The following is a 57,671-nucleotide window of genomic DNA, read 5'->3' on the forward strand; positions in this document are numbered from 1 at the left end:
AGCTTTTTCATGACTTTTCGCCTCCTTTCCTTGGAATTCCTGGTGCATCGAGCACGAACAAAGTCACCATCACTAGAAAAGAACGACCTTCAGACTTTCACACACGGTTTCTTCCTCCTTGCGCCAATCACATGCTTCCAAGCTCACCAACTCAAGAATTTCTTCAACGCTTCCACCCCCCGAACCCTGCTCGCAGTCTCGTGGAGATTATTCTCTGTCTCACCTAAACATGGCCTTGATCTTGCCCCAGGTCTCTGTCTCGGCTGCCGTGCCAGGAGTGGAGCGAAACCTTACTTCCCACATATGCACTGCCAAGTTATACGGATAATTATGGTCGAGGATCCAGAAACCGACCCACGAACACGGAGGCAATTGGTACAAGGCACCGTTGGTACTCCCTGACGGATGCCATCGAGCTAGAGAACAAGAAGCCCAGAGTAACCATCCAGCAATATCTCCGTTATCGATGTAGCCCAGATTGCCCGTCCACGGAATAACAATCCCATTTAGATCTTCCCAGAAGGAGGGCCGCCAACTGTTTGAAAGGAAGAGATCTGTAGGCCCGAAGTCGTACGCCCCGCCGGCACCAATGCGCTCAAAAAGTGCCCGACCTGCACCACTATGGTCGTGACTGCAATCGCCATCAAACGTCTCAATCCCAGCTTGTGTATGACCTTCGACGAGGGCTAGGATCTCGTCCCAAGCATACGACAGTTCATAGTAAGTGCAATGGCTAACAAAGATTTGGCGGAAGAAATAAGGCCGCTCTTGCAGCTCGGTCTCAAAGCCAACAGGATCACGGTCATACCAAGTGTATCCATAGCCCAGGTTGTTCAGGGCCGTGATCGCTGCAGGAGGCCAGTTGTACGCATCATCAGTGTAAACAATTATCCCCCACCACGGCTCACCAACCTCGTGCTTACCAGGAGCCGGCCACTCCGGCGGGAATGGAGACAAACTGTTGGTATCTGCAAAAACTGAAAATGCCCACAGAATCATAATGGGCATCACTACCATCATTTTCTTCATCACGGTCACCCCCAAAACGAGGTTCCTCCGACCAACAAAGAAACCCTCCAACCGTCCACCCAACCGGCATACAACAACACTAGGAAATCATTTCTTTGGACCACCCCCTTTCAAAAAAAATACCCAGCTGGCATTTTAGATTCATCCAGACTGGGCACAAACTCCACAACCTCCTAAAGACCGCAAGGCAGCGGTTCTTCCCAAGACCGCGCACATCATACAGTGTAGTCATCCACGTGTACAGAGGTTTCTTAAGTCATTTTCTCCTCACCAAGATATAAAATATCTTGAGACATTATAGATAGGCAAAAACCTGGGAAACGAGGGATTTATCTCTTCGGAGACCTCTGAGCAGGCACAGACAGCTGGGATGGTTTCTCTCCGACCTCGACGAGTTGACTAAACGTCCTCCCAAGCCTCACAAAATCAATTCGTATTTTTCCCCCCGGTCTTGTCGAGGCCACGATTGAAGCAAATTCGTTCGGATTCTTCACCCGCTCTCCCGAGACTCCAATTATGACATCCCCTTGCCGGAGCCCCATCCTTTCGGCTGGGCTGCCAGGCAGAACATCGAGGATAAGGGCACCGGTTTCGTCTTCATCAATGTCCGGCAGGCCGACAGTGACCCCTTGCCTTGCAATATTGACTCCGAGAAAGCCCCGCGAGACCTTTCCAGAAGTCCTCAGTTGTTTTGCAACTTCGATCACTTTCTCTATCGGAACTGCAAATCCTGACTGCAAATCATCGCCCGAAACCAAGCCCCGGCCCACAGCGTTCGTAAGTCTTCCTGATGCAATACCCACAAGCTCGCCGTTCATGTTTATAACCGCTGCTCCGCTTGTGCCCGGCAGAAGTGAAGTGTCCAGCGGAAGAAGCTCCCCTCCGCCTGCTATCCTCACCCGCCGTGAGGGCCGAATCCTTCCCAGACAGGCGGACGAGCGGCCTCTGTAGCTACCGCCGACAACTACCACTGGCGATTCCTCAGCGAGTGAAGACGAATTGCCAAAGGAAGGTGAAGGAAGGCCTTCGAGCGAAACCTTGAGAAGCGACATGTTCGTGAGCTCATCGGTGCCGACTATAGTCGCGCTTACTTCCCGTCCGTCTGGAAGGAGGACGGAAACATCTCCCAGATCCCTTGCGAGCGTGGCGGTGGTCACAATATATCCATCAGAGTCAATGACAACCCCTGAGCCCACACTTTTCCATGCAGGGGGATAGCCCCTGCGTGCCGGAATTCCCACCCTGGCGAGCGGGCTCACTGTCCCTCCGGGTGAGCTCGAAAAAGGAGTTCCCTTAGTGGAGATCACCGTGACAACGTATTCCCTGCCGACTTTTATGATGTTCGATAGATCGCGGTCAGAGACTGCAGTCCTCAGTTTCGCAAATCCACACTCACAGGCAAAACATGACAGAGCCAAGATCAGAGCAATCGATAAGAGACCCGCTTTAGAACGTGACAGAGGCTTTTCCATCTCCCTCCTCATAGGAAACATAACTTTCGGGCCTGGCACCCTCGTCAGAAAGAACCCAATCGTCAAGAACAAGCTCGGCGTCTTGAGGCAATGATGAGCCGGCCTCAATGCGAGGGTGCGTATGGGAATAAACATGAGGATAGGCCGGGGCATCGGGCATTCTCGACGCTTCTCCGACGGTGGCAACAGGCGCGATCTTCGTCGGTCTCAAAGCTTCTGTTCCTCTCAGGACAAAGAAGACTGCCAGCGCAACGGACACGAAAGCACCAGCCAGCCGGAGCGGATAGGGGATGCCGAAAATCGTCCTCGGTTCCGCCACTTCTTCTTCGGCCAGCGCCCTGTGCCTGACTCTCTCGGCGAAGAATGGCGGAACAGTAATGCGCGGGAGAGAACGGAGAAGTGAAACCGATCTCTCAAACTCGTTCAGAGCAACTGCGCACTTCTCACAATTATCAATGTGGTCGCCAAGCTCCTTTCTCTCCTCGTTACTCAGCCAGTCTTCCAGATAGCCTGAAAAGAGTTCTTTTGCTTTCTTACAGTTCATATATCTCCTCTCTTCATGCGGGACTCCAGTCTGTTTCTCATGAGGAGGCGGGCTCTGTTTATTCTCGATCTCACAGTCCCGCCAGGTACATCAAGGACATCAGCTACCTCTTCATAGGAAAGACCTTCGATATCCCTCAACACCAAAGCCGCCCGGTATTTTGGAGGCAGTTTTGCGAGAACCCCTTGCACGATCTGTTCCAGCTCCCTCTGTTCCGCCAAATCGTGGGGAGATTGCGCTGGATCCCGAAATCCCGGAAACGAATCCCCCGAGTTTTCGTGAATCTCGTCAATGCTCAAATGCCTGGGTCTTCTTACCCTCCTCCTTATTTCATTCTTTGCAAGATTCAGCGCTATCGTATAAATCCAGGTGGAAAATCTGCTCCCCTTCCTGTATCTGGTTCTATGGCGATATATTCTCAAGAAAGTTTCCTGCGCAATCTCCTGCGCTGCGTCTCTGTCTCCTATGAACCTGGCAACCGTATTTATAATCCTGCCATCGTATCTTTCGACAAGAAGTTTGAAGGCACGGCCGGAGCCGAGGCCTACCTTCTCCATCAGCTCTTCGTCGGTCTCTTCCATCTGAGGAAGCTCTATGGGCCTCAACCCCTTCTCTGTCAATTCATCTTTCTCCTTCAACTCTCTTTACACCTCCCGCCCTGCAATGGTTCCCTCTCCGTAATATGTTATCCCGTTCTCCCGCCGGCTGCAAGGTGCTCTGTTAGGCGGCTCCCTTGTGCCCTGGGCCTATAGTGTCCGTGGCTTACAAAATGGTCGGGTCAACCCAGGGGGCAAACGTCCAAATCCGCACGCCAAACATCTTGACTTGGATTCGGGATTCTCATAAAGATTATCGGAACTTTGAACGGATGATGAATACAGACGTCAAAGCGCACAATTGTCTGGTGTCTCCTCCTAACGCCTTTTCATCGAGGAGGTAGCGATTGGAAAACAATAAGAAGAGTCCCCGGCCAAACACCGGCTTTGAGCCCTACATAAAGCCTGAGGAACGAATTCCTGAGGCAACGGTTAGGGCGGTGGTTTTGGGGGCGCTCCTGGCGGCAGTGTTCGGAGTAGCCAATGCTTATCTTGGGTTGAAGGTGGGAATGACCGTATCTGCCTCCATCCCTGCTGCAGTCATGTCGATGGCAATTCTGAGGGGAGTGTTGAGGACGGGGACTGTCCTTGAAAACAACATTGCGCAGACTATAGGCTCCTCCGGTGAGTCCCTGGCAGCGGGCATCGTCTTTACGGTTCCTGCTTTCTTTATTTGGAATGCGACAGTGGCCGGATTTCATCATGAGATCAGCTCATGGGAAATTTTCTTTCTATCTCTCATGGGAGGGTTTCTGGGAATACTCTTCGTGATACCCCTCCGGAGATATTTGATGGTGCGCGAGCACGGGAAGCTGAAATTCCCCGAAGGAACCGCTTGTGCTGAAATCCTAAAGGCCGGAGATGAAGGAGGGGCAAGAGCAAAGACCGTGTTCGCTGGAATTGGCCTGGGTGCGCTCTACAAAATATTGATGAGCGCAGTAAGGCTATGGCCGGAAATTCCTAATAATGACCTGCGTTTCTATAAAGGGGCCAACGTCGGTATAGATGCCACCCCGGCTTTGCTGGGAGTGGGATACATCATTGGTCCCCGCATTTCTGCTCTGATGCTCAGTGGAGCAGTCCTGGGATATTTGGGAATCTCACCCCTGATTGCCTGTATCGGAACCCATATCACTAGTTTCGTCCCGCCCGCGACTAAGTTAATCACCGAAATGACTCCAACGGAAATCAGAGACAACTATATCAAGTATCTCGGAGTCGGTGCAGTGCTCCTGGGGGGATTCATCAGTCTGTTCAAAGCGCTGCCGATAATCTTTCACTCCTTCGGAGTTGCCATCAAGGAGATATTCGGAAGAAAAGAAGAGGCCGTGGTGAGACCGAGGACGGATCAAGACCTTCCAATGTGGTTTGTCCTGGCGGGAGTTGCCGCGGCAATCATTGCCATCTGGCTTTACCCTGGAACGGGACTGCATCTCATCGGCACAGCATTGGTGGTCATTTTTGGTTTCTTTTTCGTGGTAGTAGCTGCAAGACTCGTCGGAATCGTTGGGAGTTCTTCATCCCCTGTTTCAGGCATGACTATCGCCACGCTTCTGGTCACCAGCCTGATTCTCCTGTCTTTTGGAGTCTCGGGCGTGGCCGGCATGGTCACGGTGATGTTCATCGGGACAATCGTCTGCATCGCAGTATGCATGTCCGGAGATATCTCGCAGGACTTGAAGACCGGATATTTATTGGGAGCGACTCCAAGGTCTCAGCAGCTCATGGAATTTGTCGGACTTATCGCACCGGCGATTTTCATGGGCTTCACGATTTTCCTCATGAGTAAATCTTTCGGGTTTGTGAAAGATGCCACGCATCCGACTCCACTTCTGGCACCGCAGGCGAACGTGATGGCTGCCATCGTGCGGGGGGTGATGACCGGGAATCTTCCCTGGATCTACATAGTCGTGGGGGCCATGCTCGCTTTGACTGTTGAGCTTCTGGGAATCTCTTCTTTGCCTTTTGCCATCGGACTCTATCTGCCCCTGGATCTATCGACTCCGATCATGGCCGGCGGCTTGATCTCCTGGATCGTTAAGAAGCTCTCCTCAGGCGAAGAGAATGCCAAGGAGAGGGAGGAGAAAGGAGTACTGTTTGGCTCCGGGCTGATTGCCGGCGATGCTCTGCTTGGAGTGTGCGTCGCCTTCGCGATCGCACTGTCATCGCGTTACAGGGCATACTATGAGGCCCACGAAACCGCGCCTCTTGCGGGGACCTATGCCTCCTGGCTGTCACTAGCGGCTTTTGCGGCCATTACGTTCTTGCTTTACAGGTCAACGCGGATAAAAGCAGCGAACAAATAGAAGAGTCGTCCCGTACGGGCTGAGCCCGGGTAATTGGGGACACCCATAACCGCGGGTGTCGCCAAATCTGGAATCTACGGGTCACTGAGTTTCTGGCAACAGTGCTGTCATCAGGTCATTCCGCATCCCCCGCTTTTACATATTCCCGTCTGAGGTGTCTATGTCAATGAATGTTGAACACTAACGCGATTGGGAGCTTCGAATGAAGCCCAGGGTAAAGTCTGGGCATTCCCCTTGACATAGAGTCAATAGGCTCTACTCTTATCTGTAAGAGAGGTGATCTTCCTATGACGAAATTAATGGACGTCGTGCTTCTTTCTCTTCTTGCGGCTCTCCTTCTGCTTGCGGGCTGCTATACAGTTCTCAAACACCCTGCCGCCTCAACAATTTCAGATGTTCAGCCTTACGGCGAACGCTGCTCCGACTGTCACCACGCCGGAATACCCGGCTACCATGACCCATTCTACTACGGAAGCTACAGGTACGGATGGTGGTCTTACTATGGGAGGCCGTGGTGGTACGACTATAACTACGAGCCGTACCGCCGGGGCTATCAACCCACCCCGCCCGTGACGGGGCAGAGACATCTCTGGCAGGATGATTCCGCGTCAAAGAAGAGCAGTGCAAGGCAGATGAAGTCTGAAGACCCGTCACCGGCAAAGGATACGCAGGACCAGAAGACTTCAAAGGAAAAAAAGGAAGAAAAGAAGCGCAATCTATGGAAGGACAAATAGGCTTGGATGAACCGGGTAGCTTGACTAGTCCCAGGCAATCATGGGGAGTTTAGGAATGCTGACGACTCTCGCAGGTCCGGTAACTCGATTGGCTCGGAGATACACCTTTCTTCTGACATCACTTGCGGTAATTCTGTGTCCGGCCACCTTGCTCGCGGCCTATCCCTCTCTTCCCGACATTCCGCTGGTCAACGACTACGGCGTCTTTGCAAGAGCTCAAGGGATGGGAGGAGCTCACGTGGCGGCATGCGAAGACATCTCAGCGCTTTTTTTCAATCCGGCCGGGCTTGCTCTCCTCAAGCGACCTGAGCTTGCCGTCGGCCTCAGCCATTTGACCTCCGAGATCTCCACTACTTGGTCAGGCAACACCCTGCTTTCTTCAGCTGGAGCTACGAGGCTCAATTCGCTGGGCATGGCTTACCCATTTCCTACTTTCAGAGGCAGCTTTGTCGTTGCGGGAGGTTATGGAAGGCCGAATAGCATGGACTATGATTATGCCAGAACTTCGGGTTCTGAGAATATCCTGGTGACTGAAAGAGGAGGGGCAGGACCGCTCGCCGGGGGGGTTGCCGTTGATGTCTCGCCGAACGTCTCGGTCGGAGGCTCTTTTCAGATCCTGTCGGGATCATCCAGAAGAACATTTCTCGACGAGTATCCGCTTGCGCCGGTCGAGAGTCTCTCAACTAGAGAGCGTATTGACGATTCGGATATAAGTGGATGGGGCCTTTCTCTTGGCGCCCTTTTCAAGGCCGGTAAGCCATTCAAGGCAGGAATCACGGTGCAGTTTCCCCAGCACTATTTCTTCGAAGGCACTCAGACCGTAACCGAAACTCGTCTGGGGCACGTCACGCAGGATTCGCTTAGCTCATACGAAGAGGTAAGGTTCGAGGATGAAATAACGCTTCCTTTTTCATTCAGCTCAGGGATAAGCTTTTCCGTTCCATACCTCACCCTGGCATTCGACGCAAGCTATACAGACTGGACAGAGCTTGACTACGCGGGACCCCTCAAGGTAGGAAACTTTTATGCTTATAAGCCCACAGTCGATCTCAGGTTCGGGCAGGAACTCACACTGCCGTGGCTTCCTGTCAGGCTGAGAGCCGGCTACGCTATTGAACCTATCTCCTACAAGCTTCTCCTGGGAGACGAAGCAACCATAGTCAAGGACAAGACCGTTTTCTCTGCAGGCGCCGGAATCATCCTTGAAGATTCGATCACCCTTGATGTGGCCTACACACAATCGTCTTTCGAGAGAGCAATAGCAGGATTCAGCGAGAAAGATACCGCAAAGAAGTTGTTCCTCTCCTTCGCCTACAGGTTCTAGCAGAGATTGAATGCTGTCTGGGGCCACCTCGCTACGTGGCGATGAACCCTGAGCTGGCTTTCGCGGGAGGGATGGGACACCCATCTTGGCGAGCAAGGTGGGGATACCCACCCCTTTAGAGGGTGGGAGGGGCAAGGATTCCCCGCCTGGCGAGCCGTAGATGGGTCATCCCGGAGCGGAGCCAGCCATGGTCATTCGCCATGCGTGATTCGACACTGCCGGACAGGACAGAAATAGGTGACTGTCACTATTTTAGTGGGGGGTGGCCTCGCGGATGAGGTGGAGGGCGATGATGTTTTTCTGAATCTGGTTCGTGCCTTCGTAGATCTGCGTTATCTTTGCATCCCTCATCATCTTCTCAACAGGATAGTCCTTCATATATCCATAGCCGCCGAGGATCTGCACTGCATCAGTCGTGACCTTCATGGCAACGTCGGAGGCGAAGAGCTTCGCCATGGCCGAGTCCTTACCTACATCACTTGCTCCCGAATCAATCATTCTGGCAGATGAATAGACAAGAGCCCGCGATGCCTCAACCTGTGTCGCCATGTCAGCCAGCATGTGCTGAATCCCCTGGAAGGACGATATGGGCTGACCGAACTGGACGCGTCTTCTGGCATAGTTGACGGCCTCATCAAGAGCCCCCTGGGCTATCCCGACCGCCTGGGCCGCAACGCCAGGCCTTGACTGGTCGAATGTTTTCATGGCCACTATGAATCCCATACCTTCCCTTGCGAGGAGGTTCTTCTTGGGAATCACGCAGTCCTGAAATGTGAGCTCCCTCGTCGCCGAGCTTCTGATTCCCATCTTGTTCTCCTTCTTGCCGAATCCGAAACCTGGAGTCCCCTTTTCGACAACGAAGGCACTTGCTCCCCGTGCACCTTTTGTTTTATCAGTCTTTGCAATAACAGTGTAGATCTCGGCCTCTCCTCCGTTCGTTATCCACTGTTTTGTTCCATTCAATATGTACTCGTCCCCTCTCTTCACGGCGGAAGTCTCTATTGCGGCGGCATCCGAGCCGGCATTGGGCTCTGTAAGCGCAAAAGCCGCCAGCTTCTCGCCTTTCGCTATCGGAGTAAGGTATTTCTTTTTCTTTTCCTCATCCCCGAAGAGAAGGATCGGGAATGCCCCGAGCGCCGAGGCAGCGTAGCATACTGCTACTCCCCCGCAGATTCTGCTCAGCTCCTCAGTCACAATGCAGAGCTCAAAGCAACCGCCATTCGTGCCACCGTATTCCTCCGGTATGTAGACCCCAAAGAGATCCGACTTTGCCAGCGTCTTCATTATGTTCCACGGAAACTCCCCGGTTTCATCCAGCTTCGCTCTCACCGGCAGGATTTCCTTCTCTGCTATCTCTCTGGCCAGGTTCTTGAGTGCCTTCTGGTAGTCAGTTAGAAAATAATCCACGGGTCTCTCCTTCTACGAGGTGAGTCTTCTGAGCTTTTCAAGGGCATCTCTCGCAGCTCTCTGCTCAGCTTCCTTCTTGCTCATGCCGCCGCCCTCGCCAAGCACCTCTCCATCAATAGATACGTCAACCACGAATTGCTTCTCGTGCTCAGGGCCTTGCTCAGACCTGACCCTGTAGCGCGGAGGAGTCTTGAATTCATCCTGAACGTACTCCTGCAGCATGCTTTTGAAGTTGGCATGTTCGAGGTCCTGCATGATCTTGCCTGAGTCCGTGAGAAGGTGCCGGGCAGCAAACCTTCGTGCAGCAGGAAGCCCCATCTCAAGATAGATCGCTGCAAAAAGAGCCTCAAAAGCATCGGCCAGGATCGATGAACGTTCCCTTCCCCCTGCGCTCTCCTCAGTCTCTCCAAGGAAAAGGTACTTCCCCAGTTTGAGCTTCCTGGCGCTTCTCACCAGGATCGGCTTCGAGACCAGGAGTGATTTCATCTTCGTCAGTGTACCTTCTCTCTCATGCGGATATTCCGAATACAGATGCTCGCTCACCAGAAAACCCAGGATGGAATCTCCGAGGAATTCCATCCTTTCGTTCGATGAGAACATCGTTCCGTCCTTATTGTACGCGTAAGACCGGTGGGTCAAAGCTTGCTTGAGGAGGGATTTGTTCTTGAACTTGAAACCCAGCAGCTTCTCGAACTCAAGAAGGACAGACGTGGATCGCGATTTGCTTTTCCTTGAGGCCTGTCCTGGCAACAGCTTCTCCTCTAATCTTTGAACTTTTTCACTGCAAGAGTTACGTTGTGCCCTCCAAAACCAAATGAGTTTGAAAGAGCAACTTCAACCGCATGCTTCCTTGCCACGTTGGGAACATAGTCAAGGTCACATTCAGGGTCCGGTTTCTCGTAGTTCACCGTGGGCGGAAGAACTGAATCCCTGATTGCCAGTACGCACGCAATGAGTTCAACTCCGCCAGCGGCGCCCAAAAGATGGCCCGTCATCGATTTTGTTGAACTCACGGCCACGCGGTATGCACTCTCGCCAAAGACCTTCTTGATAGCCGTGGTCTCGAACTTATCGTTCAGAGGGGTCGAGGTTCCATGCGCATTGATGTAATCGACATCTTCCGGTCTGAGGTGACCATCGCGCAGGCAGATTTCCATTGAACGGGCGGCGCCTTCACCGTCGGGAGAAGGTGCGGTCACGTGGTAAGCATCCGATGTGCTTCCGTAGCCGACAAGCTCAGCCAGAGGACGCGCACCTCGGTCCAGGGCGTGCTTGAGCTCCTCAAGAATTAGTATGCCGGCTCCCTCGCCCATGACAAAACCGTCCCTCTCGAGGTCGAACGGTCTGGATGCCTTTCCGGGTTCGCTGTTTCGAGTGGACAAGGCCTTCATGGCACAGAACCCGCCCACCGAAAGGGGAGTTATGGCAGCTTCGCAGCCGCCTGCAATGATGACATCCGCGTCCCCTCTCTCGATTATTCTCATGCCTTCGCCCACTGCATTAGCACCGGACGCGCAAGCAGACACCGGCGCGAAATTCGGTCCCTTGGCGCCAAACTTGATCGAAATCTGTCCTGGGGCCATATCGGCAATCATCAACGGTATGAAGAACGGGCTTACCCTGGATGGTCCCTTCGAGAGGAGCATGCTGTGCTGTTCCTCGAGAGTCCTAATGCCTCCGATGCCGGAGCCGACCAGAACGCCGAACCTCTCGCCATCAAGCTTTGAGAGCTCAAGCCCGGCTTCCTTCACGGCCTGGACGGCGGCCGCAAGACCGTACTGCACGAACAGGTCGGTCCTCCTTATCTCCTTTCTCTCCAGGTAGTTCTCGGGATTGAATCCCTTCACCTCTGCCGCAATCTGCGTCTCAAAGGCTGAGGGGTCAAACTTCGTGATCCGGGATACTCCCACCCGGCCGGCGACGGTACTATCCCAGAACTCGGAAACCTCAAGTCCAATAGGCGAGATAACACCCATCCCGGTGATAACCACCCTTTTCGTATCACTCTTCTCCATGCTTGCTCCACTACTCCTGGCCTCTACTTCGCCGCAGCATGGCTTCTCAGATACTCGATTGCGTCCTTTACGGTCTTTATCTTCTCGGCATCCTCATCTGGAATCTCAATGTCGAATTCCTCTTCAAGCGCCATTACGAGCTCAACCGTATCGAGGGAATCCGCACCGAGGTCGTCAACGAAGGACGCTTCCGGCGTAACCCGGTCAGCGGATACTGAAAGCTGCTCCATTATCAACTCTTTCACTTTCTCCTCACTGAATTCCATCTTGGGGGTCACCTCCTCTCAGTCGGCTGCAACTGATCGTATTGCGGTGGGCCTGATCAGGGACACGACAGGCCCCTATTCTCCATTGCCGGTAAGTTCTTCTTAGGGCAGGCATAGTATTACATGGCCCATCCGCCGTCAACATTCAATACCTGGCCTGTTATGTATGAGGCTTCATTCGATGCAAAAAAGAGGACGGCATTTGCCACGTCCTGCGGGGCTCCGGCCTGTCCTCCCGGAATCAGTCTAAACAGGTCCTCCCTGGCCTTTTCTGAAAGAGCTTGAGTCATCGGAGTATCAATAAAACCGGGCGCGATCGCGTTTACCGTGATTCCTCTTGAGGCCACCTCCTTGGCCACAGATTTCGTGAACCCGATTATTCCTGCCTTTGAAGCAGAATAGTTCGCCTGGCCCGCATTTCCCCTCATTCCGACTACGGACGTGATGTTCACTATTCTTCCGTATCTCTGCCTGGCCATCTGCTTCAACACCGCCCTTGTACAATTGAACGTTCCCTTCAGATTCACGTTTATCACCAGGTCCCAGTCCGACTCGCTCATCCTGAGGAGGAGCGAATCTCTCGTCACGCCGGCATTGTTGACGAGGATGTGGACCGGCGAGAAAGTGCGCTCTGCTTCCTCAGCCAGCCCTTCACTCTCTTCCGAACGGGATACGTCAACTTTACAGAAATGACCTCCAGTCCCTATCTTCTTGATCTCATCCGCTGTCCTCTGCCCCTCTTCCCCATTCATGTCGGCAACGACCACATTCGCACCTTCGCCGGCAAACGAAAGGCAGATTGCCTTACCGATTCCCTGGGCACCGCCCGTCACTATGACCGTTTTTCTCTCAATTCCGCTCATAGGAAAGACCTATGACAGTCATCACATTTTACTTGAGACAAACGTCTTAACTTTATCTAGTGTTTGAGATAATGAATCGGGAGTGTCCGTCGAATATACCTCGGCAGACCGGTCGATCGACCTCATGAGCCCCTTGAGCACTGTCCCGGGACCTGCCTCGACGAACACCTTAACTCCTTCGCCGGCCATACTCCTCATGGATTCTTCCCATCTGACGGGAGAAAGAAGCTGCTCTCCAAGGGAGCTCCTTATTTCCTCGGGCATGACAACCTCGGCCGCCGAGCAGTTCGCAATCACGGGGAAAGAAGCTTTCCTGATTTTGAACTGTAATAGTGCTTCTCTGAGCCCGGCCGCGGCGGACTCCATCAGTTCGGAATGGAAGGCACCGCTCACTTCCAGCTGCACGGCTTTCTTGGCTCCCCTCTCCTTGGCGAGAACCACTGCTCTCTCAACTGCGGGGATATCCCCGGAGAGAACCACCTGGCTCGGAGAGTTAAGATTCGCAAGAGAAAGAACTCCATCCCCTCTTGCCTCGCCGCAGAGAAGCTCGATCTCTCTAACCGGCATGCCGAGGATTGCGGCCATTCCTCCGGGCCGCTCAAGACCGGCCTCAAACATCAGCTCTCCTCTTCGTCTCACAAGGAGAAGGCCGTCCTCAAAACTCATCGCACCTGCGCAGACAAGCGCCGAGTATTCGCCCAAGCTGTGACCTGCGGCCAACGCAGGACGGATTTCCGCATCGAAGAGAAGCTGGCTCACGGCAATTGAGTGAATCAGAATTGCCGGCTGGGTGTTTACCGTCTTCCTCAGCTCCTCCTCAGGCCCTTCAAACGAGAGTTTCGCTATGTCAAAGTTCAGAATGTCGTTTGCCTTGTCGTAAAGCTCCCGGACACTGCGGAAAGTGTCATAGAGCGTCTTTCCCATTCCGACGTATTGCGACCCTTGGCCGGGAAAGAGAAAAGCCAGCTTTTCGCTTCCTGTTTCGCCTAGCATCTTATGACACACCCTCCCCAGGTGAACCCTCCTCCAAATGCAGCCAGCACGATGAGGTCTCCCTTTTTCACCCTGCCGCTCTTCCTGGCCTCATTTAGGGCCATGGGAATTGAGGCAGCAGAGGTGTTTCCGTATTTCTCAAGGGTGACAAGAACCTTGTCCATCGGAATGCCAAGCCTTTTTGCAGTCGCCTGAATGATCCTGAGGTTCGCCTGGTGCGGTATCAAGAGCGAGATTTCGTCTGCAGAAATGCCGGCCTTAGCTATGGCTTCCTCAGCTATATCACCCATGGCGCGCACCGCACTCTTGAAGACTTCATTCCCCTTCATCTTGAGGAAGTGAAGTCCATTCTCGACGCTTTCCTTGGATGCAGGAATTCTGGATCCCCCTGCAGGCAGCTCAAGAAGGGAACCAAGAGTCCCGTCACTTCCGAGGCAGATAGAGAGTATGCCGGCATCGTCTCCGCAGGGCCTGAGAACAGCAGCTCCCGCACCGTCGCCGAAAAGGACACATGTGTTCCTGTCATTCCAGTCTGTGATCTTTGAAAGTGTCTCGACGCCCACAACGAGGATCGTTTCAGCTTCTCCGGCTGCAATCATCACTCTTCCTATCGAGAGTCCATAGATGAACCCGGAGCAAGCAGCGCTTATGTCAAATGCACAGGCCTTGGAAGCGCCGAGAAGCTCCTGAAGGGTGCATGCCGCCGAGGGAAAAAGCCTGTCCGGTGTTATTGTCCCGACAATTATGCGGTCGATCTCCTCGGGCTTCATTCCCGCATCATCAAGTGCTTCGCGAGAAGCCGCGAAAGCCATGTCCGATGAGGCAGTCTTATCGTCCGCAATCCTTCTCTCCCTGATTCCTGTTCTCGTAACAATCCATTCATCAGTCGTATCCACCATTTTCTCCAGATCCTGATTCGTGAGGACCTTTGGAGGCGCATACGAGCCGGTTCCTGCTATTTTCGCATTCCTAAAAGCCTTCACCTGTCCCTCCGAAGACCTTAAGTTCCTTTCGGATATGATCGTTTACTCTGTTTTCAACTACTCTTGCGGCTACCTTGATAGCATTCATTATCGCTTTTGCAGAGGAACGTCCATGTCCTATTATGCAGACCCCGTTCACTCCGAGAAGAGGCGCTCCGCCGTATTCGGCATAGTCTAGCTGCTGCCGAAAACGCCTGAAAGCCGGCTTGAGGAGTGCAGAGCCCAGCCTGGCAATAACGCTCTTGGCTACCTGCTCGCTGATGGCAGAGCTCAAGAGGCCTTCGACGCTCTCAGCAACTTTCAACACGACGTTTCCAGTGAACCCGTCGCAGACCACTACATCTGCGCCGCCCCCGAAAATATCCGTTCCCTCGATGTTTCCAACAAAATTAAGACCGCTATGAGCCAGGAGCTTGTGGGTGTTCTGAGCCAGCTCGTTTCCTTTCGAACTCTCTTCACCTATGTTGAGAAGGCCGATTCTCGGTTCAGGTCTGTCCAAAATGAACTTCGCATATGTCCTGCCCATTACCGCAAACTGAAGGAGATGGGCGGGCTTGCAGTCTGAATTCGCACCAACGTCGAGAACGATGCACCCTCCCATTTTGTTTGGGAAAAAAGCCGCTATTGCCGGCCTCAAGGCATTCTCGAGTCTCCCAAGACAAAGCAAGGTCGTTGCCACAACCGCGCCAGTGTTTCCCGCGCTAACGAGCGCATCAAGCTCCCCTTCTTTCTGCATGTTTGCGCCAACTACAATTGAAGAAGCCTTCTTTGTCTTGAATGCGGCAATAGCAGACTCACCCATTTCAATCTGTTCCGGCGCATGAATGATCCTGAAGCGGTTCGGCTTCTCCCCGAACGATGCGATCTCCTTCTCTATGAGATTCTTGTCGCCAAGAAGGACGGACTCGAACCTTCCGTTCCCCTGTGCCAGAGCCTGGATGACGCCCTGGACTACCACACGAGGACCACTATCGCCCCCCATGGCATCGACTCCAATCCTGGGTATGCTTATCTCACTCTGATCAGGATCCATAGCTCGAAAGCCCTCTTGCTAAATCCGATTGGATTCCGGCGCATTTCCCGGGCTGCATCCGCGTTAGACTATCGCCCGGAGTCAGGTCTCTTTTCCGAAAACCACAACTTCATCATTATAGTAGCCGCAGTTCGGGCAGACCCTGTGAGGAAGCTTTGGCTGTCCGCAGTGTGAACAGGCTGAAAGCGTCGGAGGGGTAAGTTTCCAGTGAGTTCTTCTCTTATCTCTTCTCGTCTTGGAATGTCTTCTCTTAGGAAGCGCCATCCAGTTCTCCTCCTTCTCTACGCAGAAACTTTTCTAACGGTCTCCATCTTTCATCAGTCTCAGGCTTTGCACATCTGCAAGGTTCGTTGTTCAAATCAGCGCCACACTTCGGGCATATTCCCCTGCAATCCGGTCTGCAGAGCCTCTTGATCGGCAGCGAAAGCAATATGCTCTCCCGTATCTGATCGCCGATATCTATAGTCTTCCCATCATGAAAAGCAGTATACCTGTCGGGCTGCGCTTCATCAAGCTCAAGGCCGGAAACCGATGGTTTCTTGACCAGGCCGAAGATATGGAGAGCCACACTGAGGGGCCTTCTCAGCTCCGCGAGGCACCGTGAGCACTCATCAAGCAGCTCGCCTGATATAGTACCATCAATTACCACTTCCTCACCAGTCTTGACAAGGGAAACTTTAAGTCTCAGAGGTCCGGCGAAATTGGCAATCGAATGCTCTATGCCAAGGCCTGCTTGACTGTCCTCAATCTCCAGCGTGTTCAACCCTTCGTGCAGGTCTGCAATATGGATAGTCACCGGGCGGCCCTCATTGTTCCAGGGCTGAGCTTGATGACGCCGTCGGGGACCAGTACTTCCCTTCAAACTCACCCTCCAGGTACTTGTCTATGGCCCGCGCGGCTTTTCTTGCAGCCCCCATGGCCAGGATAACGGTGGCGCCGCCGGTTACAATGTCTCCACCGGCAAAAACGCCCTTCTTTGTTGTCTCACCTGTGGCGGGGTCAGCAACAATGCAGCCCTTCTTGTTCACCTCAAGTTTCTCAGTGGTCGATGGAACAAGCGGGTTCGGCCCCTGGCCTACAGCCACTACCACTGTCTGAACGTCAAACTCGGTCTCAGATCCCTTCACGGGGACAGGTCTTCTTCTTCCGCTGTCGTCCGGCTCGCCAAGTTCCATCCTGATGAGGCGGAGCGCGCGCACCCACCCGTCCGGGGTTCCAAGCACGTCAACGGGTGCGGCAAGGAAATGAAATTGTACACCCTCTTCCTGGGCATTCTCAACCTCTTCTTTTCTCGCGGGGGCCTCTTCTCTGGACCTTCTGTAAATGATATGGGATTCGGCTCCCAGCCGGAGAGCACACCTGGCGGCATCCATGGCAGTATTGCCCGCGCCGATAACCGCAACCTTCTTCCCGACCACTACCGGCGTATCGTAGTCCGGGAAGAGGTACGCCTTCATCAAGTTCACCCGCGTAAGGAACTCGTTGGCAGAGTAGACGCCGTTCAGATTCTCTCCCGGGACACCCATGAAATAAGGGAGCCCGGCACCTGTCCCGACGAAGACAGCATCAAAACCGTCCATCAGGAACTCATCCAGGAGTCTCAGTCTTCCCACCACAAAGCTCTTCTCAATCTTGACGCCGAGCTTTCTCAAATAGTCCACCTCGGCCTCAAGAACTGCCTTTGGCAGCCTGAACTCGGGAATTCCATACCTCAGTACCCCGCCTATACTATGGAGTGCTTCGAAGATGGTCACATCATGCCCCATCTTGGCAAGGTCACTGGCAATTGTAAGGCCTGCAGGACCCGAGCCCACCACAGCAACTCTCTTTCCGCTCGGAGCAGGCAACTTCGGAACTTCCACATTTCCGATTCTTCTCTCGTAATCAGCCGCAAACCTTTCCAGCCTCCCGATGGCTATCGGATCGCCTTTTCTTCCGACTAAGCAGACTTTCTCACATTGGTCCTCCTGCGGGCATACCCTTCCACAAATCGCGGGAAGGCTGTTCTTCTCTTTGAGCTTCCTGGCTGATCCGAGAAAGTCTCTCTGCTGTATGAGCCGTATGAAACCGGGAATGTCGATCTCAACGGGACAGCCATCAATGCAAAGCGGCTTCTTACAGTCTATACACCTCACCGCTTCGACCACCGCCTCTTCATCAGTGTAACCGAGAGCGACTTCCTTGAAATTCTTCGACCTGAGCAAGGGGTCCTGCCTCGACATCTTCTGTCTCTCAAGAATAAGTTTCTTCTTGGGCTTGTCGGAGTTCATCTAGCTGTGAACCGCCTGTTTCTTCGTAAACTCTTCAAGAGAACGTTTCTCATCTGCAAGGTACATTTTGAGCCGTCCGATCATGAGGTCGAAATCAACCTCATGGGCGTCGAAATCCGGGCCGTCCACACAGGCAAACTTGGTTTTACCGCCAACGCTCACCCTGCAGGCCCCGCACATGCCGGTCCCATCCACCATGATTGAGTTGAGGCTGACCAGCGTCTTTATGCCGTACGGCCTTGTGACCTCAGCCACAGCCTTCATCATGACTACAGGTCCGACTGCCATCACGAGGGAAATTGGCTTCCCCCGGTCGATTATCTTTCTGAGTTCATCTATCACGAGTCCCTTAACGCCGTACGAACCGTCATCAGTCGTTATCAAGAGCTCATCACTTGCAGCTCTCATCTCATCTTCCAGGATGAGCAGGGACTTCGTCCTTGCTCCAATGATCGAGATGCAGTAGTTGCCCGCCTCCTTGAAAGCCCTGGCAACAGGATATTCCTCCGCTATCCCTATCCCTCCGCCGATGCAGACCACAGTTCCGTATTTCTTTATCTCGGAAGGCTTCCCGAGCGGCCCGACAACGTCGGCAAGCGAATCTCCCTTCGAGAGCGTCCCAAGGTGCACCGTGGTCTTCCCCACTTTCTGAAAGATCAGGGTCAGAAGCCCGTCACGAGCGTCAACGATCGTGAGAGGGATTCTCTCTCCCTTCTCGTCAATTCTGATGAGAACGAACTGTCCCGGAAGCGCCTTCGATGCAATCAGCCCTGCCGTCACCTTGATGAGGCAGATTGTCTCATGCAGGTCTTTTTTCTCAACTATCTCAAACAAGTTTCAACCCTCCCGGAGAAGAACTCAATCTCTTCGCTTGCCGTACCGCTCGAATCAGATGCATGGACCGAGTTTCTCTGCTTGTCGACTCCAAACCTCTCCCTGATTGTTCCCGGAGATGCCTGGCTGGGATCCGTCGAACCCACGAGCTTTCTCAATTTCTCCACCGCCCCGTTTCCCTCCAGCACGCAGACAACACACGGCCCGCTTGACATATACTTCACAAGACTATCGATGAACGGTTTTCCCTCATGCACCTTGTAGAACCTTCTCGCATCCGGCTCACTGAGCCTCAGCATTGACATGCTCAGAATGGAGAAACCGCCGCTTTCCACAGAGGAGAGAATCTGACCGATAAGGTTCCTCTCGACTGCGTCAGGTTTGATTATGAGGAGTGTCCTCTCAACCCCCACAGACTTCCCTTCCAAGCTCAGATCCAAGCTCCAGCGCGCGCCTGTTGAGATCGAGGCTCTTCTTTGGAACGCGCCCCTCAACGGCCTTGAGAAGAGCATCTCTTGATACAATTCCGGTGACTTCTCTCAACACCCCAAGGGAAACGACATTCGTTGCAACTTCGGTCCCAAGCCTTTCTCTCGTAAGTCTCTTGAGAGGTATCTTCACTATTCTTTGGGTTGCCTCGGGAAATTCCTTTATTGTCGTTGTGTCAGCGATAACAGTCCCGTTCTTCTTCACACGCGGCAAATAGCTCTTTAGCGACTCTGGCGTTAGGCAGAGAAGGAAGTCCAGGAATGTGACTTTCGGCGTGTCGATTTCCTCAGACGAGATTATCACGTCCGATGCGCTCTTCCCGCCCCTTGCCTCAGGCCCGTAATTCTCAGTCTGGGCAACCATTTTGCCGTCGAAGACGAACGCCGCCTCGGCCAGGATGACCCCTGCCAATATAAGTCCCTGGCCGCCCTCACCGCTCAATCTGACAGCCACCTCTGAACCTGCGGGCAGAGAACCAGAATTCCTGCCCGGGTGAGAATCTATTCCTGTCTGCTTAGGATTCACTTTTTGCCCCTCCGGTCTTTCCCCCGAGTCTCTCAATGAGTTTGTCGTACTCATCCACGTATTCCGGCGCATCCTTTTGGAAAAGAACGCCGGTGGAAAACTTGCTGTTCTTCTCTTCCGGTGGAAGCTTCTGCCAGCTCTGAATGGGAACTGCATGCTCTTTCTGCCACCGGAGCATATCAATCTGAGACTTGAAATCGTTGTATCTTCCGTACACGGTGTAGCAGTTGGATACGGCCTCTATGAGAGAGAATCCTCGCTTCTTGATTCCTCCTGCAATCAATGTCTCCAGTCTTCTCGCATTGTAGACAGCTTCTCTCGCCACGTAAGTTGCGCCGGATGCCCTTGCAAGGTCGCAGATATCAAAAGGTGGCTCAATGTTTCCGTGACGGGCAGTGCTTCCGGAAGAACCCTGCGGCGTCGTAGGAGAGTACTGTCCTCCGGTCATACCGTATGTCTCATTATTCACAACAATCGCCGTCAAATCTATGTTTCTTCTGGCTGCGTGAATGAAATGGTTTCCACCGATGGCGATGGCATCCCCGTCACCCATGATTACGACGACGGTAAGCTCGGGCTTTGCGAACTTTATTCCTGTGGCAAATGCAATCGCTCTTCCGTGCGTGGTATGAAGTCCGCAGAAGTCAAGATAGACCGGCATTCTTGACGTGCAGCCGATTCCGGAGACGACGACGATCTTGTTTCTGTCTATTCCAAGACTGTTCACCGCTCTCAGAAAGGCTCCCATGACTATCCCCACACCGCACCCAGCGCACCACACGCTGGGAAATCTCTTGTGAGGCCTTAGGTAACCTGTCACAACTTTTGTAACCGGGGCTACTGGCATATTTAACCTTTCGTTATCGCCTCCAGAATCTCTTCCGGATCGAAAAGTTCACCGTCGACTTTGGAAAGTCTGGTCACCTTTGTCTTTCCCGCTACTGCCCTCTCAACCTCTCTTACAGCTTGTCCCATGTTGAGCTCGGGCACAAGTATCTCTCTCACGTGCGAACCGAGGTTCCTGAGCTCATGTTCAGGGAAAGGCCAGACAAGTCTCGGCCTCAAGAGGCCGGCCTTTATCCCCTTTTGCCTCGCAAGTGTGACCGCTCTCTTTGCCACTCTTGCGCTGCAGCCATATGCAAAGACGACGAAATCCGCATCATCCATAAGGAAACTGTAGGAAGACGCGTACTTCTTCGAGACCATGTCCATTTTCGAGACAAGCGCTCTTATGTTGGCATCAATCTCGTTAGGTTTGAGGGTTGAGAATCCCCTCTCGTCATGAGTGAGTCCAGTAATGTGGTATCTGTAGCCTTCTCCGAAGTTCGCAAGCGGTGTTATCTCGCCGGGTCTTCTCCTGAACGGGATATAGTCTTCGGGTTTCTCTTTTGGTTTCATCCGCTCGACAACGTGCAGATTGTCAAACAACGACAGGTCAACCCCTTCTCTCACGTGCCCTATGACTTCATCAAGGAGGACAACTGTCGGCATCCTGAACTCTTCAGAGATATTGAAAGCGGTTACCATGAGCTCCACGGTTTCCGCCGCAGACCACGGCGCTACGGCCGCAATCGGATGATCGCCATGGCTTCCCCACATGACCTGCATGAAATCGCCCTGAGAAGGAAGGGTCGGAAGTCCCGTTGACGGCCCGCCCCGCTGGACATCGATGAAAACGCAAGGAATCTCCGCCATCCCTGCGTACCCTATGGTCTCCTGCATCAGTGAGAAGCCCGGGCCGCTCGTCGCGGTCATGGCCTTCGCACCGGCAATGGAGGCCCCAATGATGGCGGAGGCCGAGGCAATCTCATCCTCCATCTGAATGAACTTCCCTCCTAGTCTGGGCAGCACGCCCGAAACATACTCTGCGATTTCAGACGATGGAGTGATCGGATAGCCGGCAAAGAAGGTGAGACCCGCCCTCACCGCCCCCTCAACACAGGCTTCGTTTCCCTGGATTAGTTTTGGTTTCATTTTCAGTCCGCCACCTTTTCTACTGTTATTGCAAAGTCAGGACACCTGAGCTCGCAGAGTTTACAGTCGTTGCATTTCGAAATCGCAACCACGACCGGGAAACCATCGTCTCGCGGCTCGAGCACTTTTGTCGGACAGAACTCTATGCATATCCCGCAGCTCTTGCAGCATGTTTCCGAGATTCTTATTGTTATCTTCCCGTTTTCAAAGACAAGGAATCCACCCTCTTCTTTTGCGTGGGTGTCTTCATCGTGGTGTTCCATGCTCTCTCTACGGAGAGACCCCGCCTTTTCTACGTCCTCTTTCTCCATCGCTATTTCCTTCCACCCTTTCTGGAAAGTGCCTCTTTCACAAGCGGGTTTATCTCTGAAGGAGTCTCTGCCACTCTGCATCCCGCAGCCCTCAGAGCTTCAAGCTTCTCTTTGGCAGTTCCCGACCCTCCGGAGACTATTGCCCCCGCATGCCCCATTCTTTTTCCAGGCGGAGCAGTCTTACCTGCGACAAACCCGACGACCGGCTTTGACAGCTTTTCCTTGATGAACCTGGCTGCATCTTCTTCGTCGGAGCCGCCAATCTCACCGATCAGAACTATGGCCTTGGTCTCGTCATCTTTCTCAAACAGGGTCAGCACATCCACAAAATTCGTCCCTGGGACAGGGTCCCCGCCGATTCCCACACAAGTCGTCTGTCCGATTCCTGCCCGGGTGAGATTGCTCACTACTTCATACGTCAGAGTTCCGCTTCGGGAGACTACGCCTACCGGCCCCGGGGAGTGGATCTCGCCGGGCATGATTCCGACTTTGCACTTCCCGGGAGAAATTATTCCCGGGCAGTTGGGTCCTATCAACCGTATGCCGCGCTCGCTCATGTACTCCGCCGCCTTCACCATTTCAAGCGTTGGGACTCCCTCCGTGATGCATACTATAAGCTCAATCCCGGCGCCGCACGCCTCATAGATGGCATCGGGCGCAAAAGAAGCCGGGACATAGACGCAAGATGTGTTGGCTCCCGTTTTCCTTACTGCTTCCACCACAGAGTCGAAAACCGGGATGTCCTGAACCGATGTCCCGCCTTTCCCCGGCGTGACTCCGGCAACCACTTTCGTTCCGTACTCCTTCATCTTTAACGCATGAAAAGAACCGTCTCTTCCTGTTATTCCTTGCACAACGAGTTTCGTGTTGTTTCCGACGAGTATGCTCAAGAGGCCACCCCCCTTGCTTTCGCCACCACGTCCTTCACTCCTTCATCCATAATCGTTGTTGACCGAAGCCCCTTTTCCGAGAGAATCTTCCGCGCCGCGTCCTCGTTGGTCCCGGTCAGCCTTATCACGATCGGGATATCAGTCTTCACCGTCTTGAGCGATTCCACGAGCCCCAGGGCAACATCATCGCACCTCGTAATGCCTCCAAAGATGTTGAAGAAGATTGCCTTCACGTTCTTGTCCGAAAGTAGAATTCCCATCGCCGCTTTTACCTTGTCAGGGTTGGAGCTTCCGCCGATATCAAGGAAGTTCGCGGGCTCCGCACCGAAGTGCTTTATGAGGTCCATGGTAGCCATTGCGAGTCCGGCTCCATTTACAACACAGCCCACGTTTCCGTCAAGCTTGACATAGCTCAAACCCTTCTCCCTGGCAACGGCCTCGTTTTTGTCTTCGCCGTCCTTGTCCCTCAGGAGCTCAAGCTCGCCATGCTTGAAGAGCGCGTTGTCGTCAAGATTCACCTTGGCATCAAGTGCGATCACGTCGCCGCTCTTTGTGAGCACAAGAGGATTTATCTCCGCAAGAGATGCGTCACATTCAAGGAATAGTCTCCAGAGCTTTGGGACGACAGAGGCTATCTTCAGAGCCACACTCTTGTCCTTCTCAATTCCAAAAGCGATTTCCCTTGCCTGGAATTGAAGGAGCCCGTTCCACGGATCAAAATGAAGTCTGAGAATCTTCTCCGGAGTCCGCCTCGCAACTTCCTCGATTTCGATCCCGCCTTCAGCGCTCGCCATCACAAGCGGAAGTCTTTTTCTCCTGTCAACAAGAATCCCGAGATAGTACTCCTTTGCGATGTCCAGGCTTTCGGCAACAAGAAGCTTCCTAACCGGAAGGCCCTTGATCTGCATGCCCAGAATGGCCGCGGCATTCTCACCGACTTCATCAGGCGTACGCGCGAATTTTATTCCGCCTGCTTTGCCCCTTCCTCCGACAAGCACTTGTGCTTTTAGCACAACCGGAAATCCGATCTTGGCGGCGGCGCTCTTCGCTTCTTCCTTCGAAGAAGCAACAACGCCTTTTGGCACCGGAATACCGGACTTCGCGAAAAGCTCCTTTGCCTGATACTCGTGAATGTTCATTTGTTCACTCCGCTCCTTATCCGTGAGACAAAACCATGAACCACCTCTCTCAGGTCCGGCTTTCCCTTCTCCCTGACGTCGTACCTTGCTCTTACCGACGGTTTCTTGACATTTATCATTCTTCTCAAGTCAATGGGTGTGGCAACGAGCACAGAATCACATGAACAGGAGTTCACCGTCTCCTCAAGATCCTTGATCTGTGATGCAATGTACCCCAAGGCGGGAAGCACAGGCCCGATGTGTGGAAACTTCTTGAAGACCTCTCTTAGCTCGCCCCTGGCGAAGGGCCTCGGATCTACAATCTCGCTGGCCCCTAAGTTCTTCGCTGCGATGTAACCTGCCCCAAACGGCATTTCACCATGAGTAATAGTCGGTCCGTCTTCGATAACAAGAACCCGTTTCCCCTGGATGAGCGAAGGCGAATCAACGCTAATCGGAGATTCGGTCTCAACGAAAATGCAGGTCGGATTCACGGACCTCACGTTCTTTTTGACGGTGGAGATATCCTCTGCCTTCGCAGTATCCACCTTGTTTATTACAACAACATCAGCAAGTCTAACGCTGGTTTCACCTGCATGATATCTCAGCTCATGTCCGGCCCTGTGAGGGTCTGCCACAACAAGCTGAAGCCAGGGTTTGAAGAATGACAAATCATTGTTTCCACCGTCCCACAAGAGAAAGTCAGCCTCCTTCGAGGCTGCGTTCAGGATTTCTCCGTAGGCAACTCCGGCGAAAACCACTACTCCCTTCTCGATGTGAGGTTCGTATTCCTCTCTCTCTTCAATCGTACAGTTATGCCGGTCGAGATCCTCAAATGTCTCAAACCGCTGAACGCCCTGCTTGGTAAGGTCTCCGTACGGCATCGGATGACGCACAACCACCACCTTGTGGCCGTCTTCCCTCAGAATCTCCGCCACCCTTCTTGTGACCGCGCTTTTTCCGCATCCGGTTCTCACGGCAAGCACCGATATGACCGGGACCTTGCTCTCAAGCATTGTCTCAGACGTGCCTATGATTGAAAAGCACGCGCCAAGCGATAAGATAAGCGACGCCTTGTGCATCACGTATTCGTGAGAGACATCGCTGTACGCAAAGACGACCTCCATGACACCGTTATCCTTGACAAGCGATGGAAGTTCTTCCTCCGGGTGAATCGGAATGCCGCGGGGATAGAATCCCCCCGACAAAGAAGGCGGATAGACCCTTTTGTCAATGTGGGGAATCTGGGTCGCAGTGAACGCAACGACTTCGTACTGCTCCTTGTCCTTGAAGAAGAGATTGAAATTGTGGAAATCCCTTCCCCCTGCTCCCATGATGATGACTTTTCTTCTCTCCACGACCATGCTCCCTATTTCTTCACCGGATTCTCGCTCCTCGCCAACCTCTCCCCACGGGGAGAGGATTGAGGTGAGGGGATTTGATGAATTAAGTCGCCACGCCGCCGTCCCCTTGTGCAAAACAGCACCTGAGCAGGAGCCCCTGGCGAATCCCAATCACAAAAAAAGGGCATCCGGCGACAGAATTGCCCCCTCTATCCCCTTGCGAATAGGCCTACCTTTGCCTACCCCAATAGCTTACACATGAACTACGCTACGTGAGAAAATCCGCCTATCGTGCTTCGTAACCTCTGCCGGTCACGACAAGCGGGACATTGCTGTCCCGTTTGTCCTAGTCAATGTTTAGCCAGTCCAAGTGTCAGGGAACAAAAACGCTACCATGAAGCCCACCCTTTGTCAACAACCTGGAAAGAAAATGGAGACAGGGATGGGGGTTCTCAGCTTAACTGCATGTCCGGCGCGAGATTATATCCACAATCGAAGAGGTTGATTTGCCTTTGACCTCGGGGATGATCACGACCTCGCCGCCCGATGCTTCCACGGTGTCCTTGCCTACAACCTCGTCAATTGCGTAGTCGCCGCCTTTCACAAGGACATCCGGAGTGAGAAAATCTATGAGAAGTGCCGGAGTTTCCTCATCAAAAAGACACACGTAGTCGACACTCCTGAGCTCGCAAAGTAAGAAAGCCCTGTCTTCTTCCGGGACGATGGGCCTTCCCTTTCCCTTTATTGCCCTCACAGACTTGTCGGTGTTCAAGCCGATCACGAGGATGTCGCCCAGGGATCTAGCCTTTCTCAAATACTCAATATGGCCCCTGTGAAGAATGTCAAAACATCCGTTTGTGAACACGACCTTCTTGCTATGGAGTTTTGCCCGTTCCCTAATCTCTCTCAACCTGTCTCTGGTCACCACTTCGCCCATTACTCTCTCTTTTCTGCCCGGAACATTTCGGGATCCTACTTTTTCCCGCCGGTGCCTTTCAGATTCTCCGGATTCAGATCTTCCCGGAAGGAGGCGTAAATCTCTTCACGGGTGGTCGCCGCAGTTCCGAGCTCTCTTATCACGAGGCCGGCGGCATGATTTGAGATCTCAGCCGCTTCCCTGAAATCTCCTCCTGCGGAAACAGCAAGCGCGAACGCGGAGACAACCGTGTCGCCGGCTCCTGTCACGTCATAAACATGTCTCGCAACGGTCGGGAAATGAGTCACGCTTCCGTTCTTTTCAAAAAGGGTCATCCCCTTATCTCCCCTCGTGATGAGGACTGCCTCGCATCCGAGTCTCCTCCTCAGGCCGGAGCCGACTTCGCGAAGCGAGGCTTCATCCACTATCTTCTTCCCGAACGCCGTGCTTGCCTCTATCTGATTGGGCGTGATCAGGCTCACGCCTCTGTAACTTGGGAAATGTGATTCCTTGGGGTCAACGAAAACTGGAACTCTCATTTTTCGAGCCAGCAAGAGAAAATTCTTCAACAAAGACGGTGTTATTACTCCTTTCCCGTAGTCGGAAATCACGCAGGCATCAAACCTGCCGATCTCCGAGCGGATCCCGGAAAGAAGCTTCCTTGCGACTTCGGCCTTCGGTCCTTCACGTGTTTCCTGGTCGGCTCTTACGACCTGCTGATTATGTGCGATGATTCTCGTCTTGAGAGTTGTTACCCGCCCCTTCTCAGCCAGTATGCCGGAACTGCTTATCCCCTGCCTGCCGAGCTCTTTAGTGAGAATTCTTCCGTTTAGATCATTCCCGATGACAGTTGCAAGAAAAGGCTTTCCGCCAAGAGAGCGGATATTTTGAGCGACGTTTCCGGCGCCGCCAAGCCGGTAGGATTCCGAGAGAACGTCCACGACGGGTACGGGTGCCTCCGGGGAGATTCTCCATACAGTTCCCCAGAGATACTTATCAAGCATGATATCCCCGAGGACAAGGATTCTCCTTCCCCTCATCCCCTTGAGCAGTTCTTTCAACCTCTTTTCGTTCACAGATGCGACCTTATCACCTGGGCAAAAAACTGTCAACGACTCGCGAGTATCGGAGGGGGGCATCTCCGATTACGCGACGGGGACGGGGTTCCGGAATAGTTGTGAGCCGACATGGTTCTGCAGAATGGCGTTGGAGCGAACCTGATGAGATTCCCGGGGTACTCGTCCCCCGGAAAGGGAAAAACGAGGATAGTCACTATCTTTCAAGGAAGGGGAAAATTGGATGAAAAGTGGTGACTGTCCCTATTTTCCTTGAGTATCATACACAGCTGGATTGACTTTGCTGAGGGGATCCCTTGCCATTGAAACAGTTCCCGAGAGGAATGACAGGTTGAACTCCTGGCCGCTCGTAGTCTATCTGGACATCTTCATTGCCATCTGCGCCGTTTCCTGGGCTGCGCCCCTCATCCGCCTGGCCGATGCCCCGTCTCTCGCCATTGCCTTCTTCAGAATGATGTTTGCCTCCCTCCTTCTGCTGGTCCCAACGCTTGTCAAGGAAAGGTCAACCCTCATTTCTCTCAAGAGCCGGGACTGGCTCATTCTCCTGGCATCCGGTTTTTTCCTGGCCCTGCATTTCGCAGCATGGATTTCATCACTGGCTTTCACCAGTGTGGCGAGCTCGGTAGTAATTCTGGCAACTCAACCCGTATTCGCTGCCCTACTTGGATTCCTCATCCTGAAGGATAAGATAGCCTTGATGTCTGTCTGGGGAATGGCCTTCGCAATTGCCGGCAGTGTTGCCATCGGGGCGGGGGATTTCTCCGGCGGCGCGAGACTTTTGTTCGGTGACTTGCTCTCCTTGTCAGGGGCGGCATTCGTTTCCGGATATCTCTTGATAGGCCGCTCTCTCAGGAAGAGCATGCCGCTTCTGGCCTATGTCTTCCCGGTTTATCTGTTCGCTGCCCTCATCCTCGGCCTAATCTGTTTCGTAACAAGGACCAGACTCGGCCCATTCCCTGCCCAAACCTGGGCTTACATTTTCCTCCTGGCACTCATTCCCCAGGTAGTCGGTCACACCCTTTTCAACTGGGCTCTGAAACACATTAGGGCGTACGTGGTAGCAGTGGCAGCACTGGGCGAACCTATCGGCGCGAGCATTCTTGCGGCACTTCTATTCCACGAGATCCCAGGCCCGGTGATTTACTTGGGAGGAATGCTTATTCTGGTGGGGATTTTCCTGGTGGGGATTTTCCTGGTGGTTTATAAGGAGTGATAAAGAAAATAGTGACAGGCACCTATTTTCAAAAGAGGGAAAAATAGGTGCCTGTCACTATTTTTTGTCACTATTTTTCCTATTTTTCCAGTTCGTCCAGCTTCTCCTTGCATTCAGCAAGTTTTCTCCGGTTCGAGAACTGCTCAAACTTGGAGCAAGCACTTCTCAGCCAACCGGAAGCCCTAGTCTTTTCCCCTTTGACCATGAAAAGAATGCCCATCTCAAACTCGGTCTCGGCAATACCCATGTTGTTCTTCGCATTCCTGAATGCGTGGAGAGCGCGCTCAAAATGCTCCTCGGCCTTCACCCACCTTCCTTTTTCTCTCTCAATCATGCCCATCACAATCTCGTATCCGCCGAAGCCAGTCTCGATCTCCAGAACTTGTAAAAGATAGGCTGCCTTGGCGGCGTACTCTTCCGCGGTGTCGATATCCTTGACACCCAGGGCACATGCTGCCCTCCCAAGGAAACTGAAACACTTGATCCAGGACACTCCTATTCTGTCTGATATGGAGAGACTCTTACTGTAGTAGACTTGAGCTTCCCGCCAGTTTTTCTGGTCGAGGTGCGCAGTTGCTATGTTATGCAGAGTTGATGCCAAGTCATAAAGATCGTTTTCTTCCTCATAGATCGGAATGCATTTCTCCAGCCATTCAATGGCTTTTGCCATATTTCCCTTGTAAACCTCAAGCCCACCCAGACTGTTGTAGGTTCTGCCAACGAGCACCCTGACTTTTGAAGCCGTCGCATACTCCATGGCCTCCCTGAGTCTCTTCTCGCAACCGTCCCAATTTCCCTGCTCGAGGAAGAGGCTCCCAATCCTGTAGCATGCAACGGCCTTGACTGAAGGGTCGTTGTCGCCCACCAACGAAAGAGCCGTCTCGAAGCACTTCCGGGCGTATTCGGACTCTCCCCTCTGCTTCTCTATCATCCCGGTCGTGAGAAGTGCCTGGCTCTCCGAAACAGGGTCATTGAGAAGGCCGGCAAGCGTCATGGCTTCCTCACAGTATTGAAGCGACTGGTCCCAGTTTCCGAGAAGTTCGTGAAGTCTTCCAAGCTGAAGTTTCACGGAGAGCATCTCAGCAGAGCCCTCCTTTCCTTTCCCGAGAACCTCCCCGGCCCTTTCAAGAGGTTTTACCGCATCGGCGTAGGCCGAGCCCGATGCGAGGAGTGATGCAGAACGAAGAAGATGCGGCACAGCCTCCGGTTTCTCGCCCGCATCCCAGAGGTGATGCGCCAGTCTATGGGTCTTCTCGTCTTCGCTGAGAGACTGAGCTCTTTGGACTGCACCGGCGGCTTTCTTGTTGAGTCTTATTCTTTCTTCACCCGTCAACGATTCAAGAATCCGTTCACGCACAAGCGGGTGTGCGAACGTGAACTTCTCACCATCAAGAGAAAGAAATCTGAACTCGCTTGAGAGTTCCTCAATCATCATGACAAGGTTTGCTTTCTCCTCGCCAAGCGCTTTCTCAAGGAGCTCGGCAGGGAAACTGTATCCCAGGATGGAGGCAAGATTCACAATTGTCCTCTTCTCTTCATCCAGGGAGCTGGCCAGATTGGAAAGCCTGAGGTTCAGCCGTTCGGTAACACCTTCTCCAATGACATCATACATTCCCTCTGTCGGTTGGTTGTACCAGACTCCACCCCTGACATAAAGCTTCTGCACTCCTATAAGACCTCTTATTTCCTCCTGGACAAGCAGAGGGTTCCCATCGGTCCGCCCATAAACATAGTCGGGAAACTCAGACGAAAGGTCTGACTTCGCCAGGTACTTGTGAACAAGTGTTCTTGTCTCCTGCCTGCCCAGCCTCTGAAGCTCAATCACTTCGATGCTCGGGTTTCCTCTTAACAGGCCGGCGACTTTGCTCTCTTTTGCGGGCATATGGCCCTGCGCCACAAGTTCTTCCCTTGAATTAAGGAGAACGAGAAGCACGCGGCTTCCGGAAAGCTGCGTCGGGCATCTTTCTATGAACTGAACCGTCGTCCTGTCTGCCAGCTGGATGTCATCAAGCACAAGAAGCAGCGGAGATTCGACAGAGATGAAGTTCAGGGATTCGATGATCCTGAGCAGCATTCTTTCAGAACGCGTCTCATCTCCCACTAGACCGGGCTTTTCTTGCGCATTGTTCAGACAAACAGCCCTGGTTCCGAACTCGAGTAGTTCCCTGAGGAAAGAAGGCAGTTCCAGACATCTTGAGAAGTTCTTTCTTGCGTAGTCCTGAAGTACCTGCAGAATCGGCTGGCACGGCGCTGAATGCAAGCTGGACATCGAACTTGTCTTGAGCACCTCGACGCCCTTCCAAAGAGCCCTCTTCGCGAATTCCTCCATGAGGCGAGTCTTACCGACTCCAGGTTCTCCCGAGATAAGAACGACTTTCCCTGACCATTTCACGCATGAATCAAGACAAGCTTCCAGCCTCTGAAGCTCCTTTTCTCTTCCGACAAAAGGCGGCTTGAGTTGGAGGATGTAGCGTGCATCCTCAAGGCCGGATGCCCAGTCGATTCCAAGGGTCGAAAAGTCAATTTCAGGGACAGCGTCTTTCCTTTTCACTTTCTTCTCCTTAGGCAGTTCCCTCGAAGCCTGCCCATGAGAGGAAAGCAATGCCCGTGCCACGAAGTGCTCCGCCGGATGAGCGACCGCTCGGGGCAAAGCAACTTCTGCATTGGCTTAGAGTTAGCAGTCCCAGGTTAGATATGTCTCAGGGGCAACGATGCCGCAGGCACGGGAGAAAGAAAGAAAGCGAGCGGAAAAAGACGCCGCCAGGAACGGAATACCCTTCACAATCTATTTGTCTTTCAGCTGATAAGGACTGGTGGCTGAAAAGAACCAGCCTGAAGATTTTTCACCAGTTCACGGGGGAAGTATTCCTGAGCCCATGACAGACCAGAGACTTGCCTCGGCCTGCTCTGGGCGTTACTTCACCTCAAACTCGAAGATTCCGTCCCAGTTGTCGGGCGGCGGATTCTTGGCAAACGAAAGGCATCTTGCGAGATACGTCTTCGAGGGACCATCAGCCGGCCTAATCTTGAGCACTTGTTCGAAGAAGGACACTGCCTCGCTCCACTTGCGAAGGTGGTAAAGCGCAAGCCCCTTCTCATACAACTCAAGTGCAGCCCGAAAACCGTCTTCGAGAGGCTCTCCCTTCATTCCGAGAAGCTCGTAAATCTTGATCGGCAGCTTTTTCCCCTTCACCCTCACTTCATCCAGCTCTCTCACATCTACTTCGTCCTTCACCCGCAAGTATGTCATCTCACTGATCAGCAGGTCTGTTCCATATTCCTTGTTTGCTCCCTCGAGGCGTGAAGCCAGGTTCACTGAGTCGCCTATCGCAGTATAGTCGAAAAGGACACTCGAACCCATATTCCCGACAACTGCCCTTCCGGAATTGATGCCGGTACGGTTCCGGAACGGAATCTTCCCGGCATTCTCCCACTCCCTGCACATTTCTCTCAAGGCAGACTTCATCTTCAAGGCACACCGGCAGGCATTGAGCGGGTGTTTGTCAGTCGGGATAGGAGCACCGAATTCAGCCATGATTGCGTCACCCTGGTACTTGTCGAGAGTGCCGTCAAACTCGAAGATGACATCCGTCATTCTTGAGAGATATTCGTTCAGCCTCGCGCTCAGCTCGGAGGGCCCCAAGGATTCAGAAATCGTGGTGAAGCCCGCAATATCCGTAAAAAGGATGCTTATCTCCCTTTCCTCCCCTCCCAAGGCAAGAAGCTCAGGGTTCTTGAAAAGTTCGGTCATCACCGTCTTTGGAAGATAATGTTGGAATGCCGACTTGATGAATCTCTTGTCCTTCTGCTCTTCGACAAACATCTCGATGATTGTCGAGCAATTCGCGGCGAATATCGTAATCTCCGGAGCCATTACATTCACCCATATCAGCTTCTTGGAGAACAAGACAATCGCACTCACGCCGACGCCCATGGAGAGGACAACAAGGACCAGAAGCCCGAGAGTCGGCTTTTTCGTTCTGCGCGTCAGGAATATTGTCAGCAGAGAAATTGCCAGATAGAGGGGCACGTAAGCCAGCCCCTTGCCTCCGCCCGGGGCCCTGATGAACTTGCCGTCCAGGACAGTCCTCAGAGCGTTGGCGTGCATTTCTACTCCGGGCATGTAGCTCTTCGATCCTCCCCGTCCCTTGTAGAACGGAGTAAGAACAAGATCATGAGCTTCCAGGAGGCTGACGCCAATCAGAACTATCTTGTCCCGAAAAACACCCGCTTCTTTCAGCACTTCAAAGCTGTCCATGTCCCCGTCACCCGTCAACGTGAAGGTCGAGTCATCAAGAACAGATGACAGCGATTGGTACTTGAAGGAGTGAGGAGGCCCGGCGTAGTTGATCAGAAAGAAGTTGTCTCCATAAGCAGGTATTGTCGTCCTGCCAATCCTGAGTTTCGAATGAGTGTTTGCCGTCAGTGAATCCGGAATACCATACAGTTGTCTCAGAGCTTCGACACCAAGCGAGTGATAGATTTTTCCGGTTATGGTTCTTGAGAAGGCGTACCTCCTCAGGAATCCGTCGCTATCCGTGTAGCTGTCAACAAGACCCCAGGATTTCGCGCTTTGTCGCAGAGGCTCGATCGGCGGCAGAAGCCCAACCCCTTTCACCTTGCCCCTTATGTCGATGCTCCTCCCGGCGAGAATCACATTCCCCGCCTCTCTCAGCGCCTTGGCAAACAGAAGATCTTCTGCTTCGCTTGAGGCCTCGGTGAATTCCACGTCGAAAACCACAAGCTTCGCGCCGGCCGCCTTAAGATTCGTGACTGCCCTCCCGTAGAGGCTCCTCGGCCAGGGATATGAATAGGGCAGGTCTTCAATCGAAGTATCATCGACTGCAATAATGATGATTTCATTTCCCGCATCTTCGGCACCTCTTATCTCGAATCTCTTGTTCAGGAAAAAGAGTTCCAGGTTGTCAAAAAAATCAATGTGGCTCAGGAAAAGCGCCAGGAAGGTGCTCGCAACGCAGATGAGAAGGTTTGTTACACTGAGAAATCTTACTCTTTTCTCAGCAGTCTTCTTCTTCACAGTGACCCTTGTTCCATTTGTTCATAAAGCTCGGCCGGTCGCGCGGTCGTAAGCTTACCGTCCACGGGGCGAAAGCGCAAAAGCTCTGACTCGAAGATTGGGAACATCATTGAAGTCTGGATCAGGAGAGCATCTCAGCCTAGAAATTCTGATTGAGCGTCACTCTGAATATCGTCTCACGGTAATCGTTTGAGGGAATTGCCTTGTCATTGAAGCGCACGCTCCCGACTTCAACGCCCAGGAGGGGACCTCTTGAAAAGCGGTAGTTGGCGCCTCCTTCGACGAAAGTTCTCATGGAGTTGTATACATTTGAATTACCTTCTGCACTGAGTGTCCTCAGAAGCGCAAAGACTTCGATTCTCTCTCTGAAGACTTTTCTGGTCGCCCCGATCATGTAACTCTTGAAGTCAACCGAGAGTGTATTCTGGTTCGGAAAACTCTGTTTGTCCAGAGAGTAGCCGGCCCGCAGGGTAAGCCCGCGCGTGAGATCATTCTGGACATTAAGAGAAACCGAGGTTGTCTTGAGAACCGAAGCAGGATTTACCTTGTCATCCTTCCTCGACGGTGCCACCACAACGCTCAAACGGGTCGGCTTCCTAAAAGGCGCCACCGTGACGTCGAAGCCCAGGGAATAGCTTGTGGTAACATCATTCACTCCGCCCAAGGTATCCGGAGCGTCGTTTTCTCTATCATAGATTCTGTAGGCGAAGGTAAATGAGTTCAGGTGATCCTCAAGGAGAACAAGAGCCGGCTTCGAAAAGCGAACCACGTTGCCGATCGGGAAAATGGCTTTGTCGTGTCTGGTGAGACTCCCTTTCCCGGGTGCAAGTCCGAGTGAGAAAGAAACCGACTTTGTCCACTTGGTCGCCTGCTTGTCTTTTGATAGATTGTCTCTGAAGCTCTCGTAAGTGATGCCGCCGGTGAGAAGACCTCCGCCGAACGAAATCTGATCCCTTGCTTTCATTCCCGCCTTGTCGTTCTGAAGAGATGTCGCGCCAAGGGAATAGTATGCAGAGCCGACGGATCTGTAGAGAATATCGAACACATTCCTTTTTATGTTTCCCCTCAGTCTGACCCCGTAGGCTAACGATGAAAGATCCCGCGGGTCCAGAGGGACCGTGCTTGAGTTTATTACAAAATACTTTTCATACTCGGAAGGATCAAAAGGAAGACTCACGTCAAACGTCGTGTCAGCTTCTGCCTTTGTGAGCGCCCCGCGCGATGTATCCAGCGTGATGAACGAGACTGCTCCCTCTCCCTCCATGATAATTCTCTTTCCCAGGAAATAGAAACCCAGGTCGGTACCCAGGACAATATTCTCTTTCGGATCCGTTCCGAACTTTATGGAAGTAGGTCTATCTTGAACTTTGGCGAAGTTGACTCCAAACACAGTCATTCCGCGCGAAACTGACGTTCTCAGGCCGCGGAGCCTCTGCTTAAAAGTTCCCGCAGTTGTGACAACCACAGAGTCCACGCCGCCGACGCCCGTGAGAAGCTGCCCTTCTCCTTCAATCTTCCTCCTGGTCTCTCCTTCAACGTATGAAATACCGACCGGGCCGAGCTTCAGATTGGTTTGGGTTCCCCTCACCCTCTTTCCCCAGAGAACCAGCTCGGAGTATGTCGGAGTCACATCGCCGGCATAGAAATCAAGGTGAGGGAGTTTGAGCTCTCCTTTAAATTTGTGTTTGGGCTGCTTGTTACTTTTCTCATCAGAGGTCAGAAAAACGTTTCCCGAGTATCTCAGGATAGAGTACTTCCCGGAGGCGCGAACCCTGAACATGTTCGTCTGGCCAGGCTCTTGCCTGACCGATGCGCCCGGTCCGGTTATGTCGTCGCTTTTCAGGTCGATGTAGGTATCTCCGGTAATGGAAGGGAGTCTCCCGGCAACTGATGTCTTGCCAGTCTGAAATGCAAGAGCAAACTCCGGCAGTGCGACCCCGGACGTGTCTGATGCTGTCACTGAGATCGTATGCGGGCCGAATGAGAGCGGCTTACTGGGAACGAATGTGAGAATGTACCGGGTGACATTCGCCTCATTCGTAACGTCCCTCCCGTCCAATTTGATCCTGACAGTCTTAACATCCACGCTGTTACCGTCTTCAAGAAACGAGAATGCAATTAGCGGCATTCTCTCAAGAACGCCTGAGCCCTCTTCCGGGCTCAGCGGGACTATCTCCACACCCGTCGAGCTTCCGTCAGCATCGATCGCGGCCGGATTCAGCGATGGCTCTTCAGAGGGGAAGCTGGCCGAACCGCCCTGTTCGCCGGTTGCAACCACAAAATACTCTATGGCTCTCCCTTTCATATCAACCACTACATCATACTTCTGTTCGCCGAGAGGCCTCATCGCCGTCTTTCTGAATTCCTTGTCATTTGCCATTCTATGGAAGAGCTCAACCTCGTTAATCTTTCCCCCAACTGCCTCAACTTCAGCGACAATTCGAGCCTTCCCGCCCTGAAGCAATTTCACAACCGGCACACCTCTTATTGAGATTCCCTCGTCCGGGGAGGCCGTGCTCGCGAGCGTGAGCGAAACAAGGAGAAGCAGCGCAGGCACGCACCGGAGCATGCTTACGCTGCAAGCTATCCTAGCGATTGGTCTGTTTCCTGGGTTCCGCAAACAGAGTCTCCTCTTTTCAGTCGGTCCGGAGGCGGTATGCGAAAGCTCTAGCGGTTCACTTTTCTCTTAATAATCAGCTCTTTTATGTTGCCCTGACTGTCCTTGTATTCGATCCTGATTTCCTCTTCAGTCACTGCGCCCTCTTCTGCCCCGAACCCGGGTGTCTCTCCCTGGACAACCGGCCTCAATCCGGGGGCCTCATTCCCTGTCGAAGTCGCTATCATTCCCGGTTTAACAGTGACGGATCCATAATCGTTTGAGAATTCCATTTCGCCTTCTATGCAAATTAGGCTCGAGAACCCGTTCTCCGCCACCTCCTCATAGAACTCTGATCCCTTGACGGATGCGACTGAAGTCGGGGTCTCAACCTCAAACCGCGTGCCTTCCGTCTTCGTCACTTTGGCCCACAAATCTCCAGCTCCCACCCACAGTCTTTTAGAAACAGCCTTTCCCTGTCTTTCTCCGTTCACAACGAGCTCGGTATTTGAGCTTATCTTCACCAGACTCTTATCGTCCTGAAACAGGACTGCAGCGAAACCATCTTCGCCTGTTCTGAGGAGATCTCCTCCATCAAGAATCTCACCCTTCTTGGGAACAAACCATTCTCCCGGGTTTGCCCGTTTCAGCTTCACATTCCCGGTCGCTTTCATGACGAGCGCAATGGCTTTGGGCTCACCAGCCGACGACTCATGAGGAGAGAGCTGGATACAGATAATGAGGAGAGATACCAGGGGAAGAACTCCAATCCTCAAGAAGCCCATCGACAGACCCGGCTTATTTGTCATCTGACAGAAACCTCAACATCTTCCGGCTTGCCTTGTTTGATTTCATTTATTATCGTACGCAATTTTTCAGGAGTAATCTGCTTGTCGTCCAGAAAGATATTTCCATCCGGTACATACCCTTCCAGCTGATTCAGCACATCCGCCAGAAGGTTCGGGGGCAAAAGTGAAAGGATGCTCATGATCACTGCAGAAGCATTGCTCACAGGCGCGATCCGCCTCTGCCCGATTTTGAACCAGAAGATTTCGCTGAGTATGGTCTCTTCAGCGCCGGACGTTTTCACAATCGCCTCGACTTGCCAGCAATAGGTGTGTCCTTCAAGCAGGGCTTCCGCCGAGCTTGGATACGTCAGGAAGTGAGAGCCCTGGAAAGGAGACTTGTACCTGTCAACCTTGTATTGCGGCTGGTTGTCGAGAGCCTCTTCAGCAGAAACCTGATCCTGCATTAGCTCAACAAGAACGAAATTGAATTCGTTCGCCTGGGAAGTCCATTGAAATGGTGGAGGCGGCGAGCTTACCGAAGGAGGTTCTCCGCCGAATCTTGTTCCAGGGCCCAGGAGCTCAAGCGTGTTCGGGTTTCGAACGGTTATGGTCAGCGCGCCCTCGAATTCCTCTCCAGTGCCGACGTCGCGGAGTTGAAGCCTAAAGGTATAAGTGTCTGCGGGAAGAGACCCAGTGCTCAGAATGGCGCCCTTCAGGCCCTCGGCGGCATCCCTAATCGAGAAATCCTCAATCTTGAAGTCAGTTGAGGTTCCCAAATCTCTATTGGTGAGGACGATAATAGTGTCAGGCTTCAGGCTGCTTACCGTGGATGTCCCGCTTCCCAACTCTCCGCGCCGGGTACTGGTTACCACAAGGGAAAGCTGAACATCTCGCCGTAGGTTATCGTTAGTAATCTTCACCTCAAAGATCAGCGGATTGTTTGTCGCATCGCTGAGGTCGAAGTCGGATATGCGGAAAACTTGAATATCGGTATTGAGAAGGGTGATCTTGACAGTGGGGAGTGAGGATGCCGTCGAAGCAGCCAAGAGAATCAAACAAGGCAGAGCCAAAACCAACAGCTTTCTCATTTCCAGAAGTCTCCTCTAGCCATCTGCCCTTCCGGTTCAGTGAGCCTTGAAGCCACACTAGCAGTCCCGGCGGGAATTGAGAAGAGAAAATTTGCGGTTCCACGGACGGCACTAGCAGGCATCAGCGAAACCTTCCATAGTCTAGCATCATGCCGCATTCGCGTCAAGCGAAGTTAGCACTTAAACGATGGCTCAAGGAGGAACGCCCAAGAGCAAGACCGTATCAGGCTTCGGACACGGCGATGAGATGGGCGGACGAGAAAACTCATCCGCCCGCAGCACGACGGGCACAATTTGGAGAGGGAAAACAGGAAGCGCGCGCTTTTCCCCTTATTCTTGTTGACAACTTTGGAATAGAAGTATTACTGTGTATGCTAACGCGAGTTTTGCACTCGGATGATTATGGCCGAAAGGGGGTGGTAGCAGACTCCGGGAACGCGTTTCTTCCAGTTCGTGTGAAATTCCTTACCTATCAAGGAGGTAATCTAAGATGGGACAGACCCAGATTCTCATGATCGTTCTTGCAATAATCATAATTGCCGCTGCGGTGGCAGTGGGCTTGAGGCAATTCGGAAAAGCCGGGGAGCAGGCTGACCTTGATGCAGCAAGACAGGATTGCCAGAGAGTCGCTGCCTCGGCGCTTGCCTGGTATCAGAAACCTGCTGAACTCGGAGGCGGCGGGAGGTCCTGGACTGGCGTAACGTTCGACAAAATTGGTGATGACGGCAAGACTACCGGCGGCATAGCAATGACCGTTGCTGATTCGTCCGGTTGGCTTAAGATTACTGCACCCACGGCAAAGAAGAACATTTTTGGCATATTGCATCCCGATTCTGCAAGGGGACTTATCACTAGAGCAGAGAACAGGTAGTCCTACACTCGCTGTGCGGGGGAGGGATCTCTGAACGGCTCTCCCCCGCACATCCAGAGCTTCGAGCATGCCTGAGTTCCGGTACAAAGCCATTTCACTCGCAGGAAAACCAGTACAAGGAATTATCCTTGCTAAAGGAAAGGGCGAGGCCAGGTCGTCAGTTGCCAAGCTCTGCCAGGAGAGAAAGCTCCGCCTGGTCGAAGTAAGCAAGAAATCCTCGTTCATCTACAGAATTACGAAAAAGGGGGAACCGACCAAGAAAGGTGAGGAAGAAGCCTTTCACAAGAAAGAAGTTGAAGTCCTCCTGAAGAGGCAGTTCCCGCCGGAGAGGGGCTTCAAGATATCGGTCCAGAAGAAGCTCCTTGACTTCAGTTTCAAACCCCCCAACAGGGATATTGTCCTCTTCGTAAGAATATGTTCAGACCTCCTGCGGGAGAAACTTCCCTACGACGAGATTCTCAACCTCGTCCTGAACGACACTACGAACAAGACACTGCGCCGCACTATTTCGCAAATCAGCACCGATCTGAAGGACGGCAAGGATGGACAGGAGGTCTTCAAGAAACATGAGCAGACATTGGGAAGATTCCCCGCATACATGCTGGGGATTGCCTCCAACAGCGGAAACATGGCTGAGGTATATGACAGTACCGCCAAGTTCCTTGAGAGAGACCAGGAGTTCAGAAAAAATCTGAGAGGCGCCCTGATCACTCCAATCGTCACCCTCCTTCTCCTTTTCGGAGCAGTCGTTTACTATGTCGGATACATCTTCCCGAAGACCGCCGAGGTTTTTCTGAAGCTCAAGATAAAGCTTCCGCCGATGACGACCGCCTCGCTTGCCGCAAGTGATTTTCTCAGATCTCACATGCTGCTCGTGTTTGCAGTTCTAATCGTCCCTCCCGTAGCGACAGTGATACTCACAAAGACAAAAAAAGGAAAGCTGCTCTTTGACAAGTACATAATAAAGCTTCCAGTCCTCGGATCTCTTATTCACAAAACCAGCATCGAGATATTTGCAAGGGTTTTCAACTCGCTCTACACGGGTTCAGGCGAGAACATTGCGGTCATCCGCACGGCGGCAGAGGCCTGCAGGAACAAATACATGGAAGAGAGAATAAAAACGGTTGCGATTCCGCTTATGCTCAAGGAAGGCAAGGGGCTCGTGGAGGCGCTTGAAGCGACCAGAGTATTCACCGTGAATGCCATCTCCCGCTTCAGGTCGGGCTCGGAATCGGGCGCGCTCAAATCCTCGTCCGAGCAGCTTGCCAACTACTATGAAAAGGAAACTGGCTACAAGATGAAGAGCACCGTCGAACTGATAAATCTGGTCATTGCGTTTGTAATAATGATCGTAACGCTTGCGCTCACGCTCGTTTCATCAGAGACTGCCTTCATAAAGCCCGACTTGGGCTCAATGTAAGGGGCCGGGAATGCCGCAGCCGAAGAGCAGGATAGGTGAGATTCTTTCGAAAAAAGGAATTGTTGACGCCGAGACTCTTGAAAGAGCCGAAGGAATTCTTGAGCAGGAAGACGGGAAAAGAAAGCTCACCGATATATTAGTTTCCGACTTCGGAATCGATCACCACGCCGTCTTCAGCGAAGTCTCACGCTTCTACGCCTTCAAAGAGCTCAACCTTGACGAACAGGCGGTGGATGATCCGCGGCTTGAGTTCATAAAAGGCATTCTCGATAAGCTCACCCCTGAAATTGTGGAAAAGATAATCACAAGAAAGATGCTGCCGTTCAAAGTCTCCGAGGACCAGAAGGACCTTCTTCTCATAATCACCCCCGATCCCACAGACAAGGAAGTTTCATCTCTCTCAAGGCATTTCCCTTACAAAAAGCACGAGATTCTCTACACAAGGCTTAACAAATTCGACACCCTGCTGGAAAAAGTGGTACCGCCGAAGAATGAGTTCCTGGAGATAGTTGAAAAGCAGAGTCAGCCCATTGAAGTGTCCGAAGAGGAAGGAGCAGAAGAGCCGATCGACAAGGACACAGTCTCTGCACTCAGGGCGCTCGTTGAAGCTTCTCTGATAGAGGCCGTGAGGAAGGGCGCGAGCGATATTCATGTCGTCCCTCATGATTCGAAGAGCACTGAGATTCATTTCCGGATTGACGGCAATCTTCAGCTCTGGAGAATCGACCCATACAAACCCGAAGCAGTTTCTGCGGTCATCAAGGATTTCTCCAAAAATGTTGACAGGTTTGAGAGGGAAATCGCGCAGGACGGGTTCATTCAGAAGAGGGTTGATGACCAGTGGATAAGGTATCGAGTCTCAATTCTTCCGATAGTCGGAAGCGAATTCAGGAGAAAGTGGGAATCAATTGTAGTAAGGGTGCTGGATGATAGAAATGTTGTGACGGAAATCGAGCGGCTGGGATTTCTTGAGAAAGCTCTCAGTGATTTCAAGGCAGCAATCTCTGCCCCACAGGGAATAATCATTCTTACGGGGCCTACAGGGTGCGGGAAGAGCACAACGCTCATGGCAGCTCTTCACCACGTCATGGATCCAACCGTGAATGTTCTGACAGTTGAGGACCCGGTCGAGTTCCTGATAAAGGGTGCAAGACAGCTCAAGATTGGCAACAAGATGAATTTCGACCAGGCGATAAGGTCTATCCTGAGACATGACCCTGACATCGTCATGGTGGGCGAGATCAGGGACCTGAAGACTGCTGAAATAGCGATCAAGCTTGCAAATACCGGCCACCTCACATTCTCCACCCTCCACACGAACGATGCTCCAAGTTCTGTCACAAGGCTCTATACCATGGGCGTCGAGCCGTTTCTCATTGCCAATGCAATCAACGTGATAATTGCCCAGCGCCTGGTCAGGACACTCTGCTCAAAGTGCAAGGCGCCTGCAAAAACACCCGATGTGCCAGCCGCCCGGCGGCTTGGATTGAGCGATGAAGAGATCAAATCCGCGGTTTTCTACGAACCCGTTGGATGCCCGGAGTGCAACAAAGGATGGAAGGGGCGCGCGGCCATACACGAGGGGCTCCTTTTCACAAAAGAGATAAGGAAAATAATCTCTTCATCAAAAGACACAGTGGATGAGACGGCGATCAAAGAGCAGGCAAAGAAGACTGGTGTTTTGACCTTGAGGGAATCTGGCGCTCAGAAGGCTAAGGAAGGGATCACGACCATCGAGGAAATAATCTCTGCAACCGTCGAGGAGTAAGATTGAATGTCAACCGGTGAGATGCTTTTTCTTATCTGCGCGATGGCACTTCTCTCAACGCTTATACTTTCTGTGAATACATCACTTTTTCAGGCTAACGATTTCGCTTCGGAGGGGACAATCGGCATGTATGCTGTGTCTGTTGCGCAGCAATACGTCGAGATGGCAAGGCAGTTGAAGTACGACGAGACTACTGTATCGGGCTATCCTTCTAACCCGCCCGCCGGATTCACGATGGCCGGGAGGCTTGGAAAAGACACTGGTGAATCCTACCCTGATTTTGATGATGTGGATGATTTCAACAACTTCGCTTTACGGGATTCGACTTCTTTTGGAAAGTGTGCTGTAAGCATTGACGTCGCCTATGTGAATGAAAACGACCCTACGCAGACTGCTCAGGGACAGACCTATGCAAAGAGAATGACCGTAACGGTAAGTTCTCCTTTTCTCAGAGCGCCTCTCCGGTTGAGTCATGTGTTCACCTACTTCGAAAAGTGAGGTAAACAGAATTGCCTAGTGAAAAAGAGCTCCTTCTGATGGGTTTTTCAGACCAGGACAGAAGGGAATTTCTCGCCATTGGAAGGGAGAAGGAATTCCATCTGAATGAAGTGATAATCCGGGAAAACACGCCGGGTCTCGAGATGTACATAATCGAAGACGGAGAAGTATCGCTGTGGCTGGATGATGCCAACCTCGGGACCCTCAAAGAGGGAGATACCCTCGGTGCTTCCGTAATCGTTCTCCAGCACCCCAGAACAGCAAGGGTTGTGGCGGAAGGCTACGTGAGGGTGAGGGAGTATGAGAGGTCGCAGGTTATGGCGTACTTCAGGCGAAAACCTCCAGTGCTTTTTCAGCAGTTCTTCGTCAACGTCACGCACGTGCTTGTCGGCCAGCTGCGCAAGGCAAATCAGAGAATCTGGCTGCTGAACAATAGACTGAGGGAGCTCGAACTAACCTAGTTCGTAACCCATGGGCATTTTCCTCGACATCGCAGCATCAGCCATAATAGGAGCAATACTCCTCGGCACTGTTCTCTCGCTCAACGCATCGCTGATTGAGAATTCACACCGGGCGACAATGGAAGTCGCAGTACAGAGGAATTTGGGAACCATCACCGCGCTCATGCTGCGAGACCTGAAAAACATGGGCTACAAGGTAAGTCCGGCAGTTTCTACGGCCAGGTCGGACACTGTATTTTTCAGAGGAGATCTGAATGATGATGGCTCAGCTGACTCAGTCGGTTATTTCCTGGGGCCAGTGGATGAACTTGCCGGAACTGAGAATCCCGGCGACAGGACTCTGATAAGGAATTTTAATGGCGCGAGGCAATTGCTTGCTACCGGCGTTACATCTTTGGATTTCTCCTATTTCGGAGCCGCACAGGAGAAGATTGAAAGGCAGGAGGGTGAGACAGCGGAACAGAGAAGAGCAAGGCAGGCTTCAATCGTTACAGTTCAGGTTTCCGTTATAGTCGAAAGCCCCTACAAGTACGGGAGAGACTACACAAAGGCAATCGGAAAATTCAGGGTCTCTCCCAAGAATCTGACCCTGGGGTGACCTTTGGGAAGAGCCTCCCTTCTTGTCGTCATGGGCTTTCTTGTGGTTTTCGGCACTTTGAAATCCAGCATCAATAAGACAGTCCAGAGCCTTACTCGAAATCTTGTTTCTTCGTTCGAGGATTATTCTGCCAGGGATGCCGCAGGGTCGTCCGTGTTGATTGCCCTGAGGAAGATCTCGAAGGACAACGACCTGAGGGGCACGATTACCCTTCCTCCCTTCTCAGGGGCATCGGCGACCGTGACTGTTGTGGATTCAACAACTGATTCGACTCTTGCGAGGAACGAAGTAAGACTTCTTGCAACCGCATCGGTTGGCTCCACTTCAAGAAAGGTGAAGGTGCTTGCAAAGAGAGAGAGCCTAGTACCTCAAGACACCGAGGCTGCGATTGGCCTCAAGGGAGCTGTCACAAGCGTTGATTTCCTGGGAGCGGCGTTTTTGATCGACGGCCACGACTGGCTCCCCGGGGGACCGCTCGCCTCCCCCGCGGACAGTGTCCCCGGCGTATCGGCAAGTTCCGCAGCAGATTCCACCGCCCTTGTCGCCGGACTCGGTCCAAGCTGGAATCAAGTCCAGGGAGCCGGCCCTGAACCCAGCATCTCAACACTTAAGGGCACCTATGATTTCAACAGAATGTTTCAGGGATTCCGCTCAGTGGCGACACGCATACTCTCTGTCAGGACAACTATCGGTGGAGGACAGGTCTGGGGGACAAGAGCTCAGCCCGAGGTCACGATTATCTCGGGAATTGTGAAGGTCGCCGGTGCCACTTCCGGCGTTGGCGTGCTTGCAGTGGATGGATCGCTGACCGTAACCGGGAACTTCTACTGGGAAGGATTCATTCTCGTAAAGTCTGCAGGAAGCATAGAGCTCCAGGGGAATTCCACGATATACGGAGGCCTGCTCTGTGAGTCAGGGCCGGCTGGATTCGGATTCAGGTCCCAAGGGAGCATGAGTCTCTATTACAGTTCCTCGTCGCTTGAGACTGCCCGTTCAAAACTTGACATAAACTACTTTAAGCCTTACGCATGGTACGAGTAGGACAGGCAGGCCCCGTCACAGGGCAGCCGGGGCTCTAGGCATGTCCTCTCTTTGGCAGGGATGGTTTTCCTAATGGGAGGAACTGTGGAGGCAAAAGAAATCCTTTCCAAGCTGGCCGCTAAACTCCCCAAAGGGGTCGGCGGAGTTGACAAGCAGAACCTCGTGGCGAAAATCCTGGGGGAAACACCGGCTTCTGATGTGGCAGCCCTTAGAGAAACCCTCAACTCCCTCCTCTTCAAGATGGAGGCAAACAAAGCTTCCGACATAGACCTCGGAGGGCACGGGTGCAAAGGGTCTGTTTGGTACAGGATATTCGGTGAGAAGAAACCGGATACCTCGCTGGGCACCTTGACCCCGGATGAATCGGATTTTCTTCTTCAATCCATCCTCACGGAAAGCCAGAGAGAACACCTCTGCAGGGAGAGGAATCTGGATTTCTCTTTTGTGGCCGCCGATGCCAAGACGAGTTTCAGGTTCAGGGGAGACATGTACTTTGACCTGGATTCTCTTGCCCTTAACATGAGAATCATTGCAAATGCAATAAGACCTTTCACTGACCTTGAGCTTCACCCCAACATAGCGCGTGCTCTTGCGATCAAGTTCGACAAGCATGGATTGATTCTTGTTACCGGTCTTACCGGTGCCGGCAAGAGTACGACACTTGACAGCATTATCGACCTGAACAACCAGACTTCTACCGGACATATTGTAATAATAGGGTCCCCTATCGAGACAGTTCATCAGCCGAGCAATTGTATCGTCAGGCATCGGGAGGTTGGAAAGGATGTTCTCTCCTTCAAGGAGGGAGCAATACAGGCGCTGAGGCAAGATCCGAACATCGTGGTAGTCGGTGAGATGAGAGATCCCGAAACCATTCTTACTGTTCTTGAGATAACCGACAGCGGCCACAAGGTCTTTTCAACCCTGCACACGGCCTCTGCGGTTGAGAGCATAGACAGAATAATAGGAGAATGCGCGGTAGAGGAACAGAACAGGGTGAGAGAAAGACTTGCCGATACGCTGAAATGCGTGTTATCGCAGAAACTGGTTCCTACCGTGGACGGAAAAAGAGTTCTTGCAAAAGAGGTGATGTTAATGACATCCTCCATTCGGGCTGCCATAAAGAACAACAACAGCGGCGAGATCTTTCAGATGATATTTGAATCGGCAGACCAGGGGATGACGACACTGGAGCAGGATCTGAAGCGCCTGTTCGCAAAAGGAAGAATATCCCGGGAAGAAGCCATGAACTATGCAAACAACAAGAAGAGGCTGGACGAGATCCTCAAGGAATAGGATGACTCAGCCCATGCTGCTTTCCGGTTTCAACCGTGACCCACGCAGTCGCAAAGAGATGAAGAAGGGAAACCTCTTATGAAGCGCGGTGTAGGTATCGCAGTAGATGGAACGGAAATAAGATCGGCGCATCTCGTGAAAGTGAACAAGGTCTTCAAGGTCCTCTCGCTTTCAAAGGGAAACTTGCTGACAAAGCTCGATGTGGCCGAAGACGTTACAAAGGATAAGGAAGAAGTTTCCCTCAAAGAAATCTTTGGCGGCACGGAGCTTGGAGAAACCAAGCCGAAGGTGGAAGCTGAGGATAACTCGTCAGTCCTTCTGCGGATGCTTGGTGAAGCTACCTCGAAAGGCTCCCTTCTTGCGCTGAATCTCAGCGAATCGAACGTGCTCTTCTATGAGATTGACCCCTCCCGGTTTGGCAAGAATGCGGCAAAGCTGTCCAAGAAGAGCGTGATGAAGAAGCTCAGAGCCGAACTTGAGCGGAAAGGAGAAAGTCAGGCCAAGCTGAGTGAGCTTGATTGCTTCAGGACTGACAGAGGCAGCATTATCGGTCTTGCATACGACCCTCCCGGGGAGCTCCTTGCCCTGATATCGACCGTAAAGAGCTTCGTTAGCGCAAAGTTCAGGGTTTCAACCGTGGATTCGAACATGATTGCCCTAATGAACCTTGTCCGGGCCGATACCCCGGATAGAGACCAGGTCCAGGCCGTCGTTTACATCGGAAAGGAGTTCTCACGGGTCCTCTTCTTGAAAGGCGGCGACTACCTCCGCTCTTCCAGGGTAATCAATGAGGGAGCCGATTCTCCACAGATACTTGAAACGGTTCACAGCAGGATAATATTCGAACAGGATGAGGCCGGCATCACCGAGGTCAACCGCGTCGTTCTCGCGGGAGACGTAGTACGACTCGGAGGGAAGGACTTCCTGGCTCCAAGATTTCCAAATGCGTCAGTCGAATATCTCGTTCCGCCCCAGTTGGATCTGAGCTCTCTCAGCGAAGAAGAAAAGGGAACGGTTTGTGAGTACGCAATCCCCCTCGGCCTCGCATGGAAAGCTCTCGAACCCGGACATCCCGGGTTCTACCTAACGAACCTTCTTCCCGCCCAGGTCATCGAGATGGAGAAACTCATCAAGATTACCTGGTATCACATTGCCATTATTGCACTCTTTGTCCTGGCAGCGTTCTTCCTGGCAGGCAAGGACATTCAGATTTCATCCGCCATGAATTCAAGAAGGGCAAACATCAGTTATCTTGATCGCCAGATCGCAAAAGCAAAGCCTCTTCTTGTCGAGGTAGACCAGAATGAGGCGAGGCTCGTTTCTCTGGGAAAGGCACTTGGGCAGCTCAACGCACTGGAGAAGAGCACGCCCAGATGGACCACGATGTTCTCACGCATGGCGCGAGGCACGAGCGACCTCGGAGGTCTTTGGCTCACCGAGTTCGGGACGACTGAGAAAGGGATTCTCCTGGTGGGACGGTCGGTGTACAGAAATAGAGTCTCATCATTCTCCAAATACCTTGACAAGCCGAAACTCGGCGAGGTGAGGAGGGCAACTATAAGACAGAAGGAAATCTACTCATTTACATATGAAGCCGAGGGCTCAGGAGGAAAGAAGTAGTGTCGAACGTACTGAGAACCACCCTGATAATGCTTGTTCTCTTCTGTGTCATCTTGAGTTTTGGGACTTACCGGGTCTTCAAGAAAAAAGCCGGTGAGGAGAGGGCTTTAAGGAAACTGGAGAACGGGAAGAAGACAGAGCTTGCGGCTGTCCGTTCGAGGATCGACTCCATACCGTTCTTGAAGACAAAGGTGAAGGAAAAGGAAGAAGAGCTTTCACGGCGTTCAAGGATACTGCCTTCGCAGAACGACCCCTCTACGACCTACGCATACTTCAATACGCTTTTTGGCAAGAGAGGCGCTTTCCTGAGTGCAGATTTCTCTTTCCAGGGAAAGACGGATGCTGAAGGCTACTCTTACAACACTTACAGATTGGGCGGAGACGGAGACTTCCTCCGGTTCTATTATTTCATCTGGTATCTTGAAAACATGCCGCTTCTTTACGGAATAGAGTCCATCAGGATCGATGCGATCCCTCCTTCCCAGGAAGACCCCAGACTGGGCAAGGTGAGATTCGAGGTCATCATCAGAGCTTACTACGCTCCCCACAGCGAGCTTCCCAAACCGAAAGTCTCTCCATTCCTGAGACCGGCAAGCATTAGTTTGAACCCCTTCTCACCCCTTGTCTATGAACTGCTTCCTCCAAACGACGAGGGGCTTCTTGATGTTGACACGGCGAGCCTTCTCGGAACCGGAAAGGGAGTCGCATTTCTCAAGGACGCAAGCGGAGACCTCTTTTCCCTCAGGGAAGGGGATAGAGTTTACCTTGGATTCGTATCCAAGATCGATTCTGACAAAGGCGAAGTCGGATTCCTTCTCAACAAGGGAGGCGTAACGGAGAAGAAGTCCCTCAGGGTGGAGATGTTGACATCCGGAAGCCAAAAACGATAGTCAAGATCCTGGCTCTGCTCAAGTGAGTGCTTAGTCAACAGCTCCGGGGGTTCTCCAAAGGAGAAAACATGAACCGCAAGTCTATTCTCTTTGTGATTCTTCTCACTGCGGCTGCTGGCATAACGCAATGCTGGGCCCAGAAAGCGACACAGAGCGGCATTTCCCGGGAGGCCGAAATAGTTGCCCTGAGCGGGAAAGCCACCTTCAGGGAGGCAATGAGAGTAATTGAGTCTGTGAGCGGCATGAGAATCATCGCGCCTGAAGACTATAAAGATGCAGATAAGGAAATCGGGTTCGATGTGCCCGGTGTCCAGTGGAAGGTTGCTCTCAATATCATTGCCAAGGACAGAGGCCTTGAGATTGTTTCGCGGGAAAGGACTATTGAGCTAAGGAAGAGACTCGAGGAGGGAGGAAGAGAGGCCGCTCCCTCGCCTGAGGTTCTGGTCGATTCCAGAGAAGTCTCTATATCCGCCATCTTCTTTGAAGCAAATAGGTCTGCATTGAGAGAGCTTGGCATAGATTGGGCCTCTCTCAGGACCGGGGGTGTAAAATTCACCTTCAGCGACACGCTTGCGCTCAAAGACGGGAGAGTCAAGTCCGCAGGCGTGGCTGGAGGACCCACCGGCACAGTTGATGTCCTCACACTTCTCAGGTTCTTTGAATCGAGAGGCCAGGGTGAAGTTATTGCCAATCCTCAGATAAGAGTTCTCAGCGGGAAAGAAGGAAATGTGAAGGTTGGAACAGACTTCTTTGTCACAACAAGGGACTTTGCCGGGAATACAATTCAGCAGCTTCAGAGCACTGGAACAATCTTGACTGTGACTCCGCATGTCCTGACGCAGGACGGCGTTGACTTCATCTACCTCCTGATCAGTGCCGAAAGAAGTTCATACGAGGCCGGCACCAGCACTATCGGAAAAACGACTGCTTCTACGTATGCTCTCCTCTTCAACGGTGAAGAGACTGCAATAGGAGGTCTCTACGGCACTTCCCAGGCAGTAAAAAGAGAAGGATTTCCGTTCCTCAAGGACCTCCCATGGTGGTTCTTTGGGTTGAAATACGTCTTTGGCTATGACAGCAAGCAGGTAACGAAAAATGAGCTTGTAATACTTGTCAAAGCAAACATCGTTCCAACACTCAAATCGCGCCTCGAGGAGAAAGAAAAAGACAAGTCCATGATGGAGAAGATTGAGCAGAGAAGACAGGAGTTCGAACAGAGGACCAGGAGGAAATAGTGTTTCGGAAGTTCGAGGTGACAATATCCCCTCCTGAAGTGGAAGAGAATCTGCCGTTTCTTGTCGAAAACGGCCTTGGCGTCGAACTCATGCTCTATGACATCGATTACACCAGAAATGCCAAGGCTGCCTCGCTTCAGAGAATCGGCAATCTCCTCAGAAAGAACGGCATAACTCCCACTGCGCACGGTCCGTTCTATGATCTGAATCCGGGGAGCAGGGATTCCTCGGTAAGAAGCTACACACTGCGCTGCTTCTCCGAGACTCTTGAAGCGTGCTCACATCTCGGAGTGAGCCTTGTTGTTTTCCACACGGGATTGAACCCTCTTCTTCCGATCACCTATCAGAAAATCTGGCTTGACATCTCCATGGACTCGTGGAAACCGGTCGTGAGGGAAGCTGAGGAGAAGAAGATCGTCATTGCCATTGAGAACACATTTGCGCGGGATTCGTCGACAATTGAGGCAATTGTCAGGGAAGTGTCCTCGGAGTGGCTCAAGGTGTGCTTTGATGCTGCCCATGTTCATGTCTATTCCAGGAAGCCGATCGAGGAATGGCTGGACAACCTGGACGGGCTGGTCAGAAAGATCCACTTGAATGACAACGCGGGAGAGCACGATGACCATCTCTCACTTGGCGAGGGGAATATGGATATCGTTAACGTCTTTCGCCAGCTCGAGAAGAGAAAGCTCTTTCCAATTGTTACCTTGGAACTCGACGTGAGCAGGTTCGAGAAAAGCCTTGATTTTCTGGAAGAACACAAGCTGTGGAAGCGAAAAAAACGTGAGCTAATTCCCCGCACCAAGTAGTTCACAGCAGGACACAGGTTCTTTCCTGCCTTTCAGACTTACGGTGCCAAGCTCTCTGACCATGAATTTTCCCTTTGCCCTTCTCAGAGTCTCCGTACTTACTATTATGTGCGTCCCGTAATCCTTGTTCAAACTTTCCAGTCTTGATGCAACGTTCACACCGTCACCCATCACCGTGTACTCCATCCTCTCAACTGAACCTACGTTCCCGGCGAAGACAATACCCGTGTTTATTCCGACCCCGATGTCCAGCGGAGGCTTGCCCTCCTCCTTCCACCTTGCGGACATTTCCCTTACCTTTGTCATCATAGCGATGGCAGTTCTGAGAGCCCTGTCGGGGTGATCGTCACACGCAACCGGAGCCCCGAAGATTGCCATTATCGCATCCCCCACAAATTTGTTGACTGTGCCCCCGTGAGAGAAAATGATTTCGGTCATAGCTGTAAGGTACTCATTTATTAGCGGCACTAATTCTTCAGCCGAAAGCGTTTCAGATATCGTCGTAAAACCACGCACGTCGGAAAATAGTATGCTCACATCTCTTTTCTCGCCGGGAATGGTGGCCTGTCTGTTCTTGAGTATCTCGCCAAGCACATCAGGGGATACGTATTTTCCGAAAGTATTGCTTATCCTCTGCCTCTCTCTTCTCTCCTTCTCAAATCTGTACCCAACTGTTCCCACAAACGTCCCGAACAGCGAAAACGTCGGGGCGGTCAGGTCCGTGATCAAACCCGACCTGGCAAACAAGAAACAGGACAACGCGAAATATCCGGCTCCGAAAACAACAAAAATCAGGAGCGTCGTGATTGCCTTCCTCTCGGACACGAGATATGCGAGACCGAAAGACAGGACAAGGATGACAAGCACCATGAAACGCATGGGCACAAGCGTGAGGAAGCTTCTTTCAAGAATGGTATGCAATGCATTTGCCTGAAATCCGACCATCGGATAGAGAGTCTCAAATGGAATAGTGGCTCTATCCTGCGAATCAAGTGTCGCGTCCCCGATAAGGACGACTCTGCCCTGAAGTTCGGCAAGTTTCTCCTTTGCTATCCTAGGTTGAAGATCATTGAGGATAAGATTTCGGGATTCGCAAATATCGAAATACGAGAATTTCTTTATCCCGTACCGGCCATCCCATTTTCCAGTCCAGTTGACAATCATCTGGCCTTCTCTATCAACTGGAATCCTGAGAGGTTTTTCCAGCCTCAGTCCCCCGGGTATCACCACCCACCTGCCGGATTCAAAAGTGACCTCCGACAAATCGGCATCAAAATAGTCGCAGGCTATCGACAGGGCAATCGAAGGAAACAATCTCCCCTGAAAAGAAACCAGAACGGGATACTTTCTTGCAGTGCCGTCCGAGTTGAGTCCCCTCCTGCCGATGTCCGGGTCAAGCTGCTCAAAACCAACTCCTGCTGCCGCTGAAAGAAGAGTCTCGTTAGGAGGAAATATGTTCTTTGCGGGGAGCGCCCTTGTGTTTGAAAACGGGATTGAGAACTTCAGGGTCTGGGGCGAAAGAGAATTCGCATCCTTCCCTGGAACTTCCGCCTCATCGCCCCTTCCAAGTTCAAAGTACTGTCCCAGATGCACATGACCGTTCCTTAAGATAGATTCTCTGAACGCGGCATCATCATCCTTGCTGGACGAGAAAAAAACATCAAATCCCTCCGCTCTCGTTCCAAAGTCAGTAAGAGCATCAATCAAAAGAGCATGATAGATTCTTCGCCACGGCCACTTCTCTCCAAAGCCTTCTTCGCTCTTCTCATCGATTGTCACTATCGAGACAATGGAACTCCCCTTCGATTCACCTCTGATCCTGAACCTCAGGTCAACAGACTTGAGCTCCGCCGGATAGAAAACGCCTGCAACAAGGAGGATGAGAGTAAGAGATGCGGAAATAAGAGAGATTATGAGCGGGACGAGCAGGCCGCCACGCGGGCGGAAAGAACTCAGCAATCCACGGAATCCACGAGGCGATCGCGGTTTTCCGGGTTTGTATGCTTCCCGGTCAGCGTTGGAAGAAGAGTTCATCCGGGCAAGCAGGTTAACGCGCATCCCTTTCAAGATTCCACTTCACCCAGACGTCCAGGGAGTCAGCCGTCAAATCAAACTTCCGAGGAACGGGTTTTTCGTTGATGTTCCCCCCGTGTAATGTCACCTCTTCAAGAGCGCTGAGGATGACCGTGTACTCGTTGAGAGTGACCTCCCGGGGCCCCGGCACCTGTCGCGGTCCTGAGACTTGCCGGGGGGACGTGACCTTGTACCCAGTCTCCGCAGTGTCTTCCCCTTCCGGCATGACTCTGGAAGGAACAACTTTCACTGACCCGGTATACACTTTGACGGTAGTCATGCTATCCGAAAGAAGGTCTATTCTGAAGACTGTCCCTTCGACCCCGGTGAGCGCAATCGGGGTTCTCACCTCGAGCCCTTTGCCCTCCTCCTTCTTGTAGATCTTGCCCCAGACTTTTGCCTTGTCCTTCCCGGCAAGAGAAGGGAGAATTCTCGTTTTCACCTTTCCTGCTTTCAGACCTTCGATGAGTATGGACGTGTTTTCATCAACTCTGAGCACCGTGCTTCCCGGAAAGGTGATCTCAACCCTCGATCCCTTCATGGTCGTTATCTTGTCGCCCTCTTTGACTATCATGTTGGGGAGAATCCGGATCGTCTCCTTCTCACCTTTCCTCTCGAGGACGGCAACGGGGAGAACAAGTGTAACCCTGGCTTCCTTCCTTGGACCTGATTCCTGAGAGAAGCAGAGCGCCAGAGGCCCGGCAACAAGAACCAATACTGTACAGAAAAGAAGCGCCCTTCTGAACTTCAAGATGAACCTCCTTTCACACCCCAGCGTCTCACCCGACGGCATGGGAACGCGACTGACGTTTCCGCACTATATGTGCTTCAAGACCAGGAAGGTGATATCGTCACTCTCGACCGAGCCCGGGGAGAAACCGGCCAGATTCTCGGAGATCTTATTCCCGGTCTCAGAAGCGTTGTTCTTCACGGAATTCTTCACAATATCCAGGAGGCGGTCGTCCCCGAATTCCTCGCCATCAGAATTGGTCTTTTCGACGACCCCGTCGGTGAAGATGACGAGAGAGTCCCCCTTCTCCAGGCGAATCGTTCTTTCAACAAACTTCACGTCCCCGAGAACGCCGAGAGGAATTCCTCCCTCCGTGAGAAGCTCAATCTCCCCCGTACTTCTGGCGAGGACCGGCGGATTCTGCCCTGCATTTGAATAGGTAATAGTTTCCTTCTCAGGATCGAGCACTCCGAGAAACAGGGTGGCGAAATTTCCAGGGTCGGTGCACTCGAAAAGCAGGCTGCTCGTTTCCTCGGCGATCTTTGAGACGGTCTTCTGAGACCGCGATACGGTTTTTAGCAGCGCCTGGAGATTGGACATTAGAAGCGCAGCCGGCACTCCATGCCCGGTGACATCACCAAGGGCTATGCCGACTGCAGAGTTATCCAGGAACAGAAAGTCGTAGTAGTCTCCCCCAACCTCATCACACGGTTTGCTGAAAATGAATATCTCGTATCCCGGGATTTCTGGAGCTCCTGCCGGAAGCAGCCTCTTCTGGATTCTGGATGCAAGGGAAATCTCATGCTGGAGTCTTTCTCTTTCCAGAGATTCCTTGTGCAGTCTTGCATTCTCAAGCGCAAGTGCAGCATGAGTCGACAGTCCCTCAAGAAACCGCCTATCCTCCGAAGTGAAAGCACCCGCTTCTTTGTTGACAAGTTCAAACGATCCGATTATCTCGCCTTTTCTGTTCCTGAGAGGGATGCAGAGGAGAGAGCGGGTCCGGTAGCCGCTGAGTTCATCAAACTTCTTGTAAAACCTCGGGTCCGAATATGCGTCCTTTACGAAAACACTGTCACCGGTTCTTGCAACATAGCCGGCGATGCCGCAACTGACCGGAAATCTGACGTCTTCGATTTCTTCCCCAAGAGCAGCCCGTGCCCATAGTTCGCCTTTTTCCCTGTCCAGGAGAAAAATAGATCCTCTGTCTGCGTTAGTTCTATTGGTTGCAATCTCAGTTATGAGCTTAAGTAGCTCATCGAGGTCAAGCGTGGAGTTGAGAATCTTGCTGGCCTCAATCAGTGAGAGAAGAAATGCACCTTGAGTCTCAAGGCTTTTTCTTCTCTCCCTTCGCCTTCTTTCCCTTCCATCCCAGGCCCGAGCGACATGTGCAGACAATTCCATAGCACACCCCCAGAATGTCATCAGATGGCACTTAATGATTTACTGATTCCTACTAGTAGATTGCGCCTCGTGAATTGTGGTGTCAAGAGGGAAACTTGGCTTGACAAGCATCCTTGACCTTTCATACTCATGTCCACTACTATTGCGAACAATCCCCGGAAGGTAGGCGGCACCGGTAATCATAGTGAGGCCTGGATTCAGGGGAATCGCGGCCAGGCAAAGGGGTTCGGCAATCCATGAGAGAATTCAGAGAGAGGCTGGGTAAAGAGGTCCTTCTTCTTGACGGAGCCATGGGCTCCCTGCTTCAGGGAAAAGGCATCGATCCCGAGGTGTGTCTTGAGGAGCTCAATATCTCAAGGCCCGAGCTCATAGAGGAAATCCATAAGCAGTATCTTATGGCCGGGGCAGACATTCTAACTACGAACACTCTCGGCGGCACAAGAATCAAGCTTTCGGAATACGGGCTTGGGAATAAGGTGTTCGAAGTCAACTTCGAGGGGGTGAGGATTGCAAAGAAGGCCGCCTCGGGAAACGCCTATGCAGCCCTCTCTGTCGGACCCACTGGAAAATTCCTTGAACCACTCGGCGAACTCTCTTTCGATGAGACAGTGGACATCTTCAGAGAACAGATTAAGGCCGGCGTGGAGGCCGGGGCGGACATCATTCTCCTTGAAACCATGCTTGACATCAGGGAGGTGAAGGCAGCCCTCATCGCGGCAAGAGATGTAACATCTCTTCCGTTGGGCTGCCAGCTGACATTTGTTGACGACACGAGGATGGCAACGGGAACTGATGTTGAAACCGCAGTGGCAATCGTTGAGTCAATGGACATTGATTTTGTTGGTACGAACTGCAGCAAAGGCCCGAGGGAGCTCTATCCGGTCTTCGAGACTCTTTCGCGCTCTACCGATCTTCCGCTCATCATCCAGCCGAATGCAGGCCTGCCTGAGCTGGACGGAAGGAGAACCGTCTATTCACTCGAGCCGGCTGTCCTGGCCGACTATACAACCAAATTCATATCACTCGGGGCATCCCTCGTCGGCGGCTGCTGCGGGACCACACCGGCTCACATTAGGGCCATAAGGCAAGCTATGGGGAATATCAGAAGGCCGGAGCCGCGGCCGAAGCATCTCAAACTCGCGAGCAGGACAAAGCTCGTTGTCGCCGGGAAGAACAATCCCCTTCTGATTGTTGGAGAAAGGATCAACCCAGCCGGAAAGACCGCGCTTTCGCAGGAACTGAAGGAAGGCCGCACGACCACATTGAGAAAGATGGCAATCGAACAGACAAAAGGTGGTGCTTCGGCGCTCGATGTTAACGTGAGCGTGGCCGGGATTAGCGAGGCGCCTCTAATGGAGCTGGCCGTTTTTGCCGTGAATAGTGTCAGCGATCTCCCGATTTCAATCGACAGCCCGGATGCTGCGGCAATTGAGACTGGCCTCAAGTCGGTGGACGGGAAACCAATCGTGAACTCTGTCAGCGGGAAAGAGGAAAGTCTGAATCTCATCCTTCCTCTCGCGAGAAAATATGGCACTGCCTTGATTGCCCTGCTTGTTGACGACGACGGGATCCCGGAAGATGCGAAGAAGAGAATAGCGATAGCCGAAAACATACTGGATAGAGCATTGAAGCTCGGAATAAGAGGGGAGAATATTCTTTTTGACCCGCTTGCTCTTTCGCTTGGGGCGTCCCAGCACCAAATAAACGAAACTCTTCAAGCGCTGAAGAGTCTCACTGATAAAGGTCTCTTCTCCGTTCTCGGCATAAGCAACGTTTCCTACGGTCTGCCCGAGAGAGCCAGTATTAACTCGACTTTCCTAAGTATGGCGCTCCTTGGAGGACTCACGGCGGCGATACTGAACCCGTGTGACGAGAAGATGAGATCAACAGCCCTCTCGGCCGGGTTCCTGCTGGGAGAGGACAAGGATGGAAAGCGTTTCATAGAAATGTTCCGGCCAAAGGCCGAAGAGAAAACGGCAATTGCGCCGGTTTTCGGCAATGCTGGGAAGGAAGCCGTCTGGAACGCAATTCTCGAAGGCGACAGGGAGAATATCGCGCGGCTTGTTGAATCGGCACTGGCCTCCGGTTCATCTCCCCGGGAGCTCGCAACCGAGCTTGTCCCGTCTGCGTTGGATGAAGTGGGAACTCTTTTCGACAGGAGACAGTACTTCCTCCCTCAGGTCATGCTTTCTGCAGAGACTGCTGAGAGAGCGTTTCGGATCATAAGGCCGAAACTTGAGACTGGAGAAGCGGCACGGAAGGGTAAGATTGTCTTTGCAACCGTCAGGGGAGACATCCACGATATCGGAAAGAACATTGTGATTTCACTTCTCGAAAGTCATGGCTTCCAGGTTGTCGATCTGGGTAAGGGCGTCCCCTCCGAAAGAATAGTCGATGAAGCCCTGAATGCCAGGGCTGACATAATAGCGCTGAGCGCACTCATGACAACTACAATGCCGAGGATGGAAGAGTGCATTGAGCTCGCGAGAAAGAAGGGGCTTGCTACAAAAGTGATGATCGGCGGTGCAGTGGTCACGGAGGAATACAGAAAGAAGATAGGCGCTGACGGCTACGCCAGAGACGGCATGAGCGCAGTCAAGCTTGCAAAATCACTGATGGAAAAAACCGCGAAGAAGATCTGACTACACATTGCGGCAGGCCGGGTAGGCATGGGCTCCACCGCCACCACTCGGTTCGGATGTCCTTTCCCTCCTGCCGAAAATGTCGATCCTTCTCGTCCTCACTCACTCGAATTTGTGAACTCGGCCTACGGCCTCAGACAGCACAAATTCGTCCCCTTGGGGGTCGCTCCCTCGTCCGAGAAGGGAATCCAGAGATTTTCGGAAAGCCGGTTCAAGGACATCTCCCCGCGAGCAATCACACCTCACACGATCGAGTGTGCCAGTCGGAGGGGCTCTGGAATTCT

Annotated in this window: 52 protein-coding genes (1 of these 52 running past the window's edge); 17 read left to right on the plus strand and 35 right to left on the minus strand. The window is 52.5% G+C overall.

Annotated elements, in window-relative coordinates; all coding sequences use genetic code 11:
• Positions 1-219: 219 nt before the first annotated feature.
• From QME66_01555 to QME66_01570, 4 genes are all read right to left on the minus strand, one after another.
• Positions 220-1,032 carry a hypothetical protein gene (locus QME66_01555; protein ID MDI6807651.1) on the minus strand — a complete coding sequence of 271 codons (813 nt, stop codon included), beginning with the start codon at positions 1,030-1,032 and terminating at the stop codon, positions 220-222.
• 326 nt (positions 1,033-1,358) lie between these two features.
• The gene (locus tag QME66_01560) at positions 1,359-2,501 is read right to left on the minus strand and encodes a trypsin-like peptidase domain-containing protein (GenBank protein ID MDI6807652.1); all 1,143 of its coding nucleotides are present in this window, start codon (positions 2,499-2,501) and stop codon (positions 1,359-1,361) included.
• Positions 2,476-3,045 (minus strand): zf-HC2 domain-containing protein, encoded by a 570-nt coding sequence (locus QME66_01565; GenBank protein MDI6807653.1) that lies wholly within the window; start codon positions 3,043-3,045, stop codon positions 2,476-2,478. The genes QME66_01560 and QME66_01565 overlap by 26 nt, the downstream gene beginning before the upstream one ends.
• Positions 3,042-3,665, minus strand: coding sequence for a sigma-70 family RNA polymerase sigma factor (locus QME66_01570; GenBank protein MDI6807654.1), 624 nt, complete (start codon positions 3,663-3,665; stop codon positions 3,042-3,044). The genes QME66_01565 and QME66_01570 overlap by 4 nt, the downstream gene beginning before the upstream one ends.
• Before the next feature lie 323 nt (positions 3,666-3,988).
• Between QME66_01570 and QME66_01575 the strand changes: the two genes are divergently transcribed.
• From QME66_01575 to QME66_01585, 3 genes are all read left to right on the plus strand, one after another.
• Positions 3,989-5,947, plus strand: coding sequence for an oligopeptide transporter, OPT family (locus QME66_01575; protein MDI6807655.1), 1,959 nt, complete (start codon positions 3,989-3,991; stop codon positions 5,945-5,947).
• Positions 5,948-6,234: 287 nt separating this feature from the next.
• A complete protein-coding gene (locus QME66_01580; GenBank protein MDI6807656.1) occupies positions 6,235-6,681 on the plus strand; it encodes a hypothetical protein in 447 nt (148 codons plus the stop codon).
• Between the two features lie 55 nt (positions 6,682-6,736).
• Positions 6,737-8,005 carry an outer membrane protein transport protein gene (locus tag QME66_01585; protein ID MDI6807657.1) on the plus strand — a complete coding sequence of 423 codons (1,269 nt, stop codon included), beginning with the start codon at positions 6,737-6,739 and terminating at the stop codon, positions 8,003-8,005.
• Positions 8,006-8,257: 252 nt separating this feature from the next.
• On the opposite strand, the gene QME66_01590 is transcribed toward QME66_01585, so the two are convergent.
• The 22 genes from QME66_01590 to rfaE1 form a co-directional block, all read right to left on the minus strand.
• A complete protein-coding gene (locus tag QME66_01590) occupies positions 8,258-9,412 on the minus strand; it encodes an acyl-CoA dehydrogenase family protein (GenBank protein ID MDI6807658.1) in 1,155 nt (384 codons plus the stop codon).
• A 12-nt stretch (positions 9,413-9,424) separates the two neighbouring features.
• A complete protein-coding gene (gene rnc, locus QME66_01595) occupies positions 9,425-10,162 on the minus strand; it encodes a ribonuclease III (protein MDI6807659.1) in 738 nt (245 codons plus the stop codon).
• A gap of 11 nt (positions 10,163-10,173) precedes the next feature.
• Positions 10,174-11,427 (minus strand): beta-ketoacyl-ACP synthase II, encoded by a 1,254-nt coding sequence (fabF, locus tag QME66_01600; GenBank protein MDI6807660.1) that lies wholly within the window; start codon positions 11,425-11,427, stop codon positions 10,174-10,176.
• A gap of 23 nt (positions 11,428-11,450) precedes the next feature.
• Complete coding sequence (acpP, locus tag QME66_01605; GenBank protein MDI6807661.1) at positions 11,451-11,693, minus strand: acyl carrier protein; 243 nt, start codon at positions 11,691-11,693, stop codon at positions 11,451-11,453.
• 119 nt (positions 11,694-11,812) lie between these two features.
• Positions 11,813-12,556 (minus strand): 3-oxoacyl-[acyl-carrier-protein] reductase, encoded by a 744-nt coding sequence (gene fabG, locus QME66_01610; GenBank protein ID MDI6807662.1) that lies wholly within the window; start codon positions 12,554-12,556, stop codon positions 11,813-11,815.
• Positions 12,557-12,577: 21 nt separating this feature from the next.
• Positions 12,578-13,549, minus strand: a complete 972-nt coding sequence (fabD, locus tag QME66_01615; GenBank protein MDI6807663.1) for an ACP S-malonyltransferase — start codon at positions 13,547-13,549, stop codon at positions 12,578-12,580.
• A complete protein-coding gene (locus tag QME66_01620) occupies positions 13,543-14,532 on the minus strand; it encodes a beta-ketoacyl-ACP synthase III (GenBank protein MDI6807664.1) in 990 nt (329 codons plus the stop codon). Before QME66_01620 ends, fabD begins: the two co-directional genes overlap by 7 nt.
• Positions 14,519-15,565, minus strand: a complete 1,047-nt coding sequence (plsX, locus tag QME66_01625; GenBank protein MDI6807665.1) for a phosphate acyltransferase PlsX — start codon at positions 15,563-15,565, stop codon at positions 14,519-14,521. Before plsX ends, QME66_01620 begins: the two co-directional genes overlap by 14 nt.
• A gap of 81 nt (positions 15,566-15,646) precedes the next feature.
• Positions 15,647-15,829 (minus strand): 50S ribosomal protein L32, encoded by a 183-nt coding sequence (gene rpmF, locus QME66_01630; protein MDI6807666.1) that lies wholly within the window; start codon positions 15,827-15,829, stop codon positions 15,647-15,649.
• The gene (locus QME66_01635) at positions 15,816-16,361 is read right to left on the minus strand and encodes a DUF177 domain-containing protein (GenBank protein ID MDI6807667.1); all 546 of its coding nucleotides are present in this window, start codon (positions 16,359-16,361) and stop codon (positions 15,816-15,818) included. Before QME66_01635 ends, rpmF begins: the two co-directional genes overlap by 14 nt.
• Positions 16,362-16,371: 10 nt before the next feature.
• Positions 16,372-17,835 (minus strand): NADPH-dependent glutamate synthase, encoded by a 1,464-nt coding sequence (gene gltA / locus QME66_01640; protein MDI6807668.1) that lies wholly within the window; start codon positions 17,833-17,835, stop codon positions 16,372-16,374.
• On the minus strand, positions 17,836-18,669 hold the full coding sequence (locus QME66_01645) for a sulfide/dihydroorotate dehydrogenase-like FAD/NAD-binding protein (protein ID MDI6807669.1): 834 nt from the start codon (positions 18,667-18,669) through the stop codon (positions 17,836-17,838). It abuts the gene before it with no gap.
• The gene (gene ndk / locus QME66_01650; GenBank protein ID MDI6807670.1) at positions 18,657-19,082 is read right to left on the minus strand and encodes a nucleoside-diphosphate kinase; all 426 of its coding nucleotides are present in this window, start codon (positions 19,080-19,082) and stop codon (positions 18,657-18,659) included. Before ndk ends, QME66_01645 begins: the two co-directional genes overlap by 13 nt.
• Positions 19,072-19,683 carry a 2-oxoacid:acceptor oxidoreductase family protein gene (locus QME66_01655; GenBank protein ID MDI6807671.1) on the minus strand — a complete coding sequence of 204 codons (612 nt, stop codon included), beginning with the start codon at positions 19,681-19,683 and terminating at the stop codon, positions 19,072-19,074. The genes ndk and QME66_01655 overlap by 11 nt, the downstream gene beginning before the upstream one ends.
• Positions 19,673-20,530 carry a 2-oxoacid:ferredoxin oxidoreductase subunit beta gene (locus QME66_01660; GenBank protein ID MDI6807672.1) on the minus strand — a complete coding sequence of 286 codons (858 nt, stop codon included), beginning with the start codon at positions 20,528-20,530 and terminating at the stop codon, positions 19,673-19,675. Before QME66_01660 ends, QME66_01655 begins: the two co-directional genes overlap by 11 nt.
• A 2-nt stretch (positions 20,531-20,532) precedes the next feature.
• Entirely contained in the window at positions 20,533-21,657 is a 1,125-nt protein-coding gene (locus tag QME66_01665) for a 2-oxoacid:acceptor oxidoreductase subunit alpha (GenBank protein ID MDI6807673.1), read from the minus strand.
• 2 nt (positions 21,658-21,659) lie between these two features.
• Positions 21,660-21,920: a 4Fe-4S binding protein gene (locus QME66_01670; GenBank protein MDI6807674.1), complete on the minus strand. Its 261-nt coding sequence runs from the start codon at positions 21,918-21,920 to the stop codon at positions 21,660-21,662.
• Between the two features lie 50 nt (positions 21,921-21,970).
• Complete coding sequence (gene sucD / locus QME66_01675; GenBank protein ID MDI6807675.1) at positions 21,971-22,858, minus strand: succinate--CoA ligase subunit alpha; 888 nt, start codon at positions 22,856-22,858, stop codon at positions 21,971-21,973.
• A complete protein-coding gene (gene sucC, locus QME66_01680) occupies positions 22,855-23,997 on the minus strand; it encodes an ADP-forming succinate--CoA ligase subunit beta (protein MDI6807676.1) in 1,143 nt (380 codons plus the stop codon). Before sucC ends, sucD begins: the two co-directional genes overlap by 4 nt.
• Complete coding sequence (locus tag QME66_01685; GenBank protein MDI6807677.1) at positions 23,994-25,340, minus strand: cyclic 2,3-diphosphoglycerate synthase; 1,347 nt, start codon at positions 25,338-25,340, stop codon at positions 23,994-23,996. Before QME66_01685 ends, sucC begins: the two co-directional genes overlap by 4 nt.
• 436 nt (positions 25,341-25,776) lie before the next feature.
• Positions 25,777-26,256 (minus strand): D-glycero-beta-D-manno-heptose 1-phosphate adenylyltransferase, encoded by a 480-nt coding sequence (rfaE2, locus tag QME66_01690; protein MDI6807678.1) that lies wholly within the window; start codon positions 26,254-26,256, stop codon positions 25,777-25,779.
• Positions 26,257-26,291: 35 nt separating this feature from the next.
• Entirely contained in the window at positions 26,292-27,311 is a 1,020-nt protein-coding gene (gene rfaE1 / locus QME66_01695) for a D-glycero-beta-D-manno-heptose-7-phosphate kinase (protein ID MDI6807679.1), read from the minus strand.
• Positions 27,312-27,591: 280 nt separating this feature from the next.
• Between rfaE1 and QME66_01700 the strand changes: the two genes are divergently transcribed.
• Positions 27,592-28,524, plus strand: a complete 933-nt coding sequence (locus QME66_01700) for a DMT family transporter (protein MDI6807680.1) — start codon at positions 27,592-27,594, stop codon at positions 28,522-28,524.
• Positions 28,525-28,603: 79 nt separating this feature from the next.
• On the opposite strand, the gene QME66_01705 is transcribed toward QME66_01700, so the two are convergent.
• The 5 genes from QME66_01705 to QME66_01725 all read right to left on the minus strand — a co-directional run bounded on the left by QME66_01705 (position 28,604) and on the right by QME66_01725 (position 38,034).
• On the minus strand, positions 28,604-31,075 hold the full coding sequence (locus QME66_01705; GenBank protein MDI6807681.1) for a tetratricopeptide repeat protein: 2,472 nt from the start codon (positions 31,073-31,075) through the stop codon (positions 28,604-28,606).
• Between the two features lie 363 nt (positions 31,076-31,438).
• The gene (locus tag QME66_01710; GenBank protein ID MDI6807682.1) at positions 31,439-33,562 is read right to left on the minus strand and encodes a CHASE2 domain-containing protein; all 2,124 of its coding nucleotides are present in this window, start codon (positions 33,560-33,562) and stop codon (positions 31,439-31,441) included.
• 139 nt (positions 33,563-33,701) lie between these two features.
• Positions 33,702-36,182, minus strand: a complete 2,481-nt coding sequence (locus QME66_01715; protein MDI6807683.1) for a hypothetical protein — start codon at positions 36,180-36,182, stop codon at positions 33,702-33,704.
• A gap of 47 nt (positions 36,183-36,229) precedes the next feature.
• A complete protein-coding gene (locus tag QME66_01720; protein MDI6807684.1) occupies positions 36,230-36,967 on the minus strand; it encodes a FecR family protein in 738 nt (245 codons plus the stop codon).
• Positions 36,964-38,034, minus strand: a complete 1,071-nt coding sequence (locus QME66_01725; GenBank protein ID MDI6807685.1) for a hypothetical protein — start codon at positions 38,032-38,034, stop codon at positions 36,964-36,966. Before QME66_01725 ends, QME66_01720 begins: the two co-directional genes overlap by 4 nt.
• Positions 38,035-38,524: 490 nt before the next feature.
• Between QME66_01725 and QME66_01730 the strand changes: the two genes are divergently transcribed.
• The 12 genes from QME66_01730 to QME66_01785 all read left to right on the plus strand — a co-directional run bounded on the left by QME66_01730 (position 38,525) and on the right by QME66_01785 (position 50,541).
• A complete protein-coding gene (locus QME66_01730; GenBank protein ID MDI6807686.1) occupies positions 38,525-38,905 on the plus strand; it encodes a hypothetical protein in 381 nt (126 codons plus the stop codon).
• 67 nt (positions 38,906-38,972) lie between these two features.
• Positions 38,973-40,325, plus strand: a complete 1,353-nt coding sequence (locus QME66_01735; protein ID MDI6807687.1) for a type II secretion system F family protein — start codon at positions 38,973-38,975, stop codon at positions 40,323-40,325.
• Positions 40,326-40,335: 10 nt separating this feature from the next.
• A complete protein-coding gene (locus tag QME66_01740; GenBank protein MDI6807688.1) occupies positions 40,336-42,093 on the plus strand; it encodes a GspE/PulE family protein in 1,758 nt (585 codons plus the stop codon).
• Between the two features lie 6 nt (positions 42,094-42,099).
• Entirely contained in the window at positions 42,100-42,591 is a 492-nt protein-coding gene (locus tag QME66_01745) for a hypothetical protein (protein MDI6807689.1), read from the plus strand.
• 11 nt (positions 42,592-42,602) lie between these two features.
• On the plus strand, positions 42,603-43,052 hold the full coding sequence (locus QME66_01750) for a cyclic nucleotide-binding domain-containing protein (GenBank protein MDI6807690.1): 450 nt from the start codon (positions 42,603-42,605) through the stop codon (positions 43,050-43,052).
• Positions 43,053-43,062: 10 nt separating this feature from the next.
• Positions 43,063-43,650: a hypothetical protein gene (locus QME66_01755; protein ID MDI6807691.1), complete on the plus strand. Its 588-nt coding sequence runs from the start codon at positions 43,063-43,065 to the stop codon at positions 43,648-43,650.
• Positions 43,651-43,653: 3 nt separating this feature from the next.
• Positions 43,654-44,691 (plus strand): hypothetical protein, encoded by a 1,038-nt coding sequence (locus QME66_01760; protein MDI6807692.1) that lies wholly within the window; start codon positions 43,654-43,656, stop codon positions 44,689-44,691.
• 72 nt (positions 44,692-44,763) lie between these two features.
• The gene (locus QME66_01765; protein ID MDI6807693.1) at positions 44,764-45,987 is read left to right on the plus strand and encodes an ATPase, T2SS/T4P/T4SS family; all 1,224 of its coding nucleotides are present in this window, start codon (positions 44,764-44,766) and stop codon (positions 45,985-45,987) included.
• Between the two features lie 78 nt (positions 45,988-46,065).
• Complete coding sequence (locus QME66_01770; protein MDI6807694.1) at positions 46,066-47,607, plus strand: hypothetical protein; 1,542 nt, start codon at positions 46,066-46,068, stop codon at positions 47,605-47,607.
• Positions 47,607-48,497, plus strand: coding sequence for a hypothetical protein (locus QME66_01775; GenBank protein ID MDI6807695.1), 891 nt, complete (start codon positions 47,607-47,609; stop codon positions 48,495-48,497). Before QME66_01770 ends, QME66_01775 begins: the two co-directional genes overlap by 1 nt.
• A gap of 68 nt (positions 48,498-48,565) precedes the next feature.
• Positions 48,566-49,732 (plus strand): type II and III secretion system protein, encoded by a 1,167-nt coding sequence (locus QME66_01780; GenBank protein MDI6807696.1) that lies wholly within the window; start codon positions 48,566-48,568, stop codon positions 49,730-49,732.
• On the plus strand, positions 49,732-50,541 hold the full coding sequence (locus QME66_01785) for a sugar phosphate isomerase/epimerase family protein (GenBank protein ID MDI6807697.1): 810 nt from the start codon (positions 49,732-49,734) through the stop codon (positions 50,539-50,541). The genes QME66_01780 and QME66_01785 overlap by 1 nt, the downstream gene beginning before the upstream one ends.
• Here the strand turns inward: QME66_01785 and QME66_01790 are convergent.
• From QME66_01790 to QME66_01800, 3 genes are all read right to left on the minus strand, one after another.
• The gene (locus QME66_01790; GenBank protein ID MDI6807698.1) at positions 50,521-52,599 is read right to left on the minus strand and encodes an adenylate/guanylate cyclase domain-containing protein; all 2,079 of its coding nucleotides are present in this window, start codon (positions 52,597-52,599) and stop codon (positions 50,521-50,523) included. The two genes, QME66_01785 and QME66_01790, sit on opposite strands and share 21 nt — an antisense overlap.
• Positions 52,589-53,365 (minus strand): FecR family protein, encoded by a 777-nt coding sequence (locus QME66_01795; GenBank protein ID MDI6807699.1) that lies wholly within the window; start codon positions 53,363-53,365, stop codon positions 52,589-52,591. The genes QME66_01790 and QME66_01795 overlap by 11 nt, the downstream gene beginning before the upstream one ends.
• Positions 53,366-53,431: 66 nt before the next feature.
• Positions 53,432-54,745, minus strand: coding sequence for a SpoIIE family protein phosphatase (locus QME66_01800; GenBank protein ID MDI6807700.1), 1,314 nt, complete (start codon positions 54,743-54,745; stop codon positions 53,432-53,434).
• Positions 54,746-54,981: 236 nt separating this feature from the next.
• On the opposite strand from QME66_01800, the gene QME66_01805 reads away from it, so the two are divergent.
• Complete coding sequence (locus tag QME66_01805; GenBank protein ID MDI6807701.1) at positions 54,982-57,387, plus strand: homocysteine S-methyltransferase family protein; 2,406 nt, start codon at positions 54,982-54,984, stop codon at positions 57,385-57,387.
• A gap of 242 nt (positions 57,388-57,629) precedes the next feature.
• On the opposite strand, the gene nfi is transcribed toward QME66_01805, so the two are convergent.
• A protein-coding gene (gene nfi / locus QME66_01810) for a deoxyribonuclease V (protein MDI6807702.1) crosses the window boundary here: on the minus strand, positions 57,630-57,671 show its 3' portion. The gene runs 699 nt beyond the window's last position; 42 of the gene's 741 nt are visible here — the last part of the coding sequence; its start codon lies beyond the right edge, outside the window; the stop codon is at positions 57,630-57,632.

Source organism: Candidatus Eisenbacteria bacterium (genome assembly GCA_030017955.1).
Taxonomy (GTDB): domain Bacteria; phylum Eisenbacteria; class RBG-16-71-46; order JASEGR01; family JASEGR01; genus JASEGR01.

Bases quoted from the DNA above. Each gene is read 5' to 3' on its own strand.
- QME66_01560 (MDI6807652.1), bottom strand. From the start codon at position 2,501: ATGGAAAAGCCTCTGTCACGTTCTAAAGCGGGTCTCTTATCGATTGCT.
- QME66_01565 (MDI6807653.1), bottom strand. From the start codon at position 3,045: ATGAACTGTAAGAAAGCAAAAGAACTCTTTTCAGGCTATCTGGAAGAC.
- QME66_01580 (MDI6807656.1), top strand. From the start codon at position 6,235: ATGACGAAATTAATGGACGTCGTGCTTCTTTCTCTTCTTGCGGCTCTC.
- QME66_01585 (MDI6807657.1), top strand. From the start codon at position 6,737: ATGCTGACGACTCTCGCAGGTCCGGTAACTCGATTGGCTCGGAGATAC.
- fabF (MDI6807660.1), bottom strand. From the start codon at position 11,427: ATGGAGAAGAGTGATACGAAAAGGGTGGTTATCACCGGGATGGGTGTT.
- acpP (MDI6807661.1), bottom strand. From the start codon at position 11,693: ATGGAATTCAGTGAGGAGAAAGTGAAAGAGTTGATAATGGAGCAGCTT.
- fabG (MDI6807662.1), bottom strand. From the start codon at position 12,556: ATGAGCGGAATTGAGAGAAAAACGGTCATAGTGACGGGCGGTGCCCAG.
- fabD (MDI6807663.1), bottom strand. From the start codon at position 13,549: ATGCTAGGCGAAACAGGAAGCGAAAAGCTGGCTTTTCTCTTTCCCGGC.
- plsX (MDI6807665.1), bottom strand. From the start codon at position 15,565: ATGGATCCTGATCAGAGTGAGATAAGCATACCCAGGATTGGAGTCGAT.
- rpmF (MDI6807666.1), bottom strand. From the start codon at position 15,829: ATGGCGCTTCCTAAGAGAAGACATTCCAAGACGAGAAGAGATAAGAGA.
- gltA (MDI6807668.1), bottom strand. From the start codon at position 17,835: ATGAACTCCGACAAGCCCAAGAAGAAACTTATTCTTGAGAGACAGAAG.
- QME66_01660 (MDI6807672.1), bottom strand. From the start codon at position 20,530: ATGCCAGTAGCCCCGGTTACAAAAGTTGTGACAGGTTACCTAAGGCCT.
- QME66_01665 (MDI6807673.1), bottom strand. From the start codon at position 21,657: ATGAAACCAAAACTAATCCAGGGAAACGAAGCCTGTGTTGAGGGGGCG.
- QME66_01670 (MDI6807674.1), bottom strand. From the start codon at position 21,920: ATGGAACACCACGATGAAGACACCCACGCAAAAGAAGAGGGTGGATTC.
- sucC (MDI6807676.1), bottom strand. From the start codon at position 23,997: ATGAACATTCACGAGTATCAGGCAAAGGAGCTTTTCGCGAAGTCCGGT.
- QME66_01685 (MDI6807677.1), bottom strand. From the start codon at position 25,340: ATGGTCGTGGAGAGAAGAAAAGTCATCATCATGGGAGCAGGGGGAAGG.
- rfaE2 (MDI6807678.1), bottom strand. From the start codon at position 26,256: ATGGGCGAAGTGGTGACCAGAGACAGGTTGAGAGAGATTAGGGAACGG.
- QME66_01720 (MDI6807684.1), bottom strand. From the start codon at position 36,967: ATGACAAATAAGCCGGGTCTGTCGATGGGCTTCTTGAGGATTGGAGTT.
- QME66_01725 (MDI6807685.1), bottom strand. From the start codon at position 38,034: ATGAGAAAGCTGTTGGTTTTGGCTCTGCCTTGTTTGATTCTCTTGGCT.
- QME66_01730 (MDI6807686.1), top strand. From the start codon at position 38,525: ATGGGACAGACCCAGATTCTCATGATCGTTCTTGCAATAATCATAATT.
- QME66_01735 (MDI6807687.1), top strand. From the start codon at position 38,973: ATGCCTGAGTTCCGGTACAAAGCCATTTCACTCGCAGGAAAACCAGTA.
- QME66_01740 (MDI6807688.1), top strand. From the start codon at position 40,336: ATGCCGCAGCCGAAGAGCAGGATAGGTGAGATTCTTTCGAAAAAAGGA.
- QME66_01745 (MDI6807689.1), top strand. From the start codon at position 42,100: ATGTCAACCGGTGAGATGCTTTTTCTTATCTGCGCGATGGCACTTCTC.
- QME66_01755 (MDI6807691.1), top strand. From the start codon at position 43,063: ATGGGCATTTTCCTCGACATCGCAGCATCAGCCATAATAGGAGCAATA.
- QME66_01765 (MDI6807693.1), top strand. From the start codon at position 44,764: ATGGGAGGAACTGTGGAGGCAAAAGAAATCCTTTCCAAGCTGGCCGCT.
- QME66_01770 (MDI6807694.1), top strand. From the start codon at position 46,066: ATGAAGCGCGGTGTAGGTATCGCAGTAGATGGAACGGAAATAAGATCG.
- QME66_01780 (MDI6807696.1), top strand. From the start codon at position 48,566: ATGAACCGCAAGTCTATTCTCTTTGTGATTCTTCTCACTGCGGCTGCT.
- QME66_01790 (MDI6807698.1), bottom strand. From the start codon at position 52,599: ATGCGCGTTAACCTGCTTGCCCGGATGAACTCTTCTTCCAACGCTGAC.
- QME66_01800 (MDI6807700.1), bottom strand. From the start codon at position 54,745: ATGGAATTGTCTGCACATGTCGCTCGGGCCTGGGATGGAAGGGAAAGA.
- QME66_01805 (MDI6807701.1), top strand. From the start codon at position 54,982: ATGAGAGAATTCAGAGAGAGGCTGGGTAAAGAGGTCCTTCTTCTTGAC.